Genomic DNA, 55,120 nt, shown 5'->3' with positions numbered 1-55,120 from the left:
CGGCCGAATGAGGGCCGTGCCAGCGCCGAAAGATCGCGAACACTCTGCTATCTCAACACCATCGGTCGAAACTCTCGCCCCGCTTGGAATTGCCGGATCTTTCGGCGCGACCTCATGAAATATCCGGGCTAGACGACACCTTGGCTACGCGTTCGAGCGGTCCGATGCGGGTGCTTTGGCTTTGGTGCTTCCTGACATGATGTCGGCCATCGACCGCTCAAAGCGATGGAATCGCCTTGACGCACCCTGAGCCCGTCGAAGGGTGCCTCACCGAAGCGAGCCCTGAAGGTGACCACGCGAGCATTGAGGTTGCAATGCTGGGTCGGCTGGCTTCGACAAGCTCAGCCAGCGTGGCGGCGAACCGAAGCGGTCCCCCCGCTCCCCGTGGGAGAGGGGCCGGGGTTGAGGACCCGGTTTCCTCAATGGTCGTTTGCAACGACCCTCACGGCGTATTCGTACCCTCATCCGCCCTTCGGGCACCTTCTCCCAAGGGGAGAAGGACAGCAAGGCGCCACCGTCCCCTCATGGCCGAATCCCAACGTTGCTCCAAGCGATCGAGAACCTTGGCGCCTAGGGAATCTCTGAACAAGTTCAGAGATTCGCGCGGTGCAAGGATGCACCGCCGCGACCAACAACGTAGTTGTTGATCAGCGTAAGACGAGTTCGGACCTGTGCCGAGCTCGGCGCGTCTGAAAAGTCCAGGATGGACTTGTTCAGACCTCCCCTAGCTTGAAGCGATACTGGCGCTGGCCCTGGCTGTCGAGCTCCGAGTTGTTCAACTAGACGCCGTCAATCCGCCAAAGCGCCGTCAATTGATCGAGGCACTCATCGCCATCTCGGCCAGGGCAGCCAGGTGTTTGCCGCGGCTGCCATCGACGCCCATGATTAACACCACGTTACGCTCGCCGACGATGGCATAGAAGGAGTACATCGCCTTGACACCAGACATGGTGCCGGAATAGTTCAGCCGCGCCGCGGGGCGACCCTTGATGCGCAGGCTCGAGGCTTTGCCGCGATCCTGGGCGCCCTGGGTGGTCTTCTCCACAAACCGATCCAGCAGGGCGACCGGATCCTTGCCCATCTGCGCCACGCTGCCGGTAAACAGCATGCCGCCGACGGCGTCATCGCCCGGACCCTTGCTCATCGCGGTCGCCGTGCTGCCGAATTGAATCGGGCCGCCCTGCGGATCGCGTTGACTGACCCAGCCGGCCGGCAGGGTGATGCTCAGTCCCACCGTTGCGTCGCTGATCTGCGCGCCGGCGGCGGCGCCTGCCGCGACCGCCCTTGGGCTTGTCGCGCTGGCGCTGGCACTGCTGCAGATTTTCTCGGCCCAGGCCAGGGCTTCGGCCATCGAAGGCTGGCCGCGTTCTCGCGACAGGCGAGTGCGGCACTTCAGCGAACGCTTGCCGATCGAGCGCCAGCTGGCGGCGTGCGCCGAGCTGTCGCCCACTGAGTAGACAATCAGATAGCCACCATCGACTGCCTCGGCGCGCGTCACCGTGGTATTGCTGCGCGAGCCGATGGCATCGGCGCTGGCCTCCTGCACGGATTTCGGCGGATAGGGATCGAGAAAGATCGAAATCGACGGCCCCTTGTAACTAGGGCCGACTTCCGGCTTCCAGTCGGCCATATTGCTGCGGGCGTTGCGATCATCAAGCTGCATCCCTTGCGGTACCAGGATCTCGACACTGCCTTCCGGCAGATCGACGCGCTGAGTTTCGAGTGGATTGCTGATCCAGGAGGTAGACGCGTTGGCCACCAGGGGCAGACACAGCGCGAGGCTGAGCAAGGCAAGGTTGAAGCGGGTGTTCATCGAAAGGGTCTCCAGGCAAGCTGCCTCGCGTCGGGCAAGGCTTGCTCCGGTAAACGCCGAGGCGGCGCAGATCCGCCAACCCTGGGACCTGCGCGAGACCGGCAACGCCTTGGCGGAACCTCGCCGTTTTGGCGTTCTTATTCGCAACACCCTAGAGCAGCCGTTCCCTATGCAGACTTCACTGGCCACTCCGTCGACGGAGGCGGCCGTCAGCTATCAGGTCACGCGCCGACGTTACTCGCTGTGGTGGCTGGCTATCCTGGCCATCGTGCTGGCCATACCGGGCGCCGGCGTGATCCTTGCCAGCCTGATCCTGCTGTGCCTGATAACGCTCTCCGCCGCGGTGCGCCGCGCCTTGAGCGGCTCGACGCAATCGCGCGGCAGGCAATGTCTGGAAGGCGTGGCAGCCGGCTTGCTGCTGGTGGCCTTGAGCGATCTGGCGATCGAACCGCTGGCTGAGTGGATCGGCGGTCCGCCGGTGGATCTTCGCGCCCTCGGCAGCATTCAGGGCAATCTGCCGGCCTACCTGCAATTGCTGGCCGCCGGTCTGCTGATCGGCGGCGTGATGGAAGAGCTACTGTTTCGCGGCTTCCTGATCGGCTTTGGGCTGCGCCTGTTCGGGCGGCGGGCGCTGTTGCCGGTGTTGATCTGCAGTTCACTCGCCTTCGCGCTGGCGCATGCTTATCAGGGAGTCAGCGGGGTGATCAGCACCGGTGTGACTGGCCTGCTGCTGGCTCTGTTCTGGCTGTGGCGACGCTCGATCGTCAGCAATATCGCAGCGCACATGACGGTGAATGCGATCGGCATCACCCTGCTCTACCTTGGCCTGGCCTGACTTCGAACAAGGTGAAATGACATGTTCAAGGTGATCGCGACCGTGAGTTTGCTCTCGCTGGCCAGTCTGCAGGCCTCCGCTTCGTCGGCTGCTCAAGCCTGTGCCACGGCGAGGGTGGGAGCCGCGCTATCGGTGGCCGACATTGAACAGGCCGAGCGGTTCTACCAGGCCGGCCTGAATATGCAGCGGGCCCTCAGTCGCGATTTTCCAGAGCACGGGCTGAAGATGCGTCTGCTGTGCTCGGCGACGCTCAGCCTGGAGATATTGCAGTCAGACAAGGCAGCGCCGAACCCGCGGGGCGCGTTTGAGCGCGATCTGGTGCATGGACCGAGCAAACTGGTGGTCTGGGTCGAGGACTTGCAACAGAGCAGTGATCGACTGGTCGCCTTGGGCGCGACCTTGAACGTGTCCGCCTTCGAAGAGCCGAATCTGGGTGTGCGGATCGCCATTCTGACCGACCCATTGGGCAATCCGATTCAGCTGAACCAGCCTATGCCGCCCTGAGTTGTCCCGGTTATCAGCAAGTCGCTAGCCGGTCGGCAAGGGCCCGGCTACCATGGCGACGGGACTTCCGGAGCCGAGCTGTGACCGACGCTGCCGATATCACCGTGTTGTTGCGCCGTTGGTCGGATGGCGACAACGCGGCGCGCGATCAGGTGTTTCAGATCGTCTACCCGCAGTTGCGCCGAATTGCCGGTCAGCGTGCCGCCGGGCAGCAGGTCGGTGCCACTACCCTGGTGCATGAGGCCTATCTGAAGATGTTCGGCAGCGGCGGTGCAGCTTACCAGGATCGCAATCATTTCTTTGCTGTAGCGGCAACGGCGATGCGGCAGATCGTGCTCGACCAGCTGCGCTACTTCGCCACTGCCAAACGCAAGGGTCAGCAGGCCGACGTCACCCTGGAAGGGATGGTGGCGAGTATCGACTGGACGCCGGAGCGGGTCACCTCGTTCGAGCAGGGCATCCTGGCGTTGGCGCAGCGGGATGCCGAGGCATTGAAGGTGTTCGAATGCAAGTTCTTCGCCGGCTATGGCACCAAGGAAACCGCCGATGCGCTGGACCTGAGTGTTAGGAGCGTCGAGCGCCATTGGACCGAATCGCGACGCTTTCTGGCCGGATTCGTCGATCCGCAGTAGTCAATCCGAAGCATCGGTGTCGGTCGACAGTTCCAGGGCAAAGTCGACTACTTCTTCCCGCACCCACTCGGCGCGCTGTGGTGTTGCACGCCAACGCTGTAGACAGGGCTGGGCCAGATCGCTGCGCCCGGCCTGTTGATACACATGGGCGCAGACGGCATCGAAGGCATCGGGCTCGTTATGGCCAAAGCTCGATTCGATCTGCTGCAGGCGTGCGACCGCCAGCTCGGGATGGCCCAAGCGCAATTCGGCCAGCGCTGCACGACCGCCCCAGACCCGCTGCTTGCCGGTGTAGATCCATTGGTCAATCTTCCCTCGATCGAGCTCGGCCAGTGCTTGCTGCGCCAGCGCCAACAACGCCGGCATGTCCTGTGCAGCGGCCTCGATGCGCGCCAGGGTATCGAGTGAGCTGAAGATGCCGAGGTGAGCCGGCGAAAACAGCTCGCGCTTGAGGTCAAGCGCTTGCTGTTCATTGCGCCGCGCATCGGCCAGCTCGCCGCGGTGGAACTGAATGTAAGCTCGTGAGCTCAGAATCGCTGGCATCAGGTGGAACTGCGTGCTTTCATCGGCCAACTGCAGGGCCTGGTCGGCGGCTAGCAATGCCTGATCGTGCTGGCCGGCGGCGTCGTGTGCGAATGACAGATTGATCAGCACGGTCAGGCGCCAATTGCGCGCTTCCTGGCTAAGGCCTGGATCCAGGAACGGACTTTCCAGTGCTGCAGTCAATGCATGAGCGCCGGCCAGACGATCGGGATTCAGGGTGGCCATGTCGAGCGCAATCTCAAAGGTTTCTCGATCCTGCTCGCCGCGTAGCCCGCGCATTTGTGTCCAGGCTCTCTTGGCGTGGTCGAAGGCTTCCTCGTTCTTGCCACGATAGTAGTTGAGTCGCGCGTACTCTCGAGAAAGGCGTGCTTCGATGGCGCCATCGAGTGCCTGCGATTCTTCAAACGCGGCCCTGGCTCGTTGCAACAGACTGTCTGCCCGCTCAAGTTCGGACAAGCCAATGCCGAGCTCGCCCAATGCGAGCAGAATCTCTCCACGCGCACTGCTGGCTTCAGGTAGATCCTCAGCACGCTCCATGGCGCGGAGGAACAACTGTTTGGGCGTGAACTGTTCCATCTTGCCTTGCATCGGATCGACTGAGGCCAGCAGATCGACCAGAAAGCGACTGCTGGCGCGCGCGTTCGCTTCGGCCTGCAAGGCGCGATCGCGCTCCTCATTGAGGCGCAGAATAGTGGCGGTGGTCTGTACAGCTAGCAGCAGCGCCAGGATCGCCGTTACACCGACCAGCCGTCGTCGGCGCCAGACCAGCTTTCGCAGCCGCTTTGCCGGCCCAGCCGGCCGCGCCTCAACGCAGTAGCCATCACGCCAGCGGCGCACCTCAGCCGACAGCTCGGCCACCGAACGATAGCGCTGCCCCGGGTCATCTTCGGTTGCCTTGGCGATGACTGCGCTCAGATCGCCGGCCAGTCGGCGACCAAGCCGACCGCGGCTTAGACCAAGCGACTGGCTAAGCGCGGTCCGCTGCTGGCCATCGAGGCTGGACCAGGTGAGCGCCAGGCTGGAAGCGCTGTCCAAGGTCGTGCCGTCGGCCCGGTAGTGACGAATCCGTCGATCGAGCAGCAACTCGGCCAGCAACAGGCCGAGCGCATATTGATCGGCGGCGCCGTGATCGCTGGAAGCGCTATCTGACCACTGCTCCGGGGCCATGTAATACGGCGTTCCCGCACGCGGGTCGCTGCCTGCATCGGCCAGCTGCATACCGCTGGCGATGCCAAAGTCGACCAGACGCGGTCGACCGCTGGTCTCGATCAGAATATTGGCGGGCTTGATATCGCGATGCGCCAGGAAGTGCGAGTGGGCAAAGGCCACCGCATCGCCGATCGCCAGCCACAGGTCGAGCCGTTGCCCGAAGCCCGGCCGCTGTTCCTTAACGTAGCGATCCAGCGTCACGCCGTCGACCAGCTCCAGCACCAGATACGGAATGTCATTGTTCCAGCGACCGGCATCGATCAAGTCGACGATGCCGGGGTGCTTCAGTGCGGCCACGGCCTTGGCCTCGTCCAGCAGGCGCTCGGCATCACGACTTTGGCGAATGAACTTGATCGCCACCTCGCGCTCGAACGCGCCGTCGGCACGGCGGCCGCGAAACACCACTGACATGCCGCCCTCGCCGATGAGTTCGACCAACTCGTAGGGGCCGAGGCGCTCGCCGATCTGCTGCTGCCAGAACGCCTCGTCAGCCTGCTCGACCCAGCTGGCGGCGCCACCGGTGCGGAACAGGTCCTCCGGAGTGCGCTGCGAACGTGGTGTCGGTGTCGGGGCGTCGGGCTTGCTCATGGGTCGTCGCCTTGGAATGCTCCTCCAAGTCTGGGCAGATGGGTCGCTGGCGATGCTCGGCCATCAATAGGCCTGCGGGAGCCGGGGTGTCAATCGCAGGAACGCGAATTGCTGCCCGATCCGCCACACTGGAGTGAGCCCAGCTGGGCAGCAGGTTCCCGACGCCGGCGGCTCAGGCTGGCTGTTCAAAACCGCTGGCGAACACGCCATTGCCATCACTCAGGGCAAAGAACAGCAGCGGACCGCCCAAACTGTTGAGCAGATAGAAGCCATCGAGGTTCGGTGCGTACCCGAAGCGGCCATAAGTTCCGGCGGCTTGCGCAGTGCTGGGCAACACGGCGTTGTCCAGCAGTGCCAGGCTGTCCCAGCTCCAGGGTTGATCGCGTGGCTGATCGGGGGCGCGCAGCAGGCTGATGGCGCCGGTGCTGCCGAGCGTGGTGTTATGCCAGAGCGCGATCGCATTCAAGCTGGGTACCCAGACGCCGCCAGCCTTGCCACCAGCGCTGGCCAGATGGGCGGGCCGGGTGTTGTCGACGCCGGGGTTCAGGCGCTGGCCGCTGCTGATATCCCAGACCGCAAAGCCGTTGGCGATATCATCGCTGAGCTGCACCAGAATCTCATGGCCGGGCACATGGGTGAGTGCGTGGTAGCTCCATTCCTGCGAGGTCGAGCCACTGCTCAGCAGGTTCCACTGTTGCAGATCGAGATCGAGCCAGCTCAGCTTGCTGGTGCCCGCACCCAGCCACCACACACGGTTCAGACTGCTGTCATAACAGGCGGCGCCATAGCCGACGCCCATCGCGGGATGGCTGGTCAGCGTGCTCCATTCGCCGTCCATCTCGTTGAGCAGCAAGGTGCGGGCGGTGCCGGCCTGACCGCTGAACGCAGTCGAGCCTTGCACGGTGCACAAGGGGCCGAGCCCGGGCACATAGCAGTGCTTGTTGTAGCTATGAATCGCCCGAGGGCGGCCATCGGCGTAATCGCCGCTGGCTTCCTGGCCGTCATTCAGGTCGATCAGTCCGAGGGGAATCGATCCCGACGGCGGGCGTGGCATGCGCCAGGTCGGCAGCTCATCAGCCAAACAGAGTGTGTAGGCTTCATTGCCGGCATAGTCGGCATGGCCACCGCCGAGCGGTAGCCACAGGGCGTCAGCGTCACGGTCGTAGCAGGCGCCGCACCAAGGCACGATGATCCCGGCCATGCCGAGCACGCCGCCCCAAGGGCCACGATCGTCATTCGGGTTGCTCGCCAGACGCGGATTGAGGGCCGGATCGCGGGCGGGATTGATGCCGGGCAAGGTATTGCCGGTGGGCACAATGCCCCAGCGCATCGCTCGTAGCTGCCGGCGCCATTGCGGCCAGCCATTGCCAAGGCCCGCTGCCGAAGCGAAGTGTGATGCTAAGAGTCCAAGCGACAAGCCGCCGCTCGCCAGCAGCAGTTCACGCCGCCGTATCGTTGTCATGGCGCAGCCTCCGCTTCAAAGCCGTTGCTGAACACCTCGAATGGGGCTGATGAAGGGCGCACGCCCCAGACCGGAGTCTGGTTCCAACCGGCCAGAATCTGCGCCCAGTTGCTGGCGCCGGTCATGCGTTGATAGGCAGTTTCTGCGCCTGGCACCCGATGGGTGACTGCATAAGCGAGCGCAGGCTGCAGATTGCCCCAATAGCTGGTCGATTCAGGATAGTAAGCGCCGCGCAGGGTGTCACCGGGCTCGCTCTCATTGGCATGGCCCAGGGTATCGGCATAGAGCGCGCCGAAATCGGCGTACCAGGGACCGCTGCCGCCGGCCCAGTCGACGCTATCACTGGGAGCGACGGCGATGGTGTATTGCGCGGCATCGCGATAGTTGTATTCCGTGAGGCTGCCCTGGGCGCCGAATCGACCGACGATGGATTGCGCCTTCCAGGCAAAGAAAGTGTTCAGTCGTGCCGCGCTGGGGCCGGTCAGCAAGCGCAGGCTCAGCAGATAGCCAAACGCTGCGGTGAGAAAATCCTCCATCCAGGCGGCGTGGAGATACACGCCGTCGCCGCTGCTGTAGTCGCTGTACGGCGTACAGAATCCCTGCGGGCAGCTGGGGGTCTCGATGTAGCGCTGGTGGTAGTAATCGACATTGGCAGCCAGGCTTGCCAACAACTCACTGCGGATCGGATCGTCGTCAGGCGTGGCGCAGGCGGCCTGGGTGAGTGTGCGCAAAGACCAGGCCGCACCGCGGGTGGTGTTGGATCCGCTGTCGGTGCGCAGAATGCCGGCGCTGTACTGTCGGGTGAGATCGGACTGCTTCAAGAAGCCCAGCGTGGCCGAGAACTGAATCTCCTGCAGAAAATACTGCCAACCGCTTAACAGGTAGGCGAGATAGCCTACCGAGGGATGGTGTGAGGTCGCCCAGGTCGGCGGGGCGCTGCCGGCGTTGGCCGGTGTCGTGTGGTTGGTGCTGCTGCTGCCGGCGCTGCTGACGCCCGACAACGTGGAGCTCAGGCACAAATGCGGATAGGACGAAAAGCGCAGCGGTTGGTTGCTGGTTTCATCGCGATAGTGAATCGCGTAACGACCCGCCGCGGCGGCATTGGCCAGCACCGCTTGCAGCGCACGTTGATCTCCGCCGCTGGTGAAAAACGCAGCCTCCCATTCCGGCAACAGGCCGATCGATGCGTGGTAGCCCGTGCTGCCCATGGCGGCCGGGAAGCCGCCCTGGTTCAATGGTGCGTACTCGGTGTACAAGGAGCCAAACAGTGCGGCGTTGGTCGGGGTTTGGCCGTAGTAGCTGGGCACCAGGCCACTGCCTTGCCAATGCTCGGTGTCGTGCAGCACTTCCACGGCGGCCGTCGTTGCGCTGCGATGACTGATCCTGCCGGACGCCAACAAGCAGCGAGCATGATGCGGGATGTCCAAGCTCCCTGCATAGCGTTGAGTTCCACCTATACTCAGGCTGGCGAGCCCGGCGCGACTACCTGGATTGGGCGCTTGCAGTCGACCGTTCTCGATCCAGGCCAGTAGTTCGACTTCCTGATTGCGCCACAGTCTGACTTCGAACCAGGCGCTGAGCTGCGGGTCGTCACCCAGTGGCGCGTAGTACTGCCAGCTGCTGCATTCGGGCCCAGCAAATACCGTGCGCACTCGGCCAGCAGACCAACTGCCGCCAAGATCCTGACTGGCAATACCGAGCAATGAGTTAAGTTGCACGCTGTGGCCGGCGAAGCCCAGCAGCACGGTGGGCAGGGCGGTAGCAAGGTCAGCTTCGGTGAGCCCGCTGGCGCTGACTGTCGGCACGCGGCTCAGGTTCAGATCGAGCGTTTGCTCCGCCAGTAAATCGACCTGACCGGCCAGTACTACCCACTTCGCACTGCCGTCGGGCCAGCGGTTCAGCACCACGGTTTGCAGGCTGGTCTGATCACTATGCAGTTGCCATCCAGCGGGCAGCACGCCCGGCGCCAGGGCCTGACCGAAGCAGAAACCGGCCTGCACCACGTTCTCGACGCAGCGTAGTCGCACCAGCGGCAAGTCGGCTGCCCCTTTTAACCGAGGGTTTGGATTGCCGAGGGCGTGGCGAACCGAGCCGGGCAAGAGGGCGAGGCCGCCGATGCCGAACAGCGTGGTAACGAACTCACGTCGATTGCAGGTCGATGGCAAGGCCGCGTTTTCCGTTGCGTGTGATGCTGCGGTGAAAGCTGCTGCACACTAGCAACCGGCAGAGGGCAAATGTGCGAGCGCCGCCGCGTTTTGCGCCCAGCGGCAGATTGCGCCGATCAATCGGAGAGGTCGGTCGACGAACGGGCGCCTGGCAAAAACAAACGGCCGACAAGGTCGGCCGCTGTTCCTCCCCCCGGAGCACAGAAACCCCGCCTCCGGCGGGGTCTGTGTTGACAAAACGGGTTGTTAGGCCGCTTTCGGCTTGTTGTCGTAGAACTGCTCTTCTTCGGTTGAACCGGTCAATGCGGTGACGCTGGATGAGCCGCCCTGAATGACCGTGGTGACGTCGTCGAAGTAGCCGGCACCGACTTCCTGCTGATGCGAGACGAAGGTATAGCCCTTCTCGCGTGCTTCGAACTCGCGCTCCTGCACCTGCTCGACGTAATGGCGCATGCCTTCGCCGCGGGCGTAGTCGTAGGCGAACTTGAAGGTGTTGAACCAGTTGATGTGGATGCCGGCCAGGGTGATGAACTGATACTTGTAGCCGAGCGCGGAGAGCTCATCCTGAAACTTGGCGATGGTCTTGTCGTCGAGGTTCTTTTTCCAGTTGAAGCTCGGTGAGCAGTTGTAGCTGAGCAACTTGCCCGGGTGCGCGGCATGCACGGCCTGGGCGAACTCGCGGGCAAAGCCAAGGTCCGGCGTGCCGGTTTCGCACCAGACCAAGTCAGCATACGGCGCATAGGCCACGCCGCGCGAGATCGACTGCTCGAGACCGTTCTTCACCCGATAGAAGCCTTCGGCGGTGCGCTCGCCGGTGAGGAAGCTCTGATCATTGGCGTCGTGATTCGAGGTGATCAGGTTGGCCGCTTCGGCGTCGGTACGGGCCAGGATCAGGGTCGGCACGCCGAGCACGTCGGCGGCCAGACGCGCGGCGATCAGCTTCTGCACCGCCTCACCGGTCGGCACCAGCACCTTGCCGCCCATATGACCGCACTTCTTCACCGCCGCCAGCTGATCTTCGAAGTGCACGCCCGCAGCGCCGGCAACGATCATGTTCTTCATTAGCTCATAGGCGTTCAGCACGCCTCCGAAACCGGCTTCGGCATCGGCGACGATCGGCAGGAAGAAGTCGATTGCCTCTTCGGCCTTCATCTTGCCGTCGCAGATGTTCTTCCACTGGATCTCGTCGGCGCGCTGGAACGTGTTGTTAATGCGGCGTACCATGGTCGGCACCGAGTCGTAGGCGTACAGCGACTGATCCGGGTACATGGTTTCCGAGGTGTTGCCGTCGGCGGCTACCTGCCAGCCGGACAGATACACCGCTTCCAGACCAGCCTTGGCCTGTTGCATGGCCTGACCGGCCGAGATCGCGCCAAACGCGTTGACGTAACCCTTCTTGGCGCCGCCATTGACGAGCTTCCAAAGCTGCTCAGCGCCGCGCTTGGCCAGGGTGTGCTCGGGCTGCAGGCTGCCGCGAAGACGGACCACGTCGGCGGCGGAGTAGGTGCGCTTGACCTGCTTCCATCGCGGATTGCTGTTCCAGTCCTTTTGCAGGGCGGCGATCTGTTCGGCTTGCTTGCTCATCATGGTCTTTCCTGTAGTGGGGTTGCGGCCTGCGCCGCGCTGCAGCGTTGGTGAAACAGTAGGTAGTGCGCGCGCCGGCGGCTTCAGGCCAGACGCTGATAGGCCGGCAGGGTGATGAAGTCGGCCAGCTCGTGGGCGCGAGTCAGCTCGCCCAGCATGCGTACCGCTTCCGGCACTCGGTTCTGACCGGGCAGGCCGGATTCCGGCAACCGTTCGGCAACACCGGACAAGGCCATGTCGAACAGTGCCCAGTCGATCGCGCTGCCGTCGTCCAGTTTGAGGCCGCCGACATGCAGCCATTGCCATAGCTGGGTGCGACTGATCTCGGCGGTGGCGGCGTCTTCCATCAGATAGTGGATCGGCACGCAGCCGAGGCCGTCGAGCCAGGCAGCGAGGTAGCGCACGCAGACATCGATGTTGTTAAGAAAGCCGGCGCGGCTGATGCTGCCGCTGGGTGCGGCGATCAGTTCATCGCGGCTGACTTCGACCTCGCTGCGCGGCTTGCTGGCGATCTGATTGGCCTCCGGCATGTGCTGGTCGAAGATCTCCTTGGCGAGCGGAATCAGGCCGGGATGGGCCACCCAGGTGCCGTCGTGACCGGCGCTGGCTTCGCGCAGCTTGTCGGCGCGCACCCGCTGCATCGCCGCCTCGTTGGCCGCGGCATCGTTGTTGATCGGGATCTGCGCCGCCATGCCGCCCATGGCGTGGCAGCCGCGACGATGGCAGGTCTTGATCAGCAGTTCCGAATAGGCTTTCAGGAACGGCGCGGTCATGCCAACCTGGCTGCGCTCCGGCAGCACCCGGTCCTTGTGTCGGCGGAACGTCTTGATATAGGAGAAGATGTAGTCCCAGCGGCCGCAGTTGAGGCCGACGATGCGATCCTTCAGGGCGAACAGGATTTCGTCCATCTGGAACACGGCGGGCAGTGCTTCGATCAGTACGGTGGCCTTCATGCAGCCGATCGGCAGGCCGAGGCGCACTTCCAGGAAGGCCATCACCTCATCCCACAGCGCCGCCTCTTCCATGGTCTGCAGCTTGGGCAGATAGAAGTAGGGGCCGCGCTGGCGTTGTTGCAGGGCCTGGGCGTTGTGGAAGGCGAACAGGGCGAGATCGAACAGGCCGCCGGAGATCGGGCTGCCGTCGACTTCGATGTGCTTCTCATCCAGATGCCAGCCGCGTGGGCGCACCAGCAGCACGGTCTTGGATTCGGGATCGAGGGCGTACTGCTTGCCGTTGTCAGCGGTGAAATCGATCGAGCCGGCAACCGCGTCGCGCAGATTGATCTGGCCCTCGATCATATTGGCCCAGGTCGGCGAGCTGCTGTCCTCGAAGTCGGCCATGAACACCTTGGCGCCTGAATTCAGCGCATTGATGATCATCTTGCGGTCGACCGGCCCGGTGATCTCGATCCGCCGGTCCTGCAAGGCAGGCGGGATCTCCGCTACCTTCCAGTCGCCCTCGCGGATATAGCGGGTATCCTCGCGGAAGTTGGGCAGCACGCCCTTGTCGTAGCACTTCTGCGCCGTCTTGCGCGCGCCGAGCAAGGCCTGGCGGGTCGACTCGAAACGGCGATGCAGCTCGGTAAGCAGCGACAGCGCCTCCGGGGTCAATACCGTTTCTACCCCCGCCACCTTCGGCCCTTGCACCAAAGCGGTTCCCGTTTCCATCAACACCGCGGCCATTGTCGGTCTCCGTTGCACTGCACCATGGCATTCGACCATAGAACCGAACTTGCCCGTTTGGAAAGCAAATGTTTCAATGGTCTAAATTAGTTTTATTAATACATGACACTTTTCAGATACTTAAACGGGTGTTTGAAAAGCCGGGATTCGAGATTCGGGATTTGAGATTCGCAAGAGCGGGCCTCGCTCCGCAGTTGTTGCGAGGGAAACCTTCACCGATCAAGCACTTAACCGCCTTCCTGCGGGCGATGACGGTCGTATTCCTTGCCTGTCGGTCCTATTCGTTGCGAGAGAAACGCATGCAAAGCGATTGTCCGGGGCTCTCCCTTTTTCGGCTCAGCGTGAACCCGCCGGGGCCCACGAATCCCGAATCCCAAATCCCGAATCCCGTCTGCTGATGCACTACTACAAAGGCGCCAAACTCAAGCAGCTGCGAGCCTTCTGCCATGCGGCACGGTTGGGGACGGTGACGCGGGCGGCGGAGGCTTTGTTTCTGAGCCAGCCGGCGGTGAGCCTGCAGTTGGCGGCCTTGGAGAAGGCGCTGGGAGTGTCCTTGTTCGAGCGTCTGGGGCGGCGCTTGGCAATGACGCGGGAGGGTGAGGTGCTATATGAAATAGCCCGGCCCTTGGTCGATGGTATTGATGGATTTGAAGGCGAGTTTCGCCATCGCTTGAAGGGCCTGGATGCCGGTGAGCTGAATATCGCCGCTGGCAGTTCAACCATCCTGTACCTGCTGCCGCCGCTGGTGCAGGCCTTTCGCGAGCAGCATCCCGAGGTGCAGCTGAAGCTGCATAACGTCACCGGTCTCGACGGCCTGGCGCGGATTCGCTCGGATGAGGTGGATCTGGCGGTAGGGTCAATGCTGGATGTGCCGAACGATATCGACTACGCCGCCACGCATAGTTTCGACCCGATGCTGATCGCGCCGCTGGATCATCCGCTGGCGCAGAAAGACCCGCTGCGCTTGGAAGACCTGTCGCCGTATGGATTGATCCTGCCGCCCAAGCGGCTCACCACCTATCGTTTGGTTGACCTGGTGTTCCAGCAGCGCCGCGTGCCGTATACCGTGGCGCTGGAGGTCGGCGGTTGGGAAGTGATCAAACAGTATGTGGCGATGGGCCTGGGCATCTCGATCGTTACCGGCATCTGCCTGACCGAGCGCGATCGCGAGCAATTGGCAATCCGCAATCTGCGCGAATACTTCCCCCCGCGCAGCTATGGCATCGTGATTCGCAAGGGCAAATACCTCAGCCCGCAGGCGCGCGCCTTTGTCGATCTGGTCAAGCCCGAATTGTTCACCCGGCATGACTATTTCGAGTCGGGGCATTCGGAGCGTTAGCCCGGATCTTTCGGCGCGACCTCATGAAATACCCGGGTTAGGGCTCGGTCGGCGACGAATGGACGTACGGTAGGCCACCGACGTAGGGCAGGCCGCATCGTAGGGTGGGCCATTCCACAGGCTCACGACAGGCCTGTGGCCCACCACAGCTCAGATCATCACCAGGTGCACATGCTCGGCTGCGCTGTTGTGCGACGCGTCCTTAGCTAGCGGCTTATGCGGAGTCAGCGACTTGTAGAAATACACCGTCGGGTGCAGGCGGCCATCCGGGCTGAGTGCGTAGTCGGGGATCATTCCGGCCTCCTGCCAGCCGAGCCGGCGATACAGGCGTTCCGCCGGACTGCCGGCCTCGGTGTCGAGCACCAGCAGGCGCAGGCCACGCCTCACCGCATGCCGTTCCACCGTTTCGATCAGCGCGCGGGCAATGCCGCGACCGCGGTGGGTGCGCAGCACGAACAGCTTCTGCACCTCACCGCGGTGGCGGCCATTGTCCTTGCTGCATTGGGCCAGCTGCACCGCACCGACGATATGCTCACCCTCATACGCCAGCCACAGGCCCAACTCCTCCCCCAGCGCGGCGACCACGCCACGCCAGTAAGCGCGCGCGGTACGGGCACTGAGTGGCGCCAGAAACCCGACCGATGCGCCCCCGGCGACCACGTCCTGCAGCAGGCCTGCCAAGGCATCGAATTGCGCCGGCCGCAGCTGCATGGCCGATTCCGGGCTCAATTGTTCGACATACATGGGATGCTCCTCTGCGCCGCCCGTCCTATTCAAGCAAACCCGGACAGCCTCGACGAGCACAGTGTCGACCAACAATGTTGCAACTCTTGCACTCAGTTGGCGCATCGCTTCTGAGCCGCCATCGGCGGGTGCATTGCGCTCACGCTCAGGTTCACCCTTGGCGGGCGGAAATCGGCGAGACGTCGGCAAACTGCACCGGTTCGCCGCTCAACCAGCGCTGCAGATTGTCTGCCGGCTGCGGCCGGTCGAACAGGTAGCCCTGCCCAATATCGCACTCCAGCCCTTGCAGAAAGGCAACGGTGCCCGGCTCCTCGATCCCTTCCGCCACCACATCAAGTTTAAGCGCATGACCGAGTTGAATGATCGAGCGCACAATCTTTCGATTGTGCTCGCCCTGGCTGAGACCATTGACGAAGCTACGATCGATCTTCAGCTCGTCAACAGGCAGGCGTTGGAGGTGCGCCAGTGAAGAGAAGCCGGTGCCGAAATCGTCGATGGAGATCTTCACCCCGCGCTGCCGAAGCGCACTGAGCTGGGCCACCGCCGACTCGGCGTATTCCATCATGGCCGATTCAGTCAGCTCGAGCTTCAGGCAATGCGCCGGCACTCGATGGTGGCGCAGGATCGAATCGACCTGTTCGACCAGGGACGCGCTACGCAGATGATGGGCGGAGATGTTCACCGCGACACGCCAGTCGGGGTGGCCCCAGGCCGCCCAGCGCTGGCATACCTCTTCCAGCATCCAGAGGCCAAGTTCGACGATCAAGCCGGACTCCTCAGCGACCGGAATGAACTGATCCGGATACACCGGCTCGCCATTGGCGGGCTGCCAGCGAATCAAGGATTCGAATCCGCTCAGATGACCACTGCGCAGATCGATCAGCGGTTGGTACACGGCGCGCATTTCGTTGCGCTGCACGGCACCACGCAAACGGCTCTCGATATTGAGCCGGGCTTGCTGCTGTTCGCGCTGTCCGGTGACATAGTGGCGCATGCAGTTGCCGCCGGCTTGTTTGGCCAGGTGCATGGCGATATCGGCCCGAGTGTAGAGATCACCCGGCTGTTCGTCCTCATGACGAAAACTGCAGATACCGATGCTGGCGGTGACCCGCAGCGGCGGATCCTGCAGTTCGTGGGCAGCACCGATGGCGCCGGCCAGTCGAGTGGTCAGGGTATCCAGCCAGGCGTTGCTGCGTTCCTGGCTTTGGCCCACCGCAATCAAGGCAAACTCGTCGCTGCCAACACGGGCCAGCCAGTCCTCACCACGTACCTGGGCGGCCAGTCGCTCCGCGGTCTTGCGCAGAATCTGGTCTCCTGCCTGATGTCCCAAGGTGTCGTTGATGCGTTGAAAGCGATCGAGGTTGATTACCAGCAGGGCCAGGGGTGTGCGGCTGGCCTGAGTGACCCGCAGATAGCGTTCCAGTGCTTCCATCAAGGAGGCGCGATTGGGCAGTTCGGTGAGCGTGTCGATCTGAGCATGGCGTTCCGCCAAGCGATAGTTGGCCTCAGCCAGCGACTGGGCTTGAGCCAGCTGCTGGCTGAACTCGCGCTCGCGCTGCAGGCGCGCTCGCTGTGCCTGGTGGTATGCCCAGGCCAGCAGCCCCAGGCCTAGCGCATAGGCCAGATAGGCACTGCGCGTCGCCCACCAGGGCGGATGCACTCGAATCTCAAGTATTGCTGGCTGTTCGCTCCATACGTCATCGCGCTGCGCCCCGAGGAGCTCCAGCCGATAGTCGCCTGCAGCCGGTCGAATCAACTCGAAATGCGGACGCGTGGTCTCCACCCATTGTTCGCTCTGCCCCAGCAATCGGTAGCGAAAGCGATTCTTCTCTGGCACATGGTAGTCGGCCACGGCAAAACCCAACGAAAGGCCGAGATCATGCGGTCCGAGTTCGAGCATGCCGCTTGGTGGGTGAAACACGCGTTGCCGATCCTTGCCCAGCCGGCCGACGTCGGTGAACAGCACCGCTGGAACGTGCTGATGCGGACTGATGTCGGCCGGATGAAAATGCACCACGCCAGCAACGCCGCCGAAATAAAGCCGGCCATCGGCTGCCTGCCATTCGGCGCCGCCGTTCATTTCGTTGGCCTGCAGGCCATCACCGGCATCGAAGTTGTCGAAGCCTTGGTCTTGCGGGTCGAATCGCGACAGACCGGCATTGGTGCTGATCCACAGGGCGCCGCTGGAATCAGCCAGAATTCCATACACCGTGCTGTTGCTCATGCCGTCGGCGGCGCTGAACAGATCGAAGCGATAGATCTGTCGCCGACGATTCTCGGCACTGAGTCGGTTCAGCCCGTTCTGGGTGCCTATCCAGAGATTGCCCTGCGGATCCTCGTACAACGCACGGACCGAACTTTCGCTCAGTGAATCGCTCTGTTGTGGATCATGCTGAATGGCCTGAAACTCTACCGCGCCGGGTTCTCGGCGCAGCAGGGCATTGCCGCCACCGAGCCAAAGTACGCCGTCACTGTCATACAGCGACACCCGCACAGCAGCGCCAACCAGCGATTGCCCGCCCAGTCGTTGATGTCGCTCCAGCACTTGCCGCTGGTCTCGATCAAAGCGCAGCCATTCGTTGCCCGCCGAGATCCACAGCTGGCCGGTGTCGGGATCTTCGCTGAGATACCAGACTCGGCCGTTGCCCAGGCGTCCATCGCTCCGGCTTGGGTCGATGATCTGCTCAAACTGCTCGTTATCTGCATCGAATCGGTACAGCACGCCCTCTACCGAGCCGACCCACAGCGTGCCATCGCGATCCAGCAACAATGACTGCAGCTGGTTGCTGGCGCGTTCTCCGGGCGTTGGTTGAAACAGGCGAAATGTCTTGTCAGCAGGGTCGAAGCGCTCCAGGCCGGCCAGGGTGGTCATCCATAGCCGGCCATGTCGATCACCGACAATATCCCAGACGAATGGCGAGCGCAGGCTGTTCTCGCTGTGCGGCACGGCGCGCAAGGAGTCGAAGCGAAATCGCAGGGGATTGATCTGATTCAGCCCGCCGCCAGCCGTGCCCACCCAGATCAGCCCGCTGCGATCCTGATACAGCGACCACACGTCATCGACCGCCAGACTGAGCGGATTGTCCGGCTCGTGATGCAGGACATGAAATCCCCGCTCGATCTTCAGGCTAAGTCCGCCCGACTGACCGCCGACCCAAAGGCGCCCCTGGCGATCGCGCAGCAAGGCCAGGACGACGTTTCCGCCCAGGCTTTGCGGGTCGTCAACGTCATGCTGAAAGCGCTGGAAGGCAGTGCCGGCAGGCGGCAGGTAGTTCAGGCCGTGGCCGGTACCCACCCATAATCCACCGTCCGGATCGACCAGCAGACGGGTTACCCCGTTATCGCTCAGCGACCGCGGATCGTGCGGCGCATGGCGGTACTCAGCCTGCACGCCGTGCTCTGGGTGCCAGCGGATCAGTCCCTGCGGTCCACCCAGCCACAGGCTGCCCTCACCGGCGCTCGCCAGATCGGTCACTGGGCCCAGTGTGTGGATGGAAGTCAGGCGATCTTCGGCCGGCCAATAGCGATGCAAGCCGAGGCTGTTACCGATCCACAGACCGCCGTCGACAGCTTCGACAAACCCCGCGCTGCCGCGTGATGGCGGGGCATTGACGTCGTGTGACCCGTGCAAGGCAGCCAGCAAGCGCGGGCCGTAGTGGCTGACCCGGCCGCTGCTGGGCTCGATGCGATCCAGCCAGCCCTGGAAGCCCGCCACCCAGATATGCCCCGCCGCATCCTCGTGCAAGGCGGCGATATCGACTTCGGCCAGGGCACTGGCATCACGAGGATGGCTGGGGAAGCGGCGGAACTCATAGCCGTCGTAGACATTCAGTCCGCCCAGGGTGCCAAACCACATCAGACCGCGACGATCCTGCAACTGGGCAGTCACCGTGTTCTGCACCAGAGCGCCGCTGAGCGGCAGGCGATGAACCTGATCGGGCACCGGCTCCGGGGTGGCATCCGCATTCGGCGCCATCACTACGAAGCTCAGCAATGTCAGGGCCAGGGTCCAGCGCGCTGATTGGGTCATCGGCTCATATCGCTCACACCTTGTCGAAAGGGTAACAAGAAGCCCTGGCCCAGGCCGAGATCAGGGTCGCACAGATGTATTGCCGGTCTGCCCTGCTAGGATGGCGCAGCACACCCTGTTCCTGGTTCGAACCCATGCTGGCCGCCCTTAGCCAATTGATCGATCGATTGCCCGCCTTGGATGGTCAGCGCTACCTGGGGTTCAGCACAGCTGTGCTGCTGGCGGCAGTGTGGGTGCTGAGCTTTGACTTCGTGCCGATTCTCGACCACGTCAATCTGGCCTTTCACGAAGCCGGTCACCCGGCCTTTGGGTTGTTCGGCAATACCATGGGCTGGCTGGGAGGTACCTTAGGACAATTCGTTTTTCCGATTGCCACGACCTGGCATTTCGCGCGCCGTGAGCAGTGGTTTTCAGCGGCAGCCTGCGCCATCTGGTTCTTCGAGAATTTCCGCTATGTCGCCCTGTACCTGGGAGATGCACGCACCCAGGCCTTGCCCCTGGTCGGCGGCGGTGAACATGACTGGGCCTATCTGCTGGGTCATTGGGGTTTGCTCGAGTACGACACCCGCATTGCCGGTGCATTGACCTTCATCAGTTGGAGCGGCTGGCTGGCAGTGTGGGGCGTGGTGACCTGGTGGTGGTGGCGCAGTCGACAACGACGCACGACCGAACTTGAAGCGGAGCAGCGCGAGCGCATCATCGAGCAGGCTCGGCAGCGCGAGCGAGAGCGTCGGGCAAAGTCACGGCAGTGAAATGCAATGTTATGGCTGCCCTGGTGGCCTGTGGCCCGCCGAGTGTCCGGCGCCTCGCTGGGCTTGGCTCAGCAATCGCCTGTGTCAGCGATGTCAGGCGCCTGCAGGCGCTGCGAGCCTGAACATCGGATTGCGTTCTGCGCTTCCCGATCCGCCTCATTCACCAGGCTTGACCAGTAGCTGCTTGGCCAAAGCGGCATGCAGAAAACCGAGGCCGCGGGCCAGGTGCAAGGTGAGGAACAGCAGCGTCCAGCCCAGCACGAACAGCAGGGGAAGAGCCCACCAGACCTGGTCGGCATAGGTGACACCGACCGGGTGGCCGAACATCCATCCATCTCCCATGCTGAACTGAACACGCTGAGCGCCAAACAGGGCCACGATGGGCGAGGCAATAAAGCCGCTGGACAGCGACAACAGGGTGATGGTCAGTACCGAATACAGGATGCCAAGCGGCAGCATCAGAACGAAGTACAGCATCGAGGCCCAGCTGCGTGGGTCACTGAACATCTGACCGATGCGGGTCAGCAGCGGCTGCTGCTGGTCGCTGTACACCGGGCGCCGTGGCATGCGCTCGCCCAGCAAGGCTTCCACCAGGCGGCCTTCAACCAGGGACAATACCCGCACCGAACCGAAGAACAACACGACAAAGGGCAGTCCGATGATCAGGATCGACAGGCCCAGCGACAGCGAGATGCCGACGGTTACCCAGCTGAAATAGAACACACCGGTGGCCAAGGCCAACAACATGTACAGCAGAGCACCATAGGTGCGGGCCTCAACGATAACGCCGAATACCCGCGCCCAGCCCGAGCGCTGCGGCGGCGGCGCCGGCGCTCGCAGTGCCGTCTGAACCTTGAGTTCAGTATCGCGATAGATCTCCGCCACTTCGGCCGGGGCGCCATAGCTCGATGCCAGCGCCGCCAGTACCTCGGCTTCGCTGCGGCGGGCACCGCCCTTGGTGGTTTCCAGCGCCAGTTCCGCGCGAAGGTACTCTTCGGCGTCGTACAGCGCATCCTGAATCAGCGCCGGATCGGCGCCGGCCAGGGCCTGGCGCAGCTGCACCAGATACTCGGCTACCGAGCGCGGCAGCGAACTGCCGGTGGGATCAGGCGATGTCATGACAGATGTCCTCTCAGGATGGTGTCGAGCGAATCACGTGTGGCTGTCCAGGCCTGGCGCCAGGTCTCCAGCACCCGGCGTCCGTCGGCAGTAATCGAGTAGTAGCGCCGTGGAGGCCCGCTGACCGAGGGCTCGACCTCGCTGGCCAGGAGCCCGGCGGCCTCGAGGTTGCGCAGCACCGGGTACAGCGCACTCTGCTTGCCACTCAGCACGCCACTGCCGTGGCGTTCCAGGGTCTTGGCGATCTGGTAGCCGTACATCGGTTGCTTGGCCCAGTCCAGCACTGCCAGCAAGGCCAGCGACACCGTGCCGGCCGACAATTCCTTGTGGAACTTGCGCAGCAGCAGGTCGGCCAGGGTTTCGTTGTTGGGGGTCGCTGACATCGCGAGCTCCTACATAGTCTGAGCACAAGACTATGCAGAACTTCGGTATAGCGAGCCTGCCACAAGTCATGGGCGGGCAACGCGATGTCTCCGGACTCTTCGGCAAAGCGCGATTCGAAAGGCTGGTCAGCTCACACCCGCATTTCACATCCGAGCGACTTTGTTGCCACATTCGCGTTGTTAGCCTTCCTGCGTCTCATCTCGGTCATTTCTTGGGGGATAGCACGATGGGTAGGCTCTCGAATTCGGCAGTCTGGTTGACTCTACTGGCGTTCCTGGCGATCGGTCCGCTCTCTGCCCTGGCCGCAGAAGCGCCGGGCGCTCTGACCCTGGTTGTGAAAGATCAGAACAGCGAGCGGCCGCTCTCCGGCGTGCAGATCATGCTGACGGAACGGGAAACCAGTTCCACACGGACGGTCGAAACCGACGCGCAAGGGCGCGTTGTCGTTGAGCAACTCGACCCCGGCCTGTATTCCGCGAATGCGACCAAGGCCGGCTATTCTTCGGCCTATGCGCCAAGCGTACGTGTGGTGACCCGCAAGAACACGCGGGTCGAGTTCGAACTCAGCGCGAACGCACTTGACGCGGTGGTGGTGCGGGCGCGGGCGGCGGATGACCTTGCATCGGTTTCCAGCACATTTCTCGATAGAGAGGCGTTGCGCAGTGCCGTGGGAGGTGGCGCAGATCCGCTGCTGTCGCTGGACGGGCTACCTGGCCTGGCATCCAACAGCGAGTTTGCAAGCTTCAGCGTGCGAGGTCGTGGCCCACGAGATAACCTGGTATTCGTTGACGACTTTCCGTTCGACAAGGCGGTGCATTTTGATGCAACACTGGGCGAAGACGAGGACGTTGGCGGCGGTGGCCGCTTCTCGATCTTCGCGCCGAATGTGATCAGTGGTGCGGAGTTCTCACCGGGGGGATGGGGTCCGGCGTACGGCGGTCGATCTGCATCGCTGCTCAAGCTCCAGGTCGCTGATGGAAATCCCAGTCCTTCGGCCAGTCTGCGCTACGACCTGGCAGGCCTTGAAGTGGGCTACGACGGCCCGGCCGGCATCACTGATGGCTCTACCTTGCTGGTTTCCGCCCGGCGACTGGACTTCGGTGCACTATTCGAAGACATCGAAGAACTCGACATCGGCGAGCCTGTCTTGAGAGATGTGATCATCAAGTCTGTGATGCCGATCGGCACCAATAACACCCTGGAAGTGCTGCTCATTGATACGCACGAGGACTTTAGTCGCGATGTGACCCATGTCTTCGAGTCGCCCAACTTCGAGGATGCATCGCTTCTGGATACCGAGCAGGATAGCGATCTGTATGGCCTGACGCTGCGATCGTTGATCAGCGAAGAGGCTGTCTGGACCAACAAGGTCTACTACCGAGCAAGTGACAAGATCAGTGCCCAGGGTGAAGCTTTTCCCGATCTCGTTCCCCCGGGCACACCGGCCTCCGGTTTTCCGGTGCGGGAAGACATCATCACCGTCAGGGAAGATGAGACCGAGCTTGGCTGGCGCAGCGACTTCCGGACAGCGAATCGATGGGGCGTGTTCAATGCCGGCATTCATGTCACGCGAGTTGAGTTGGACTACAGCACCGTTCTGGATGGAGACTGGATTCGTTTCGTCTATGACAATGACGACTTCAGGCCCGACCCTGATCAGCGTTTCATTGTGCTGACTCCCGAGAACATCAACGCCTCGCTGCGACGGAAGGAAACCAGCTATGCAGGCTATATCGATCAGGTATTCGAACATGGAAAATGGGATTTCCGTACCGGCATGCGGCTTGATCGGGATGGCCTTACCGACGAGACCTTGACGTCGCCCAGGTTCAGCGTCAACTGGCGGCCGAGCAGGGCGATCAGGTACTTTGCAAGCGCAGGGCTTTTTCACCAGTCGCCGCGGTTTCTCAACCTTGCGGCCAACGAGCTGAACGACCTCGAAAACGAAGAGGTCACGCATGGCAGCTTTGGCTTTGAGTACTTCCCGAACGAGCGCTGGTCGATACTGACCGAAGCCTATTATCAGAACCTCGACAATCTGGTAGTCGACCTCGACCGAGCAAACGGAACGTTTGCAAACAACGGCGATGGTTCATCGCATGGCGTCGATGTAGTGGTCAATGGCATGGTTCGCGAAGGCATTTACGCCACCGCCACCTACTCCTACAACGATGCTGTGGTTGACCGGAAGGACGGTCGTGGCGACGTTGCCGCTGAGTTCAGTCGAGAGCACGTCGCTACCCTCGGCCTGACCTGGGAGATCAGCGATCGTTGGAAGGTGGCTGGGCGCTACAAGTATCTTTCCGGCAGACCAGACGATGTCTTCGTTGTGCACTCAGACGTGTTGGGGCCCGGACAGCCATTGCGCTTTTCGAGAGAGACCATTGAGCGGAATGTCGGTCGCAAGAGTGATTACGGGCTTCTTAACGTTCGGATTGACTATCGTCGCGCCTTTGGTCCTATTGACATGACGGCGTTTCTAGATGTGATCAATGTGACGGCAGCCTCGTCGACCGATGACACCGAGTTTGACTACCGCAGAGGCGTCGACGTGGAGGACGACAGCGAAGCCGAGCCGCTTATCGGTCTGCGATTCGACTACGCCTGGTGAGGAGGCGTCAGATGGTATCCGCGCTTGGATCAGCGCCAATCAGAGCGCTGGTGGTGGAGGACAACCGCGACATTTGCGCGAACATTGCCGCGTATCTCGAAAAGCACGGTTACATTCTCGACTTCGCTTACGATGGTCTGAGCGCAATGCGCCTGGCCGCAACGAATCCGTTTGACCTCATCGTTCTGGATCTGATGCTTCCTGGCTTGGATGGTCTGAGTTTCTGCCAAAAGCTGCGCGCCGGCGCCCATGCAGAAACGCCCGTGATTATGCTTACGGCGAGAGATACGCTCGACGACAGGCTTAGGGGGGTTCGCGGCGGGAGCCGATGATTACCTGGTCAAGCCGTTTGCATTGCAGGAGCTGCATGCGCGGCTGCAGGCCTTGTACAAGCGAACTCACCGAAAGGCCGACAGCCTGCTGACTGTGGGTGATCTGGTTCTGAATAGATCCACGCTGCAATTGCATCGCGCAGGGCGGCGCATCCACCTCCACCATGCCGGCATCAAGATCCTTCAAAGACTGATGGAAGAGTCGCCATCGGTGGTGACTCGCGACGATCTTGAAACACTGTTATGGGCTGACGAACGCCCTGATGGCGATGGGCTCCGCTCGCATATGTACAAACTTCGACAGGCCGTCGACAAGCCGTTCCACAAGCCGCTGATCCATACCGTGCATCGCATCGGGTACCGCATTGCGGAGGATGATCGGTAGTGTACCGGCACAGTTTGCGCAGGCGCGTCGCAATCGCGTTTGCGACTTGTGTCGCTTTGCTCAGCGTGGCCTGGGGCCTCGCCTTTTACGCTGCAATCAGGCTGAGCGAGGATCGCGTGCTCACCAATCAGTTGCGACGTGCGGCCCAGAGCTATCCCGATCTGACGCTGAACCTTCAGGGATACGATGCCGTTGGCAGCCTGCCGGAGTCACTCAGGGAATGGGCGCAATCAGATCCCGAAGCGGGGCTGTACGAATTTGAATCCGAACAGTTGCATGTCGCCGTCGTGACTGCCGACAACGCGCAAGGGCGAGCCTTCGTTGTGCTGGACGTTACCGGGATTGAGGCGGCTTCGTCAGAGGATTGGTGGTTGCTGCTCGTCATCACCAGCGTTGTCGGTGCGCTCGGCACGCTGGGTTTTGCTCTGGGACTTGTGGTAATGCGCAGAGCCGTCGCGCCCGTCGCGCAGCTGGCCAAAGTGGTCGCAGAGATCGATCTGCAACATCTATCGGATGGGGATCACAGACGCATCGACTCGGGCCGGTTCGGCGATGATGAGGTGGGCATGCTGGCGGCGACGATTGAGAAGACGCTCGAGCGAATCAGCGCCTTTGTCGCGCGGGAGCGGTACTTCACCGGATCGGCGAGTCATGAGTTGCGAACGCCGATCACGGTGATAACCGGCGCGCTTGAGTTGCTTGAACAAAGCGATCTTTCGCCGGCTGATGCGATGGCCGTCGAGCGGGCGAGGCGTGCGACGCTCGAAATGAAGGCCACGGTTGAAATGTTCTTGTGTCTGGCCAGAGAGATCGATGATGGCCTGTACGACGAGCAGTTCTTGGTGATGCCGATGGTGAGCCAAGCGGTAGATCAGCAGCGTTACCTGTTGAGCGGCAAGTGCGTCGACGTTGTTGTCAACGAACTGGCAACACCCAGGGTATGCGGCCATCCGCAGGCTTTCTTCATCGCCCTCAACAACCTGGTGCGAAACGCGTTCGAGCAGACGCTCGATGGGCAGGGGCCGATCAAGATTCTCATCAACGCGCATGAGCTTCTGGTCACCAATCAGGTGAGCGCTGACGACGACGGGCAGCCAGGGTCGATCGAACCGGCGTCGCCTCACGGCGGCTATGGTCTGGGTCTGGGCATCGTTCAGCGGCTGTGCGAGCGCAACGGTTGGCTGTTTACCCTGCACGCTGATGAGACGCGTGTGGTCGCGCGCCTGTCGTGGCAACCGATACAGACTGCGAAGCGAACAGCGAGTTGAGCGGCAGCGCGTGGCCATGAGCAGCCTCGAAGGCCACCTCGCCGCGCATAGAACGGCAGATTTCATCAGCGCAACGCTGATCGGGCCGCGGTCCACGGTAGCGAGGGCCGCTGCGCCTGCTGACGCGCCGTTGGCGGTGGCGCTATGCTGGAACTCAAGTCCCGCGTGGGGCGCAGAACCATGGGCAATGAACTATCTGGCCCACATCCTGCTGGCGAACCACAGCGAAGACGCCATGATTGGCGCCTTTCTCGGTGATTTCATGCGCCCGCGCGATGCCGATCACCTGAGCCTCGAACTGCAGCACGAGATGTGGCTGCATCGCTATATCGATTCCTACACTGATCGCCACCCCGAGGTGCGCGCGGCGCGTCACTGCTGCCGTGCGCCGCTGCGTCTGTTCGCTCGCATTGCACTCGACGTGTACTTTGACCATCTACTGGCACGTCGCTGGTCGCACTACTGCGATGAACCGCTGGATCAGTTTGCCGCGCGCTTCTATCGCGCCCTCGGCGCCTGTTCGGCGCAGCTGCCCTTGCACGTGCAGGTGGTGATCAGCCGCATGCGCCGTCATGACTGGCTGCATTCGTACCGGCACTTCGAAGCGGTGCAGCGGGCGGTGGCGGCTATCGCCCGACGCCTGTCGCGCAAGGGTGATCATCTGCTGGCGGCCCTGGTCGAGCTGCGTGAGTTCGAACAGCAGGTCAGCTGGCACTTCGAACGCTTCTTTCCCCAGCTACAAGCCTATGCGCTCGAGCGCCGTGCGATTCTTAACTACGAGGTTCGTCAGGCGACGAAGGGTTGAGAACGGGCGACTGATCGCGGGCGATGATGGCGCAGGCCACCATGTCGGCGCTGACATTGCCCACGGTGCGAAGCAGGTCGGGCAGCACTTCGACGGCGAGCAGCAGAAAAAGCAGTTCGTTCGGCACGCCCATCACCGCGGCAATTGGCACCGTGGTGGTGAGAAAGGAAGCCTGACCCGGAATGCCAGCGACGCCAATGCTGGTAAGCAGGGCGACGGCTACGCCGGCCAGCAGACTGGCAGCGCTGAACTCGACACCATAGAGGTGACCGACAAACAGCACCACGGCCAGATTCAGCGCTGGGCTGGTGAACTTGAACAGCGATACCGCCAGTGGCAGGGCGATATCCACTACCCGCGGCGGCAGACTGAGGCCCTCGATACAGGCCTGCAGCATGGCCGGCAGTGAGGCCAGCGAGCTCTGGGTGCTGAAAGCCACGGCCTGGGCCGGCGCCGCGGCGCGGCTGAACTGCAGTAGCCGAAGTCGCCCAAGACCCAGGGCCAGCGGATACAGCAACGCAATCAGCAGGGTCGCCAGCGCGCAGATCAGCAGCAAGTAGTGGGCAATGGCGCCGGCCGCCGCTACGCCGCCGCGCAAACCGACCGCCAGCGCCAGGCCGAACACTCCGATCGGGGCCAGCCGCAGCACCGCCCGCACCACACCGAGCAGAGCCTCGCCGGCGGCCTCAAAAAAGCTTGCGATCGCTGCGCGCTTGGCCGCCTCCAGGCGTGCTGCGGCCAGGGCAAACAGCAGCACGAAGACAATCAAGGGCAGCACCGCGCCCTCGGCGGCGGCCTGAAACGGATTGCTGGGCAGGCTGTTCAGAAGCCAGGCGCTGATCGGTGGCGCGGCGCCGAGTTCCGGAGACGCAGTGCTGACCCCTTGACGCAGGGCCTCGGCGGCGGCCGGATCGACCGGCCAGATGTGCAAGAGCAGGGGCACCGTGGTGGCCGAGATCAGTGTCGAGCCGAGCAGGAGTACAGCAAACACCGCCAGACTGCGCAGCGCCAGCTGGTGCCGGCCGGCCTGCTCGCCGGCACTGCAGACGCCGCTGATCAGCAGCGCAACGATCAGCGGCAATACGCTCATCTGCAGCAGCTTCAACCACAGCTCGCCGACCAACACCAGGACTTGCGCTGCCGTCAGCAGCGCGGGATCGGTGCCGCGCAGCAGCGCGCCGCCAAGCAGGCCAAGCAACAGGCTGATCAGAATCCGGCTGCTGTCACGCATCGCTAAGCGCCGCAGCCAAACAAAGAGGGCGCCCGCAGGCGCCCTTTTCGCTGTATCACCGGTTGATCACTCGCGCGACTGCAGCTTGGCCAGCAGGCGCAGCATTTCGATGTACAGCCAGACCAGGGTGACCAGCAAGGCGAAGCCGGCATACCACTCCATGAATTTCGGTGCGCCGCCATTGACTCCTTCTTCCACCAGGTCAAAGTCCAGGACCAGATTCAGCGCCGCGATGCCGACCACGATCAGCGAGAAGCCGATGCTCATCATGCTGCCATTGGTGGAGTCGAGCAGGGACGACGACCAGCCGAAGAAACTGGCCACGAAGTTGATCAGGTAGAAGGCAAAGATGCCGAGAGTGGCGGCCGCCACGCCCATTTTGAACTTCTCGGTGACCTTGATTACCCGGCTGCGATACAGCGCCAGCATGGCGGCAAACACGCCGAAGGTCAGCCCCACCGCCTGCATCACGATGCCCGGAAAACGCAGTTCGAACCAGGCAGAAATCCCGCCGATGAACAGGCCTTCGGCCAGCGCATACAGGGGCGCGGTGACCGGAGCCCAGGTCTTCTTGAACACGGTGATCAAGGCCAGCACCAGACCGGCGATGGCGCCGCCGATGGTCAGAGGCATCACCCGCGCCACCGTCTCCGGGCCGTCGACCATCGACCAAGTGAAGCCGGCCATCATCACGGTCAAGGCCAGCAGGATGGCGGTCTTGTTGACCGTGCCGTCCATCGTCATCACGCCTTGGCTGCGGTCGCTGAGCTGCCCGCTGCCAACGTCGAGGAAGGTATCGCCAAGTGCAGGATTGCCGCTGCGCATTCACTGTTCTCCAATCAATGGGCTCGAAACGGGCCAGGGGCCTGGCCGATCAAACGGCACGAGTGTAGCCAAGCCCGGTGCTCCCTGCACCCTTTCTTCACTGCCAAGCCAAGCACTTAGCCAAGTGCTGTTCGACCGCGGCCAGCACGCGTCCGTCCTGCGCTGCCTGAACGATCGCCGCTATGCGCGTCGCCGACCGTTGCCAGTCGGCCTGCCACTCGATCGCGCTGTGCAGCTGCGGCCGTGTCGCGTGGAGTCGCTGGGGGCCAAGCCACTGTCTTACCACGCGCTGGTGGTGGAGTTGCTGACCGCGGTTTTCGCCGGCCCGCACCGAGGAGGTCAGATCATCTTCGAGCACCGCGACCCACAGGAGCATGTCCAGGTCTGGCCAGTCGCGGGGGGCGATCGGCTGAGCCAGCACTTCGACCTGCAGCGACCCGGGCGTCGGTTGCAGCCGCAGCTCCAGATGCAGCTGCGCAGGTACCGCGGCTGCTTGCAGCGCTGACTGCAGCTCGGCGGACGAACGCCAGTTCACCTGTGTACGCGTGCCGATCATCAGCTGTGGCGTGTAGCTGACCCGGCCGCCGGCCTGTTGCACACGGTCGTGCTGACGGCGACTGAACCTGGGGGAGGCAAATCGATCATGCCAGCCGAGGTAGTCCCAATAGTCGACGTGGAAGGCCAGGGCGATCAGCGAATCGTCCTTCAGCTGCGATGCCAGCCAGCGTTCTGCCGCCGGACAGCTGTTGCAGCCCTCCGAGGTGTACAGCTCAATCACGGGTGTGACTTTGGCCGCACTGAAGGCTCGGCAGTCGTCGGCCTGCGCCGGATTGGGCCTTCCCGCACTGGCAATCACCGCAATGATCAGCCACCATGCTGTTCGGTCATTCGAGCTTCGGTGGATGCGCATGTTCAGTAGACCAGAACCCCGCCAGACTCATTTCGCCGTGCCGTATTGAAAGACACCGGTCCGAGTCAGTGAAGCATACCGTCGCCTGGGGCGTCGCGTGCAGCGTATTGCTGCTGGTCGGCGGCATGCCCTCGCATGCCTGTGAGCGGCAAACCACTACTCTGCAGGTGACTGAAAGCGGTGTGCTGAGGCTGCCGGCACTGCCAGATGCCGGTCGGATTGCCTTTCTCTGCGAGCGTGATGTTGATCTGCAGCCGATCACGGCGGCCGGGCGCAGTGATAGCTCGATGCTGTACAGCGCACGGGAGCCGGTATGGATTGCCGCCAGTGAGCAGCCGGAGTTCGTTCTGCAGGTGGAAGGCGCAGAACCGGGACAGAACATCGAGGTTGAGCTTGGTTGTGCCGGCCAGCCGGGCGGCGATGAATGGGCTCTGGGTCAGGCACTGCAGGCGTTGGCGGTGCAAAGTGCACAGTATCGAGAACAGGGCAGCACTGAGCTGGCGCGCGATTTCAGTTGGCGGCTCTGGATGCTGCGCGCACAGACCAGCGATCCTCGGATCGAGCAATGGATCGATCTGCAGTTACTCTCGGTCGCCCGCGGTGCGGGCTTCATGGCGCTGGCTGATCGGATCGCTCAGCGCTTACTGGCCGATCCGCGCTATACCTCCGGCGGCAAAGCCATCGCCTTGTTCAGTCAGGCGCAGAACCGCATGAGCCAGGGCGATGGCAGCGCCCAGTCCTTGATGCAGCAGGCCGCCGCCCAGCTCGATCAGCATGGCTACCGAATTGCCGCCAGTTGGGCGCTACATGATGTATGCATCCTGCGTCGTCTGAATGCCGACCCCGGATCGATCGATTGTCTGACCGAGGCGGCCGAGCGCTTTGCTGCTGCAAAGATGCCGATTGAACAGGGCAATGCCTTGCTCAATCGGTTCACCGCACTGAGCCGATTTGGTCGCTTTCAGGAGGCGCGAGAGACTTTGCAGCAGGCCGCGGCGCTGATCGAGCCCAGCGGTGATCGCGATCGGATTGCCCGCCTGTGGACACTGCGCTCGGCGGCCGCCAAGTGGCGTGGTGACTTCGAGGCTGCGCTGAGTCATCTGGCGCGTGCCGAGGCTTTGTTTCAGGCCATCGACGCCCGTGCCGAAGTCGGCCACGTGCAAAGCCTGGTCGGAAACGCCTACAGCCTGGCCGGTGATGATGCTCGAGCCCTGACCTGGTATGAGCGCGCCGAACGCAGCCTGACCTTGAGCTCGGCGCAGAGCCGCCTGCGCACCAATCTGCTGTCCCAGGCGCATGCGCTGTATCGCCTGGAGCGGCATGAGGAGGCGCTTGCCGTGATCGATCGTTTCGGCGACCAGCAATACGTCAGCGTCGACGATTTTGCTGGAAACTGGGCGCTCGATCGCAGCGAGATTCTGCATGCACTGGGCCGCACCGAACAGGCGGCGGAACAGCTTGCGTTGGCGGCGGCACAGGCCTTGACTCCGCCACAGCAGGGGAGGTTACTGCGGCTGTCGGTAAGACTCGGAGCGAAACAGGATGTTCAAGAGCGACTGCTGCAGGCACTGCGCGAGGATATGCGCCTGGGGCGCTGGGTCAGTGCCCTCGATGCCGCCGAGGCGCTGCTGTGCTGTGCAGGGGACTGGCTGCTTGCTCCGGCTGCGCAATTCTCGCAGGTGCTGAACACGTTGTTACGACAGGTCGAGGCGAGCATCGGGCAACTGCGCAGCCCCGGCCTGCGACATGCATTGATCCGCAGCGTGCAGGAAATCAACCTATGGCGCTATCGTCGCAGTCAGTCCGGGCCGGAGGCGGAGTTGGCCCTGGTAGAGCAACTGGAACGGCTGCGGCAACTATCGTTGCAGCCGCCCTCACAGCGCCAGGGTGACGCGCTTGATGCGCTGGAAGACGCCGTCGCCAGTGCCTGGTTGGGCGGCGCATTGAGCAACACCGATGATCGTCATCTGGCCTGGATAGCAAACGCTGAGCAGTTGCCCGAACCTGAGTTTGAGTCGCAGCCTTCGCGTCTGGTGGCCTTGTCGCCCGGCGACGTACTGGTTTACCCGGTATTGGGTCGACAACTCGGCGTACTGCTTTGGCGCACTGGTAATGCCGAATGGCAAAGTCGGCCGCTGTCGAATCCGGCCCAATTGCGTCGCGCGATTTCTGATCTGCTTGAGCTGCTCGCCGCCGGACACGCTGCAGTCGATGATATCGATCCGCTCAGTGCATGGTTGACCGATGCGCTGCACTGGCGAGATATCACCGCCAATGCCACACGTGTGATGATCCTGGCGGATGCACAGAGCGCGGCGATTCCATATGCCTTGTTCGAATCCGAATCCGCCCAGCGCTCGATCGTCTTATTGCAGTCACTGCACGCCATGGCGCCACTGCAGATCGACCAGTTGCGCCTGATTGCGGCCGCACAGACGGTCGCTGAGCAGGCGGTGCTGACCCAGGTCGACAGAGAACTCGATGAAGTCGCGCAGGCCTGGCCGCAGTTGCCCCAACTTCGTAGCGATCAGGTCAGCCTGACGAACATCACCCAGGCGCTGGCGGCTCCCAACACCTTGTTGCATGTCGCAGCGCATGGCAGCGGAGCACGACGAGTCGAGGAAGACTCCGGGCTGTGGCTGAGTGTAGGTAATCGGTCTGGTAGCAGCTTTCTTAGCAGCGTTAGAGTGCAGCACTTGTCACTGGCCAGCGAAGCGGTGATTCTCAGCGCCTGCGAGTCCGGCTACAGTCGCGCCAGCGGCAGCATGGGGATGGGTGGTCTTGCCGGAGCGGTCAGTAGTGCCGGTGCAAAGGTTGTGGTCGGCTCGCGCTGGGCGGTCAATGATCGGGCGTCCAGAGTATTTTCAACCGCTCTCCATCAGGCCTGGTCAGCGCATGCAGATCAACCGCAGCTGGCCCTTCTGAAAGCCCAGCAGGCGGTACGGGCGCAGCGTGCGTTTCGTCATCCCAGCCATTGGGCTGGCTGGTTCTGGTTGCAACGAGGACCCATTTCGCAGCCAGTTTCGCAACCCTGAGTGTTCACTCCTGCTCAACGGTTGGAAGACCGGCATGAACGGTTCGCCGCCGGGCCTGCGGCACAGACTTGGCCAGCAGTCCGTTGGCATGCTGTGCGCAATGAGTCGTCTTTCAATCTCCTTGTGTTTTGATCGAACATTGCGTTAAGAAGTCGAGCGGGCGCAGTTGCGACGGTTCGACTATCGCTGCCGGCGGGCGCCGCAGGTCGGTGGCTGGTTAGCCAGACCAGCTCTGCCCGCGGTCGTGCAGCTGAGAGAATTCGCCAGCCCGCGACACCTAGTTATCGAAGCCGCAGATGGTCTGCGGTGCCGGAGAGCGGGTCATGCGTGGCAATTTCCTGTCGTGGTTGCGAATGATGGTGGGCGTTCGTGGTCAGGCGTCCAGTGCGCTTTGTCGCCCAGCTACCTCAAATGCCTTGAGCAGTGCCGAGGAGCGTTCGCTGTTTTTCGACACGCAAGCGCTGGCCAAGGCCAAACAGCGTCTGGGCTGCGACGGACGACACTGGGGACGCTTGCTGGCCAGCTGTGTGCTGACATGTGGTCTGCTTACCTCTTCGCCGCTATCGGCCAGCGAACAGGCAAACAGTGCGGACAGCAGCTCCGAGGCGACTGAACAGGAAGAATCATCGGCAGTCGAGCTGTTGCTGGATCTCATTCTGGAGTTGCTCGGCAATGGCGAGGGTGGCGGCAGCGATCCGGGTGGTGGCAGTGGACTGTAATGACGCCGCTCCAACTACCCGCCCTTTCCCGCTGGGTTGCCGAGCGGGAAGGAGGGCTATGGTCGGCGCCGGCTGACCAAGATCGGGCCTACCAGGTATAGCGCACGGTATAGCGCAGCTTTGCCTCGCCATCGGCGGCAATCGTTAGCGGGAAGTCGGCGGTAAGCTGATCTTTCTTCTGATGCGGGTGGCTTTGTGTGGTGATGTGCCAGCCACTCCAGCGGTAGAGATATTCACGCACCACCAGCTTGACGCTCTCTTCCTTGCGATTGCGCACGCTGACTTCGAAGCTTTCTTCCATCCATTTGGCTTTGACGTCGACTCGGAAATCGGTCTGCCGGCGCTCGCCTACTACATCGAAAGCCTCACCAAGTTTGATGTTAAGGGTTTCGTTGCGTGGTGTGTGTTTGATCAGGTCTTCGCCGATGAATTCCAGGCTGCCATCGTTGGGGTTGAGTTGGTTGACCCGCACTCGGCCGGCGGGTAGCGGCATGCCCATGCCGTTTTCCTTGCGATTGTCGAACTCCAGATACACCCCGACCGTGCCATCCTGAGTGGCGGCATAGCCTTGGTTGGTGTTCGGACTGCCGTAGTAGGCACGCATCTGAGGCGCTGCAGTGAACACCAGCTGCTTTTCGCAGCTGACGCCATTGGCTGCCGGAAACAACTCCAGCTGTTTGGTTGAGTTGTCTGGCAGATCGGTGCGCCGACCCAGGGTGTAGAGGTGATACTCGAACAGACTTTGCTCGCTGAAGCCTTCATCGGCCATCGCCTCGGCGACCATGGTGCGCTTCATCATTGCGCCCATCGGTTGCGGCATCGCCGCCGGTGCCCGGTTGACCTCGCCGGCCACCAGCTTGAGCTGGGCGTTGGCGAAGCTGCCGCCGCTTTGGTTGACCAGGGTCACCCAGGCGCCGAGTTGCAGCCGGCAACCCTGAGATTCGTCCAGCACGCCATTGTAGTCGGCCCACCAAGTGATGCCCTTGGCCTGGTAGGACACCCGCACGTCCTGCGGACCGCCCTTGGCTGAGTCGATCAGCCAGACCAGCGTCGGCTTGGTGATCAGCCCGCCGGGCAGGGAGGGAAAGCGGATCCCGCTCCAGCTATTCAAGGTCACCAGCTCGCCGCCGCCAGTTTGCAAGGTCAGGCCGTTCTGCGCCGATAACAGCTTGCCGCTGATGGTCTCCAGTGCATCGCCGCGCACCTGCTCGACACTGATGGTTTGATCGAGAAAGCGCTCCAGCAGCTTTTGTCCGCTGACCAGATCGTACTGGTAGTTCTGCTCGATCACCCGGGTGCCACCAGGATCGCTTAATGAGGCGATGCCCACCGTGGTCGGGTCCATCCGCGCCGCCACATCGGAAAAGCGCAGCTCGCTGCGGCCGCGCGACAACGTCATCCGTCGCTTGTCGCGGACCAGGGCATAGCCCGGCAGGTTGCTGCCGTAGTTGGCCAGGTTCTCGCTGTCGATGGCGCCGGGCTGGGCCGAGGAGTACACAGTGAGGGAATAGTCGGGATCGGCAGCGTGGGTGCCGCTGGCGAATGAGGCGAGCAGTACGGCGAGCGTCAGGCGCATAGGTTTTCCTTCGTTGTCGGTCGGTCTGCCAAGCGGCAGCGTAAGCCTTAACAGGCTGCTGAAGAACCTCCATCCAGGAAGTTTTCAGCGCAACCCTTCGACGAGCTCAGGGACCGCCGTTCGGCAGGCTCACGGCAAGCCGGTCGCGGCAGAGCCGCGCCACACCTGCCGTGAGCCTGTCGAACGGTTTGCTGGGAATCAAACACTTACGTGTTTGGTACCCGCGCGCGCCGTCCGTGGTGCGCAAAATCAAGCTTGCTGAAATGAGTCTCAGCAGCCTGTTAACGCGGGAAGGAGCGAGTCGGGGTTATCGGACGTCGGAGCACCGCCACTTTCGGTTGAGTTTCGGTTGAGCGTCGAATCGGCGGCTTGAGAGTTTGGCTCGACCTTTACACCGAGCGCTGGGCTCGGAACCGGATGTTGAGGCGATCCAAGGCGGTGATCCGCACCAACTCCCGTGTCCAGCGCCGAGCAACGCAGCCAGGCTCGCGCAGCGAAGAACTAGACAAGAAAGTGAGGAGACCTCAGGTCAAGATCCACCCTACGGCTGATAGCGAAAGCTCAGCTCAAGGCCGGCCTGATCGCGGCGGCCTTGCTCGAACACGCGCACGCGGTATTCGCCGTTGGTCAGGGCATCGCGGGCGAAGGCGAGGCTGATCAGGCCGTCGCTGGCGGTCAGGGCCTCGAAGCTCAGCAGCAGATCCTGTGAGCGGCGGTCGCGCAGTTCGACATCGAAGCGGGGCGCGTCGGACGGTGCGCCGATCTCCAGCGCCACCAGTTCGGTGTCTGCGCGTGGGGCGATCAGGGGCAGGTCGGCGATGCCGCGACGCACATCCAGGCTCACCCATTCGACATTGGCGTGGCTTTCCGGGCCCTTCTGCAGCAAGGCGCTCAGGGGCAAAACGGCCAGTGCGCCGAGACCGGCCGCCAGGGCCAGCGGCAGTGCCTGCCGGATCAGCCGGTTGGGCTGCGACTTGACCTTGAGCAGGTCATTGCCGGCTGCACGCAGGCCATGTTCGATCTGCTGGTCGAGCTTGGCCGCCTCCAGCAATTCGGGCTCGAGGAACAAGCGGGTTTCGAAGGCCTCGGCTTCGGACTCGTTCATTTCGCCGCGACGCCAGGCGCGAATCGCGGCATTGTCCTGCGGGCTGAGCGGGGTGCGTGAGGCGAACATGGTCAGTCCTCCGGAGAATCCAGGCGCAACGCCTTCCACATGGCAAGGAATCGTTGTCTTGCTCGATGCAGCACACGACCAAGCTGCACGCTGTCCAGCGCATGCTGACCCTGCACGGTGCGACTGGGCTGTTCTTCGATGTAGTAGCTATACAGCACAGCGCGGTCGCGCGCATTGGGCAGCGAGGACAGCACGGCGCGGACGTTGTCGCGCAGTTGCTCGCGGCTCAAGGTGTCCCAGGCCGAGGCTTGCGGCTCGGCTACCCGATCAATTTGCTCACTGTCGGCATCGGTGCGTTGCCGCTCCTGCTTGCGCCAGGCGTTGAGCGCCAGCAGTTTGGCGGTTTCGATGGCGTAACTGATCAGCGCCTCGGGGTGCTCGATGCGGCCCTCGCGCGCCGCCGCCAGCACCGCCATCAGGGCGTCCTGATGCAGATCTTCCAGTCCTTCGCGGCCCTTGGCGCGCTGCCGCAGCACCACGGACAGCGGTTCCGACAGGGCCAGCACCAATTCCGACTCGGCGATGCGGTCGCCACTGCGTACCCGCTGCAACAGCATCGCGTAGTGCGCCCGTCGCCCGTCGGCGCTCTGCGCTTCGGGATTGCTGGCAACCAGGCGCAAGTTGGCCTGGCCACCAATGCCGGCAGTGGGTGATCGGAATCCCATTGGGTGGGGGTATCCAGCACTGGATGGAGCAAGCATAGAGCGCGACCAGGTGCAGAGAAAGCGAATTTCACCACCTTTCAGCGGTCAAATCAGGGTGAAAATGACCAAATTTGGCAGCTTCTGCGTAGTTTGATTCGAATTGCAGCCAAACGTGCTGTTGCGATTCTGCAGGCGTGGGTCGATCGGGTGGCAAATGATCGAAATCATTGCCAGATATTGATCAGCTCTTTCCGCGCAGCGACTCCTGCAGGCGTTTGATGCCCTCGATGAACATCACCTTGGGCTGGTAGCCAAAGTCGTGCCGGGCCGGGCCGATGTCATACCAGTGCGGCGTCACCAGCTGTTCGGCGATGAAGCGGGTCATCGGCGGCTCGCGGTCCGGCGGCAACCAGCGCCAGATCAGCTCGCAGGCCAGGCCCAGCCAGTAGGCGGGGCGGAACGGCACGGTCTTGGTAACCATCGGCCCGCCCGCCGCGCGTAGCAGGCTGTTGATGACGTCGGCAATGGGTTTCGGCTCGCCGTTGCTGATGAAATAGGCCTTGCCGGCACAGCGCGCGTCGATCTGGTCGTGCAGATGATCGAATGCGGCCAGATGGGCGGACACGGCATTGTCGATATAGGTGGTGTCGATGCGGTTGCCGCCGTCGCCGATGAAGCGCAGCTTGTCGGCCTTGGCGCGCTCGAGCAGACGCGGCAACAGGTGGTTGTCGCCGGGCCCCCAGATCAGCCGCGGGCGCAGCGCCACGGTGGCCAGTTCGGCGTCGTTGGCCTCCAGCACGGCGGCCTCGGCCACTGCCTTGGTAGCCGGGTACACCGCCCGATAGCGCCGCGCCAGTGGCGCCTGTTCTGCGCTCAGCCCCTCGACCGCCACGTGACCCTGATGCGCCACGCTGGGCGTTGAGGTGTAAACCAGGGTGCGCACCTTGTTCATCCGGCAGGCGGCGATCAGATTGCGCGTGCCGGCGACATTGGCATCGAAATAGTCCTGGAAGCGGCCCCAGGCACCCGCTTTGGCAGCGACATGAAACACTGCATCGTGCTCGCGCAGAGCTTCGCTAAGTGCGGCAAAATCGGCCAGGTCGGCCCGGTACTGCTTAACGCCAAGCTCAGTCAGCGCCGCATACTCCGAGCGGGCAATGCTGCTGACCTGATAGTTGCGCGCGCGCAATTCCCGGCACAGGGCTTGCCCGAGGAAGCCTCCGCCTCCGGTCACCATCACCCGCATTCCTGTCCCCTTGTTGCCTGCGTGTCACTTGCCCAATGCAGATGGGCGTGGCCCAGGGCATCGTACTCAACCCAGGCCGCTTGATCGAATTCTGCTGCCCATTGTCGAGCCAGGGCGAGGCTGGTGCCAAGCAGCAGACAGCCCGGTTCGCACCAGCTGCCGTCGTCGGCCATGGCTACGGCGGGCATCCAGGCCTGGTCCCGTTCGGCCAATGCGGCCAGCAGACGCGGCATGACCTGGCGATTGAATGTCGGGCTGGCCGGGCGCCCTTGCGGGTTGCAGGCGGTGATCAGCTGGGCCTGGCTGACCGCATGTCGGTGCAGCAGAGCGGCCACGGCGGGCGGGTTCGGGCCAAGCCGAGTGCACAGCCAGCCAGTCGCTTTGAGCTTCGCCTGATCAACGCTGAAGTGCTGGTGCGGAAACTGATCGCTGGGCTGCGGGCAGAGCCAATACTGCGCTGATTGAAACGCCTGGGCGAGTGCGGCCTGGTTCACGGGCCGAGCAGCGGACGCTGCGCCGCCCACACCGCCAGTGCCTCACGACCGATCTTGGCGTTGTGGCGGATGTCGACTGGAAAGCCGGGGTGGACCAGGAAGCCATCGATGCGTCGGGTATGGGCGTGGCGCTCGCCCAGGGCGCGCAGTTCCCGCGTCAAGGCCTTGAGATCAGGCTTGCCCGCTGTCGGCTCCAGCTCCACGCACAGCACCGCCCGCTGCTGGCCGCGCGGGCCGATGCCGACCAGGGCGCTGCGACGGACCTGTGGGTGCAGATTGAATACCGGTTCGACCTGTTCAGTGAACAGCGGCCCGTCGGCGCTGTCGACCCGCTGCGACTTGCGCCCACAGAACCACAGTCGGCCATGGTCGTCGAACCAGCCGAGATCACCCATCCGGTGCACGATGCGTTCGCTGCCATCGGCCAGCCGCTCGCGGATCTTGGCCAGGGCAGTGGCCTCTGGGCGGCGAAAATACTCGTCGGTAGCACTCGGGCCGGCCACCGTGATCTCACCCACCTCACCGCGTTTCACCGGCTGGCAATCCTGCCAGTCGGGGATCGGTTGATCACTGATGGCGATCAGCCGGACCTCGTTCGGTGGCACCGGTCGTCCGACACAGGTGCCGGCGCCGGCCTCGGTGGCAATCCGTGTCTGGCGCAATTCGCGGCCCTCGATGACCGCCACCGGCAGGCACTCGGTGGCGCCGTAAGGGGTCCAGATCTCACCGCCATCGGCCAGCATCGGCTGCATGCGGGCGACCACCTCGGGTGGCACCGGCGCGCCGGCCGATAGCACCCGCTTCAGCTGCGGCAGGCGCAGCTTGTGTTGCTGACCATAACGACTCAATACATCGAGCAGGGCCGGCGAGCCAAACATCTGGTCGATCTTGAATTGCCGCAAGGCACTGACCAGTCGCCGCGGATCGGCCTTCGCCGGCCGGGTCGGATCCATGTCAGGAATGATGCTGGTGTAGCCCAGGGCCGGATCAAACAGCGCGAACGGCGGAAAGGTCGGCAGGTTGACCCCACCGGACTCGATGCCGAAGGCGCGGCGCAGCAGTTCGATCTGGGCGATGAAATGCCGCTGTCGGTAGGTCACGCCTTTCGGTATGCCGGTGGAACCCGAGGTGAAGAGGATGGCGGCGACATCATCGCCCTGCGTGAGCGGCAGCTCGGTAGAGCTGCGCCGTCCGCGCGCCTCGATTTCGGCCAGCACGGTGCCGCCCAGCGTGAGTTTGGTGCCGACCGTGATCACCCGTTTGACCTGACCGCGCGCCCAGCCCAGCAACACCCTGGCCAGCTGCGCCAGAGGAATGCCGATAAAGCCCAGGGGCGCAGCTTCGGCCAGGCATTGCTTCAGGGCTTTCTTGCTGATGCCGGGGTCGATCAGCACGGGCACGATGCCGGCGCGAAACAGCGCAAACATGCACAGGAACAGCTCCGGTGATGGTCTTACCATCAGGGCGCAGCGCGTGCCGGGTGCGAGCCCGTAGTCGATCAGGCCGCGGGCGATGGCATCACTGCGTCGATCGAGTTCGGCATAGCTGAGTCCGCCCTCATAACGCACTGTTCCATCGGAATTGCGGCCGGTTGGGCAGCGGATCGCGATCGCCTCTGGGCGTTGCGCGGCGGCGCGGCGCAGGGCATCAGCAATATTGCACGGGTCGGGCATGCCATTCCATCGGAGACAGATAACGGCGCGGCGGCCGCGGGCGCGGCCAGCTGGCCGGGCACAGTGTAGGCCCTTGGCGCCATTTGTCAGCGTCTTGACGCAGGCAGCGCGCCGTGCTCGATGTTTTCCCGCGTGTCATGGGGCCGTCATCCGATCAGGGCATCGTACGCGGCCGGCCCCTGCGCGCGTTGGTCAGCAATGCGAAGAAAATGTAAAAACTGCCGTCGGAACTGGGCGGGTCGGCACGGTTTTTAGGCTATGACTGCGGCAAACTCGGGCTAACCCCCGAACTGCGCTCGGGCACCCAGCCGCGCGGGCCACAGCGGGTCAACGCTTGCCGTTGTCTGGTAACCAGTCGGAACCACGCGCTGGCTGGTTCGCCGTCGCCAAACCCCGGGACAAGCTTTCACCCTCTTGCAAGCGAGTTGTTATGCAGTCGACAGGTCAGTTCATCAAGCCGCCAGTAGCGCCGATCCAAAGGCGCTTTGTATCCGCGGCCGTTCCTTTCGGCGGCATGCTGCTGGCAGCCCTGCTGGCCGCCTGTGGCGGTGAGTCGACGGCGCCGCCGGCGCAGACCACGGCCACGCCGCCCAGCGCCCCTGAGGCGCCGGCGGTGGTCGCACCCAGTGTGCCGGCTGAGATGTCGGTAGAACAGTTGTTGCGGCAGGCGCAGCAGGCCTTGGCCGACGGCCGCCGCTTTCAGCCACCTGGCAACAACGCGGTGGAGTACTACCTGCGCATCATCGAGCTCAGCGAGCAGGCGCCGGTCCAGAGCGAGCCGGAAAGCAAGCGTCGTCTGTTCGACGCGCTGTCTGACCAGAGTCCGGCCGACACCGCGCGCGCGGCGATTCGCGATCTGGTGCCGCTGGGCCTGATGCGCGTCGAGGGCGCGTTGTCAGAATCCAATTGGGACGAGGCCGAGCAGGTGCTGCAGGCCTTGCGTGTCACCGGTCAGGCGGCCGAAACCGTGGCCCGTTTGCAGCAGCGTCTGGCCACCGCCCGCGAAGCCGAACGGCAGGCCCGCCTGGCCGCCGCACAACCGCGCCCGGTGGCAGCGCCGGTTCAGCCGACGATTACGCCGCCGCCGGCCAGCCGTGCCGAGCCGGCGCCGCCAGCCACCGCCAGCACGGCGGCACCCAGCAGCACGGTGCCGAGCGGTCCGTCTGCCGCGGCCGTGAATCCGCCGACCACCACGACGCCGCCGGTGACCAGCGCACCGCCGCCCAGCGTGGTCGAAGCCCCGCCGCAGGTGGCCAGGGTCGAGCCGCGCCTGCTCAGCAGCGTGGCGCCACGCTACCCGAATCAGGCGCTGCGCAAGCGCATCGAGGGTTTCGTCGAAGTCCGTTTCGTGGTGCAGACCGATGGTTCGGTGGATGATGTCGAAGTCGTGGCGGCGGAGCCTTCCGGCTGGTTTGAGCGCGAAGCCATCCAGGCCGCGCGTCGCTGGCGTTTTGAGCCATTGGCGGAACCGCAGCCGTTGCAGCGGGTGGTGACCTTCCGGCTCGACTGATCGGACGCGGAGTTGTCATAAAACTGTCATGCCAGCACGGTAGAGGGTAGGTGGTCCGGCTGGCTAAGCTGGTCGGCCGTCTCTTTGAGTTCTGCTATGAGCAAGCGCCAATCCAAGTCGTCAGTGGTTGAATCGGTGGCCACGCCAGCCGCTCAGCCGGATGCCGACACGTCGGTGAAGTCGAAAGTCAAGAAGAGCGGCAAGCAGGCCAAGGCGCAGCGCAAGCCCGCCGAGGCCGGCAAGGCCAGCCGTGCCAAAGCCGGCGCGGATCAGCCGAAGCACAAGGCCGGCAAGGGCAAGCAAGCGCCAAAGGCGGGCAAGCGAAAGCAGGCCAAGGGCCCGATCGTGCCACCGGCCAGTGAGCCCGGGGTGCGCGTGCTGCGTGAGGTGAAGGATCGCTTCCGCATGCCGGAGGACGACTACGCGCTGATTGCCGAGCTGAAGAAGCGCGCCAAGAAAGCCGGCCGCAAGACCGCCAAATCAGAGCTGCTGCGCGCCGGGCTGCGCCTGCTCAACGCGCTGGACCCGGTGGAACTGCTGGGCATGCTGGAGCAACTGCCGGCCCTGGACAAGGCGCGCAGCTAGCCCGGACATTTCATGAGGTCGCGCCGAAAGATCCGGCAATTCCAAGCGGGGTGAGAGTTTCGACCGATGGTGTTGAGATAGCAGAGTGTTCGCGATCTTTCGGCGCTGGCACGGCCCTCATTCGGCCGCTGCGCGGCTACGCAGGGCATTCGCCCTGAGGTCCTTTGCGCTAGTAAGCTGCTGAGACCTCCCTCCCCGGATCAAGTCCGGGCCAGGCTCTGGAGGTTTTCAGCGCAACCGTTCGACAGGCTCACGGCAAGCCGGCCGCGGCAAGGCCGCGCCGTCCTTGGCGCGCGATATCAGGCGCGGAACGATTTCCGGTCGCCGTTGGGCGGCCGTTCCGACCATTTCGCAGCCCGTGCTTGCTCGGTGACCGGGCCGGGCGGGTATGCTGACGGCCTGCCGCTCAGCCAGGGCAGGGCTTCACTGGCCGCGCTGAGAGGCAGTGGGACTCGGACCTGGCCGGTTCGAGCACCGCTGCAGAAAAGCGCGCATGATGAGCGCGTTTCACTCAACCGCAACGATCGAGCATGTAGTTCGGGCATGGACCGCGTCATTACCCATAGCTTGCTGCAACATCCGCTGCCTTATGCCCTGGTCCTGCTGGATCAGGCGGGTGACTGGTTGGATGGCAATGCGCCGGCCCAGCGGCTGCTCGAGAGCTCGATCTGGGCCGATCTGCGCGAGCCGATCGAGCAGGCCAAGCACCAGCTGCATGTCAATGCCGATCGCGCGGTGCGCTGGCAGCTGGACAGCGAGGGGGCCAGCTTCGATTGCCTGATGACGGCGCTGACCGATGACTTGGGTTCGGTGTGCGGCTTCAGTCTGTCGTTGGACAGCCGGGTCGAAGATCCGCGCGACCTCGATCGTCGTCGGGCGATCGACGAGGTGGCGGCGGAAGAACTCTGGGACTGGAAGCTCGATGAGCGCATGGTGCGCTTTCCTTCGCCCTGGCACGCCGCCTTCGGGGTGGGCCCGGAGTCGCAGGAAATCAGCATCGGCGACTATTTCTCGCGCATCCACGACGATGACCGGCAGGCAGTGCAGCATGCCGTAGCCCAGTACCTGCGCGGGCGCTGCAAGGAATTGCGCGCCGAGTACCGGTTGCGCCATGCCGACGGCCGCTGGCGCTGGGTGCTGGCGCGCGGCCACGCCCAGACCTGGACGCCGGAGGGCCGGGTGCGGCGCATCCTTGGCACCCATATCGACATCAGCGGCTACAAGGAACTCGAAGCCCAGCTGCGTGATCGCGAGGTCCTGCTCGGTGAGGCCGAGCGCCTCGGTGATACCGGGGCCTGGGCCTGGGATCCGAACAGCCAGTCGCTGTGGTGTTCGGAAGGCCTGTACCGCATCACCGGCCTGCAGCACGGTCATCGGCTGCGAGATCCCGAGCTGCTGTTCCAGCTGTTAAGCGGCGACTCGCGCGAGGCCTTCCGTAAGGCCTTCATTTCGCTGCGCGTGGGCGGCAAGCCGTTCAATATCGAAGTCGACATGCCGGGCGCCGATGGCGCACCGCGCCGTCTGGTGGCGCGCGGCGAAGTGATCCGCGACGGCAATGGCCATATCGAGCGCTTGATCGGGGTGATGCATGACATCACCTCACGCCTGGCGCGCGAGGAGTCGGAGCGGATTCGCAATGAGATGCTCGATCGAGTCGCCCAGGTTGGGCACATCGGCGGCTGGGAATACAACATCTGGACCAATGAGCTGCGTTGGACCGAAGAGAACTACCGCATTCACGGTATTCCGGTTGGCAAGCCGGTCGGGATCGACTCGACCAAGCATATGTACCTCGGCCACTCACGCGAGATCTTCGAAGCGGCGGTGGCGCGCATGCTCAATGGCGAACGCGAGCTCGATACCATTGAAGTGCAGTTCGTCACTCCGGACGAAGAGCGAATCTGGTTGCGCATAACAGGACGTTTGGAAAGGCGTGATGGTAAGCCATTCCGCATCACCGGCTTGACTCGCGATATCACCGCCGAGCGCGAGGCCGGTGAGCGGATCGAGCAGCTGGCGCACTACGATACGCTGACCGGATTGCCGAACCGCTTCCAGTTCCGCGAACTGGCCGCCACCGCCGTGGCAGCAGCCAGACGCAGTGGCAGTGCGCTGGCGCTGATGTTCCTCGATCTCGATCGCTTCAAGCACGTCAATGACACCCTCGGTCATGAAGCCGGTGACCAACTATTGCTTGATGTGGCCGGACGGATTCGTGCCGCGGTGCGTTCTGGCGACGTGGTGGCACGGCAGAGCGGCGATGAATTCCTGGTACTGCTGCGCGAGCTGAAGCGGGTGGAAGATGCCGGCCGGGTGGCGCAAAAGATCATCGATGCGGTGAATCAACCGGTGTTGTTGGGCGACACCGGGGTCAGCGTCGGCGCCAGCATTGGTATCGCGGTGTTGAACGACAACACGCCGACCCTGGAGCAACTGATGCGCGCGGCCGATACCGCGATGTACGCGGCCAAGGAGGGCGGGCGCAACAGCTACGCCTTTTACAGCGACGCCTTCTTCGAGCAGATTCAGCGCAAGGCGACCCTGGAGCAGGAACTGCGTCAGGCCCTGACCCGCAACGAGTTCTATCTTGCCTATCAGCCGACCATTGATCTCGCCGATGGGCGGGTGCGAGGCATCGAAACTCTGCTGCGCTGGATCGGCCCCAGCGGCGATCCGCGGTCGCCGGCAGAGTTCATCCCGATCGCCGAAGACTGCGGCGAGATCATTCCGATCGGTCGCTGGGTGCTGGAGCAGGCCTGTCGACAGGCGAGGAAGTGGGATCAGGAAGGCATCCCCTTCGAGCGCATCGCAGTGAACGTGTCGGCCATCCAGCTGCGTGATTCAGAGTTCGGCGCCATGGTGATCGACACCTGCCAGAAAGTCGGCTGGGCGCCGGAGCGGCTTGAGCTGGAACTCACCGAATCGGCCCTTATGCGCGATAGCGAGGTGTTAAGACGCACCTTCGCCTTGCTGGAAACCCACGGGGTCAGTCTGTCGGTGGACGACTTCGGCACTGGCTTTTCCAACCTGCATTACCTGCACCGCTTTCCGGTACGGCACCTGAAAATCGACCGCAGCTTCGTGTTTCATCTGTTCGAAGATCCGGCCATCGAGCGGATCAGCGAGGCCATTGTCGGTCTGGCCCACGCCCTGCGTCTGCGGGTGGTGGCCGAGGGGGTTGAAACCGACGCCGCACGCAAGCGCTTGCGCGAAATTGGCTGCGATGAGGCGCAGGGCTACCTGTTCTCGCGCCCGCTCGGTGCCCGCGAGTTCGAGGCCTGGGTGAGAACCCGCAAAGCCGGCTGATCGCGGCAGGGCCACTCGCCCGCTGCAGCCGGGTTTGGCATCATTGCCGCCCTTCGTCGCCGGAAACCCTGCCATGACCGCCCCCGAGAGCATGCCGAAAGGCTTTGACTGGCTGCGCCTGGCGCTGGCCGTAGCCTTCGTGGTTGGTGCCAGCCTGCTGGTCTGGCTGCAGTTCGGCAAGGTCAGCCTGACCCTGGTGGTGGCGGCGGCATTCGGCGCCTATATGGCGATGAACATCGGTGCCAACGATGTCGCCAACAACGTTGGCCCGGCGGTCGGCGCACGGGCGATCAGCATGGGGCTGGCGATCGGTATCGCCGCGGTATTCGAAGCCCTGGGCGCGATCATCGCCGGTGGCGAGGTGGTCGGCACGATCAAGAGCGACATCATCGATCCGAGCCGAGTGGGTGATTCCGACGTATTCGTCTGGCTGATGATGGCGGCCCTGCTGGCCGGTGCCTTGTGGCTGAACCTGGCCACGGCCATTGGAGCGCCGGTGTCGACCACCCATTCGATCGTCGGCGGCGTACTCGGTGCCGGCATCGCCGCGGCCGGCTGGGATATTGCCAACTGGGCGACCATGGGACAGATCGCCGCCAGCTGGGTGGTCTCGCCGGTGCTGGGCGGCTTGATTGCTGCCGGCCTGCTTTACGTGATCAAACGCCGGATCACCTATCAAGCTGACCTGGTGGCCGCCTCCAGAAGAATGGTGCCACTGCTGCTGGCCCTGATGGCCTGGGCCTTTGCCAGCTATCTGTTGCTCAAGGGCCTGTCGAAGCTGGTGAAGGTGAGCTTCCCGATGGCCTTGGCGATCGGTGCCGCGGTGGCCCTGCTGACCTGGTTTGGTGTCCGCCACTGGATCGACCGCCGGTCGGAGCAGCTCAATAGTGATCGCGAGTCGGTCAATCGGCTGTTCACCGTGCCGCTGATGGCGGCAGCGGCCCTGCTCAGCTTCGCCCATGGTTCCAACGACGTGGCCAACGCGATCGGTCCGCTGGCCGCGGTCTACGACTCGCTGATTCACCACGGCATCAGCACCAAGGCATCAGTGCCGCTGTGGATCATGCTGCTGGGCGCGCTGGGCCTGTCGGTCGGTCTGGCCCTGTACGGTCCTCGGCTGATTCGCACCGTTGGCAGTGAAATCACCGAGATCGATCCGATGCGCGCCTATTGCATCGCCATGTCGGCCACCCTCACGGTGATCATCGCCTCGCAGTTGGGCTTGCCGATCAGCACCACCCACGTCGCTATCGGCGGTGTCTTCGGCGTTGGCTTTCTGCGCGAGTACCTGAAGGCCAACTACCAGCGCGTGATTCACGATATCGAGGCGCATCATCAGGCGCAGGAGACCGAAAAGCACGAGGTGGAGGCCTTTTTTGCCCGCTTCGAAGCCGCCTCACGGGCCGAGAAGAGCGAAATGATCCGCGCCCTGAAGGCGCAGACCAAGGCTGGCCTGACGCCGATCTCCAAGGCCGAGCGCAAGAGCCTGCGCAAGGTGCATCGTCAAGCCCTGGTCAAGCGTTCGATCATGCTCAAGGTGGTGGCCGCCTGGATTATCACCGTGCCGGCTTCGGCGCTGATGGCGGCGGCCCTCTACTACATGATTCGCGGCGCCTTGATCGCCTGATCAGGTCGGTCAGCGCGGCCTGAACATGGCGGCATCGACGATCGACCACAGATGGATGATCCAGCCAAGCAGGATCAGCCATAGCAGGGCAGCCAGTACGAACTGAAACGCGGCCAGAATCCAGCGCCCTTGCAATAGCTGGCCAAGGCCGGGGATAAAGAAACTGCACAGGGCGGCCAATACATTGCCAGCGCTGCCTTGTCCGGTGGATGACATCTTGCAAGCCTCCTTGTGGAAACGAGAGGGCGGCCTGAACGGGCCCGTGGTGCTGAGCATGACGAACGGTACAGGCGGACGTGACGCCGTTCGCCCTAGAAGGAGCCTGGTTCTCAACCAGGCTCAACTTCCGTGCGCAATCTTGCCATCATTTCCTTGTCGATCAGTCTCTTAGTCAGCGGTTGTGTCAGCATCCGGGCCGAGCGTGGAAGCGCCGAAGCGACGGCAACAGCGAGCCCTGCGCCGAGCCGAGAGCATTTCGCGCCGCCCGGATGGGCCGGCAGTTATCACCAGTTTGGTTACACCCCGGTGGTTCGGGTCGGTGACCAGGTGATCGTCTCGGGTATCCCGGCCGCGGTCGGCAACAGCTACGAAGAGCGGGTCGAGTGGATGTATCAGCAGCTGAAGGCGCATCTGCAGGCAGCCGGGGCGGAACTGGCTGATGTGGTCGAGCTGAGCAGCTTTCACACCGAACCGACCGATACCGCGAGCTTTCAGGCCGAGTTCCGGCGTTACCTGCCGATCCATCGCAAGTATTTCCCAGACCACTATCCGGCCTGGAGCGCGGTCGGCACCACCGCCTTGCTGGCCGAAGGCGCACCGGTGGAACTGCGTGCGGTGGCGATCATCGGTTCCGGCCGGCAGCCACGATCGCATGTAGCGCCGCCCGTCCCGCCAGCCGACCCGGGCGAATGAGCGCAGGCAGCGCGCTTGCCGACCATCCAACCTGCTAGGCTTGGCGGCGATGAGCGCCGCCCCACCACCACGTCCGCCGAATCGACCCAAGCCCGCAGCGCCGCCGAGTGCGGCAGCACCGACTGTCGGCGCCGGCCAGGCTGTGCCCCGTCCTGCGCTGGCCAAGCCCTCCGCAGGCCAGCCCGTAGTTGGCAATCCCGCAGCAGTAGCGGCCAAGCCAGCCGCCACCAAGCCAGCCGCCACCAAGCCAGCCGCCACCAAGCCAGCCGCCACCAAGCCAGCCGCCACCAAGCCTGCAGCTTCTGCAGTTGGCGGTAAGCCGAAGGCCGCGCGGGCAGCGGTTACTCCGACCAATGGAGCCAGAGCCAATCCCGGCAAGCCGGCGCAGAATCGTCCACTGGCGAAGGCTGTCAATCCGAATGTCGCTCCTTCCAATACCCAGGTAGCGGGCAGTGCCGCCGCCCGTCCGGGGCAGCCGAAGAGGCCGCTGGCAAGCCCGCCAGAGCGCAGCCCGCCAGCCGCTCGAGCCGCGGTAGCGTCAGCGCCGCCCAGCGACTGGCGCAAGCGTCTTGACCGCTATTGGCGCCTGATCCGGGCCGACCGGCCGATTGGCTGGTTGCTGCTGTTGTGGCCGACCTGGTGGGGTCTGTGGTTGGCCGCCGAGGGCATACCGCCCTGGAATCTGCTGTTGATCTTCAGCGCCGGGGTATGGCTGATGCGCTCGGCTGGCTGCGTGATCAATGACTATGCCGACCGCTGGCTCGACCCGCACGTCGAGCGTACCAAGGGCCGGCCGCTGGCCACCGGCGAGGTCGGCCCGCGCGAGGCCCTGGCGCTGTTTGCGGTGCTGGCTCTGGCCGCCTTTGGCCTGGTGCTGCTGACCAATACCCTGACCATCCAGCTGAGCGTGGTCGGGGTGATCCTGGCGGCCAGCTATCCCTACTTGAAGCGCCACACCTGGTTTCCCCAGGTCTACCTCGGCCTGGCCTTTGGCTGGTCGATTCCGATGGCTTTTGCCGCGGTACAGAACGAGGTGCCGCCGCTGGCCTGGCTGCTGTTTGCTGCCAATGTGCTGTGGTCGACCGGCTACGACACCTGGTATGCCATGGTCGACCGCGACGACGATATCCGCATGAGTGCCAAATCCACCGCGATTCTGTTTGGCGACATGGATCTCGCAGCTCAGGCGGCAATCTATCTGGCCTTCTTTGCCGGGTTGCTGATGATCGGCGATCGGGTCGGCTTGCCTTGGCCTTATCACGTCGCGGTCGGCGCCGCTGCTGTGCAGGTGGGCTGGCAATTCTGGGTCGCCCGTCGGCGTCAGCGCGAGGCCTGTTTTCGTGCCTTTTTATCCAACAACTGGACCGGCCTGCTGATCTTTGCCGGGATCGCCGCCGCCCTGTGGTTGAAGGCTGCCGGCACCAATGTCTGATTCGGCGCTTGGCGTTTGAACATCCTGTTCAACTTCAAGGCCCCATGGGCTGCGTTTCGCTACTCGTAGCCGGCCACCGAATCGCGGCAGCCAAACGGCAGGTGTTCTGCAGTGATGTCCGGGCTGCCGCAGCGCCAGCGTCGCACCTCGGCCCGATCGCCGCGCTTGAGCTCCGGGTAGAGCAGCAGTGATCGACCATGCAGCTCACTGAACTCACTGTTCAAGCGCAGGATGAAACTGCCGTTCTGCGCGTTGAATTTCACCGTACTGAAAGCGGTCTGCTCAGCCAGGCCGAGTTCGCTCAGGTTGTCGGTGAATCGACCGGTCTTGTAGAACTGGTTTTCGCTGGCCCGGCTGATGCCGCGAGCTTGCTCTACCAATGGTGCCAGTGCCTTTCGGGTCGGGTTCGGTTCGACCAGGATGACTGCCAGCCAGGCGCTGCCGACCAGAAACAGCAGCAGCGCTGCGCCGATCGCAAACACGGCGCGCAGTGCCTGCCCCAGTAGGGTAGGGGCAAAGCTGGCTGGCAGCACCCGCGCCAGCTGCGCGGCGCTGGCGCCGCTGGCCACCACGCGCGTACCGCACAGCCAGTCGTGCACATTGAGGCCGCGCAACAGCAGACGCTCGGCCAGCAGCCATATTCCCGGCAACAGCCCATGAACGAGCAGTTTCACTGCGTGGCGGGACAGGGAGCGCAGCAGGTTCGGTCGGCGGCCGCGGGCGTCAACCACACGCAGCTGCATCATCCGCTTGCCGATCGAGCCGCTGCTGAGGCTGTCCATCAGCGCCGGCAGCATGAGCAGAAGCAAGGACGGCAACAGTAGCAATGCCAGAGTTGCATCCGCACCAAGCGCCTGGCGCAGAGACTGGGTGTTCAGTATCGTCAGCCACAGCAGCGGCAGCGCGAGCAGGGCCACGACCACCGCGTCGATCAGAAAGGCGGGAATCCGCGGCAGGGCATGCACCACAACATCCTGATCGGCCAGCTCGTGAGTCACTCTCTGGGCCCGTATGCGGCCTTGCACAGGCGCTGCCTTGCCGCTCGCCCGGCTTTGGTGCGGCGTCCTGGTGGTTGGTTTTGCCTCAGGTGCCCGCCCGGATCTTCCTAACACCGAAATCCGACCGTTGGGCGTTGCAGCGCTGGGCGCGGCGCGAGCGCCCAGCTCAATTCGACAGTTGAAGCAGCTGACAGCATCGTCTCGATTCGGCCAGTCGCAAGCAGGACATTTCATGGCGGTACGGGTGAGGTGAGTGATGTCGATCGCGGAGGCTCAAATTCAGCCGAACGGCCACCAACGGCGGCGTTTGCTCAAGGATTTGTGCTGGCCGTGGCAGAAATCGGCCAGACGCTGATCACCCTCAGCCTTGGCCAGCAGTTCGGCTTGTCGATACAGGTCGGCCGCCCGCGTGCGCTGGTTGGCGTCGCGGTAGCAGTCGGCGCAACGGGAGGTGGTGTGGGCGACCTTGGGTGTGACGCGCAGCTGTGCTTCGAACAGTTTGGCGGCCAGTTCGAAGCGTCGCTGGGCGGCCATCAGCTCGGCGCAGCGCCGGTACAGAAAGCGCATCGGACCACGGTAGCCAGCGAGCAGCGCATCGGCCTCGCGATCTTGCTGCAGCAGGTACAGGGCAGCGGCCTTCTCGCCGATGGCGCGACCGGTTTCCGGGCGCATCGTCAGCGCCTGATCGGCTAGCGCCAGGGCCTCTCGAGGATTGCCGAGATCGTTCTGCGCCATCGCCATCAGTTCGACGTAGCCGTAGTAGTCGCTGCTTGACCTGGCCTTGGCAAACGCCGCCAGTGCCGCAGCGTGGTCACCCAAGCCTTGCTCGGCGAGGCCGAGATACATCAAGGTATCGCCGTCGACGCTGAGCTCCAACCGGGCCAGGCTGCGCTGGCGCAGGGCTTCGAACTGATCGTAGTTCCAGAGATGCTTCAGATAGCGCGGATAGAACTCGCAGTCCGGCGAGGCAATCTCGTCGTAGTGACGCCAGTGTTGCCGCGCATCGCTGTAGCGACCCAGCTCGGCCAGGGTTTCGGCCACTGAGGCGACGATCCAGCTCCAGTCCGGTTCGTGCTGCAGCAGCTCAAGCCAGGTATCCAGGGCGGCCTGCAGGTCGCCACTGGCTTTCAGTGCCAGGGCCAGATTGTGCAGCACCGAATTGCTCGGTCCGAGCTGCTCTCGCGCCCGCTGCAATCGTTCTACCGCCGCGCCGTCAGCGCCGAGCAGGTACAGCTGAGTGCCGCAGTTGTACTGGCTCAGGCCGTCGCTGCTCGCCAGATCGGCGGCGCGCTGCAGGGCCTCGATGCGCTCCGCCGGATCTCCCTGGGCGTCGAGGCCGAGGCGATAGAACGGTCGGGCGCGCTGCGGGAAGTCCTGGCACATCTGCCGCCACAACAGGCGCGCTGCCTGCGGATCGACATCACGTTCGAGTTCGGCCAACTGCATCGACAGGGCGTAGTCGGCGGGGTGCTGGCGTAGTCCCTCGGCGCATAGTCGTCGGGCCGCCGTCAGATCGCCCGCGCTGGCCAGCCCAGCCGCCTTGACGCTCAGTGCCAGCGGCAGCTCCGCCTTCAGCGTCTGGGCGGACTGCGCCGCCCGCTGCAGATGCGCATCGAGCGGCAGACGCGAGCGCTCTATGCGGTAGTGCGCCTCGATGCCGTCGAGCTGCAGATCGAAGTAGGCCAACAGGGCGATGACTTCCGTTCGTTCGGCCGCGCTGTCGACCAGTTCCATGGCCGGCTCGGCGGCCTCGGCGTAGGCGAAGCATTCAATCCGATCGAGTGTGGTGGCGATGCGTGATTCGAGATCGGCGAGGTCGGCGGAACAGGCCATGAATTCCCCTGGGCTTAGGTTGAAGAGGGTGTTTGAAGTAACGCAAATGTGCCTTCTGCCTGCTCACCAGGCAGCGATGTCGGTCAATCGGGCTCCACCGTGCTGAGCAGATAGGCGCGGGCTGCCTCGAAGTCGCGCTGCGCGGTGGCCCGCGACACATCGGTCAGCTCGCCGATGTCCTCGAAGTTGAGTCCCGCGAAGGCACGCAACAGAAATACATCGGCCAGGCGCGGATCGACCTCGCGTAAGCGATCGAGCGACTGCGACACCCGGTTGAAACCGAAGGCCGGGTCGTCCTGCGGCAGTTCGATATCGGACAGCTCGACCCGCTGCAGATTGCCGCCGCGCTTTTCCGCCTGTCGCTCGCGCAGGGCATCGATCAGGATCTGCCGCATCGCCAAGGCGGCGGTGCGAAACAGATGGGTGCGGTCGTGGATCTGGGTGCGTGACTCGATCAGCTTCAGAAACGACTCGTGCACCAGGGCAGTGGTGTCCAGGGTGTGGCTGGGATGCGAGCGGCGCAGGGCCCGTGCCCGCCGCTTCAGCTCGCCATAGATCTGTTCGAACAGTGCCAGGTCCTGTGGCGTGGTCATGCGTCTGGCCTCGGTCGCCGTGCCGCCAGCTGCTTGACGATCCGTTGCCAGCGCCGACGCCAGTCCGGCGCCAGGTGCTCTGTCTCGAGCCGCTCGTGCATCCAAAGCAACGCCTTGTTATGGTCAGCAGACTGAAGCAGTGCCTCGATCAGCTCGATACGCAGGCGCAGGGCCTGAGGGTGGTGTTCGGGCAGATGCAGCAACAACTGCTGCAGGGCGTCCTCGAACAGCGCCGTCGCCGCGCTGGCCTCGCCCACGACCAGCAGCGACCGTGCGCGTGCTGCCTTGGCCAGCTGTCGTTCGCGCGAAGTGCTGGCCGTGCCCTCGATCACATTGCGCAGGGCGTCGGCGCGATCCAGATTGGCCAGCGCCAGTTGATGCCGGCCCAGGGCCGCTTCGGCGCTGGCGATGGCAGTCAATGCATCAAGCGCATTGCGGGTCTGCCATCGACCTTCGGCTTGCAGGCGATCCAGCAAGGCTTGGCAGGTGCCAAGCGCCGCTGCCGGTGCGGCCTGGGCCTGCGCTTCGCAGTGCAGGCTGCGCAGCCAGTCGAGCATATTGTTCAGGCTTGGGGTATCGATCGCTGCGGCTTCGGCATCGGCCAGCAACTGCTTGGCTGCAGCTGCTGCAGCGGCGTATTGGCCGTCGAGCAGCAATCCGCGCACCAGCCAGGGGCGCATGTTCAGGCGCAGGCCAATGCGCAGATGACGGCCGTCGTTCTGGCCCTGTCGAGCCAGTGCGATCAACTGCGGCGCATCGCCGCGCAACTCCGCCAGCCGCAGTCGCACGCGCAAATGAGTGGTGCCGTACTCCGGGTTGTCAGTCAGGCCCAGCTGTTGATAGATCCGCTCGGCGGCATCGACATGCTGCTCGATCTCCGCGATCGCGGCGTAGCCCCGACTGAACGGCAGCACGCCGGCCACCATGTCATGCGCAATCGCGCTGTGCAAAGACAGCGCGCCGCCAGCCTGTGGACCCAAAACCAGCAGTTCCCGCGCGGCACGCTCAGCGGCGGCGAACGCGCGCATCTCCAGCGCCCGCGGATACAGGTCGTAGAGCAATTCATAGCGATGCTCGGCCGGCAGTTGCTGATCGGCAATGGCAGTGTCGATGGCGTGGCTGAAGAACTCACCCAGGGTCATGCTGGCCAGATTGGGCGCGTTGTAATTGCCAACGAACATTTCCGATAGCAGGGCACTGCTGCGCTCGGCGATCTCGGCCTGCTGACTGGCGCGTTGGGCGAACAGCAGGGCCAGGGTGCCGCCGCCGACCAGCCCCAGAATGGCCAGTGCGGCGAAGCCCAAGGCCCAGTGATGTCTGCGGGCAAAGCGCCGCAGCAGGTACCAGCGCTCATGCCGGCGCAGGGCGATGGCGCGACCGGCCAGCCAGTCAGCCAGGTCGGCGCGCAGTGCGTCGGCGCTGGCATAGCGATCATCGGGCTGGCGCCGCAGGGCACGGCGCAGGATGGCGTCGAGATCGCCCTGCAGGGCGCGCCGCAGCGCCTTGGCTGGCAGCGGCAGACGGCCGTCGTCGGCACTCTCGCTTGGGTCGAGGGTGTCGCTGGCGCGCTGCGCTTCGCCGTCGTCATGTACCTGCGGCGGCCGCCCAGTAAGCAGTTCATGCGCCAGTGCGCCAATCTGCCAGAGGTCGGTTCCGGTGGTCGGCCGCTCACCGGCGCGTTGTTCCGGTGCCGCGTAGCGCGGGGTCATCGGAGCGCTGTCGACGGTCAGCCCGCTATCGAAGTCCAGCGCCTTGGCAATGCCGAAATCGATCAGCTTGAGCTTGCCTTCGGCGGTGACCAGCACATTGCCAGGCTTGATATCGCGATGCAGGATGGAGTGCCGATGCGCATGCGCCACTGCTTCGCACAGCTCCACCAGCAGTTTCACCCGGTGTCGCAGGTCGAGCGCAGCGGACTGGCAGTGGCTGAGCAGATCCTGGCCTTGCACCAGCTCCATGGCATACCACAGCACGCCGTCGGCGCTGCGCCCACCGTCGATCAGCTGGGCGA

40 protein-coding genes and 1 pseudogene (1 of these 41 running past the window's edge) are annotated in these 55,120 nt (G+C 63.6%); 17 read left to right on the top strand and 24 right to left on the bottom strand.

Features of this window, described 5'->3' with window-relative positions; translation table 11 throughout:
• Nucleotides 1–808 precede the first annotated feature (808 nt).
• Nucleotides 809–1,813: a hypothetical protein gene (locus IFO71_RS09035; protein ID WP_192029303.1), complete on the bottom strand. Its 1,005-nt coding sequence runs from the start codon at nucleotides 1,811–1,813 to the stop codon at nucleotides 809–811.
• A gap of 169 nt (nucleotides 1,814–1,982) precedes the next feature.
• Here IFO71_RS09035 and IFO71_RS09030 point away from each other — a divergent pair, with 169 nt between their 5' ends.
• The 3 genes from IFO71_RS09030 (at nucleotide 1,983) to IFO71_RS09020 (ending at nucleotide 3,784) form a co-directional block, all read left to right on the top strand.
• Entirely contained in the window at nucleotides 1,983–2,648 is a 666-nt protein-coding gene (locus IFO71_RS09030; RefSeq protein ID WP_192029302.1) for a type II CAAX endopeptidase family protein, read from the top strand.
• A 21-nt stretch (nucleotides 2,649–2,669) separates the two neighbouring features.
• On the top strand, nucleotides 2,670–3,152 hold the full coding sequence (locus IFO71_RS09025; RefSeq protein WP_192029301.1) for a VOC family protein: 483 nt from the start codon (nucleotides 2,670–2,672) through the stop codon (nucleotides 3,150–3,152).
• 80 nt (nucleotides 3,153–3,232) lie between these two features.
• Entirely contained in the window at nucleotides 3,233–3,784 is a 552-nt protein-coding gene (locus tag IFO71_RS09020; RefSeq protein ID WP_192029300.1) for an ECF-type sigma factor, read from the top strand.
• Here the strand turns inward: IFO71_RS09020 and IFO71_RS09015 are convergent, their stop codons facing one another.
• The 5 genes from IFO71_RS09015 to aceB form a co-directional block, all read right to left on the bottom strand.
• Nucleotides 3,785–6,124 carry a serine/threonine-protein kinase gene (locus IFO71_RS09015; RefSeq protein WP_192029299.1) on the bottom strand — a complete coding sequence of 780 codons (2,340 nt, stop codon included), beginning with the start codon at nucleotides 6,122–6,124 and terminating at the stop codon, nucleotides 3,785–3,787.
• Nucleotides 6,125–6,296: 172 nt separating this feature from the next.
• Nucleotides 6,297–7,586, bottom strand: a complete 1,290-nt coding sequence (locus tag IFO71_RS09010; RefSeq protein WP_192029298.1) for a hypothetical protein — start codon at nucleotides 7,584–7,586, stop codon at nucleotides 6,297–6,299.
• Nucleotides 7,583–9,751 carry a hypothetical protein gene (locus IFO71_RS09005; protein WP_192029297.1) on the bottom strand — a complete coding sequence of 723 codons (2,169 nt, stop codon included), beginning with the start codon at nucleotides 9,749–9,751 and terminating at the stop codon, nucleotides 7,583–7,585. The genes IFO71_RS09010 and IFO71_RS09005 overlap by 4 nt, the downstream gene beginning before the upstream one ends.
• A gap of 246 nt (nucleotides 9,752–9,997) precedes the next feature.
• Nucleotides 9,998–11,335 carry an isocitrate lyase gene (gene aceA, locus IFO71_RS09000; RefSeq protein ID WP_192029296.1) on the bottom strand — a complete coding sequence of 446 codons (1,338 nt, stop codon included), beginning with the start codon at nucleotides 11,333–11,335 and terminating at the stop codon, nucleotides 9,998–10,000.
• A gap of 83 nt (nucleotides 11,336–11,418) precedes the next feature.
• Complete coding sequence (gene aceB / locus IFO71_RS08995) at nucleotides 11,419–13,017, bottom strand: malate synthase A (RefSeq protein ID WP_192029295.1); 1,599 nt, start codon at nucleotides 13,015–13,017, stop codon at nucleotides 11,419–11,421.
• A 397-nt stretch (nucleotides 13,018–13,414) separates the two neighbouring features.
• On the opposite strand from aceB, the gene IFO71_RS08990 reads away from it, so the two are divergent.
• Nucleotides 13,415–14,356 (top strand): LysR family transcriptional regulator, encoded by a 942-nt coding sequence (locus tag IFO71_RS08990; RefSeq protein WP_192029294.1) that lies wholly within the window; start codon nucleotides 13,415–13,417, stop codon nucleotides 14,354–14,356.
• 150 nt (nucleotides 14,357–14,506) lie between these two features.
• Here the strand turns inward: IFO71_RS08990 and IFO71_RS08985 are convergent, their stop codons facing one another.
• The gene (locus IFO71_RS08985) at nucleotides 14,507–15,100 is read right to left on the bottom strand and encodes a GNAT family N-acetyltransferase (protein WP_192029293.1); all 594 of its coding nucleotides are present in this window, start codon (nucleotides 15,098–15,100) and stop codon (nucleotides 14,507–14,509) included.
• A gap of 151 nt (nucleotides 15,101–15,251) precedes the next feature.
• Entirely contained in the window at nucleotides 15,252–19,130 is a 3,879-nt protein-coding gene (locus IFO71_RS08980) for an EAL domain-containing protein (protein ID WP_192029292.1), read from the bottom strand.
• A 134-nt stretch (nucleotides 19,131–19,264) separates the two neighbouring features.
• Here IFO71_RS08980 and IFO71_RS08975 point away from each other — a divergent pair, with 134 nt between their 5' ends.
• Nucleotides 19,265–19,882: a hypothetical protein gene (locus tag IFO71_RS08975; RefSeq protein ID WP_192029291.1), complete on the top strand. Its 618-nt coding sequence runs from the start codon at nucleotides 19,265–19,267 to the stop codon at nucleotides 19,880–19,882.
• A gap of 156 nt (nucleotides 19,883–20,038) precedes the next feature.
• Here the strand turns inward: IFO71_RS08975 and IFO71_RS08970 are convergent, their stop codons facing one another.
• Together IFO71_RS08970 and IFO71_RS08965 are read right to left on the bottom strand one after the other, a co-directional pair.
• Nucleotides 20,039–21,001, bottom strand: coding sequence for a sensor domain-containing protein (locus tag IFO71_RS08970; RefSeq protein ID WP_192029290.1), 963 nt, complete (start codon nucleotides 20,999–21,001; stop codon nucleotides 20,039–20,041).
• The gene (locus IFO71_RS08965) at nucleotides 20,998–21,384 is read right to left on the bottom strand and encodes a PadR family transcriptional regulator (protein WP_192029289.1); all 387 of its coding nucleotides are present in this window, start codon (nucleotides 21,382–21,384) and stop codon (nucleotides 20,998–21,000) included. Before IFO71_RS08965 ends, IFO71_RS08970 begins: the two co-directional genes overlap by 4 nt.
• Before the next feature lie 227 nt (nucleotides 21,385–21,611).
• Here IFO71_RS08965 and IFO71_RS08960 point away from each other — a divergent pair, with 227 nt between their 5' ends.
• From IFO71_RS08960 to IFO71_RS08945, 4 genes and pseudogenes are all read left to right on the top strand, one after another.
• Nucleotides 21,612–23,996, top strand: a complete 2,385-nt coding sequence (locus IFO71_RS08960; protein ID WP_192029288.1) for a TonB-dependent receptor — start codon at nucleotides 21,612–21,614, stop codon at nucleotides 23,994–23,996.
• A 38-nt stretch (nucleotides 23,997–24,034) separates the two neighbouring features.
• Nucleotides 24,035–24,713 (top strand): annotated as a pseudogene (locus IFO71_RS08955) (response regulator transcription factor).
• Between the two features lie 116 nt (nucleotides 24,714–24,829).
• Nucleotides 24,830–25,981 (top strand): sensor histidine kinase, encoded by a 1,152-nt coding sequence (locus IFO71_RS22475; RefSeq protein WP_332309350.1) that lies wholly within the window; start codon nucleotides 24,830–24,832, stop codon nucleotides 25,979–25,981.
• Between the two features lie 187 nt (nucleotides 25,982–26,168).
• Nucleotides 26,169–26,786 (top strand): acyl carrier protein phosphodiesterase, encoded by a 618-nt coding sequence (locus tag IFO71_RS08945; RefSeq protein ID WP_192029286.1) that lies wholly within the window; start codon nucleotides 26,169–26,171, stop codon nucleotides 26,784–26,786.
• On the opposite strand, the gene IFO71_RS08940 is transcribed toward IFO71_RS08945, so the two are convergent.
• From IFO71_RS08940 to IFO71_RS08930, 3 genes are all read right to left on the bottom strand, one after another.
• On the bottom strand, nucleotides 26,752–28,017 hold the full coding sequence (locus tag IFO71_RS08940; protein ID WP_192029285.1) for a dicarboxylate/amino acid:cation symporter: 1,266 nt from the start codon (nucleotides 28,015–28,017) through the stop codon (nucleotides 26,752–26,754). The genes IFO71_RS08945 and IFO71_RS08940 overlap by 35 nt on opposite strands.
• A gap of 66 nt (nucleotides 28,018–28,083) precedes the next feature.
• The gene (locus IFO71_RS08935; RefSeq protein ID WP_192029284.1) at nucleotides 28,084–28,842 is read right to left on the bottom strand and encodes a Bax inhibitor-1/YccA family protein; all 759 of its coding nucleotides are present in this window, start codon (nucleotides 28,840–28,842) and stop codon (nucleotides 28,084–28,086) included.
• Between the two features lie 97 nt (nucleotides 28,843–28,939).
• Complete coding sequence (locus IFO71_RS08930; protein ID WP_192029283.1) at nucleotides 28,940–29,752, bottom strand: DUF1223 domain-containing protein; 813 nt, start codon at nucleotides 29,750–29,752, stop codon at nucleotides 28,940–28,942.
• 68 nt (nucleotides 29,753–29,820) lie between these two features.
• On the opposite strand from IFO71_RS08930, the gene IFO71_RS22470 reads away from it, so the two are divergent.
• Nucleotides 29,821–32,787, top strand: coding sequence for a CHAT domain-containing protein (locus tag IFO71_RS22470; protein WP_192029282.1), 2,967 nt, complete (start codon nucleotides 29,821–29,823; stop codon nucleotides 32,785–32,787).
• A gap of 323 nt (nucleotides 32,788–33,110) precedes the next feature.
• A complete protein-coding gene (locus IFO71_RS08920) occupies nucleotides 33,111–33,506 on the top strand; it encodes a hypothetical protein (protein WP_192029281.1) in 396 nt (131 codons plus the stop codon).
• A gap of 88 nt (nucleotides 33,507–33,594) precedes the next feature.
• On the opposite strand, the gene IFO71_RS08915 is transcribed toward IFO71_RS08920, so the two are convergent.
• The 6 genes from IFO71_RS08915 to oleC all read right to left on the bottom strand — a co-directional run bounded on the left by IFO71_RS08915 (nucleotide 33,595) and on the right by oleC (nucleotide 40,313).
• Nucleotides 33,595–35,082, bottom strand: a complete 1,488-nt coding sequence (locus IFO71_RS08915) for a DUF4139 domain-containing protein (RefSeq protein ID WP_192029280.1) — start codon at nucleotides 35,080–35,082, stop codon at nucleotides 33,595–33,597.
• Nucleotides 35,083–35,623: 541 nt separating this feature from the next.
• Nucleotides 35,624–36,256 (bottom strand): hypothetical protein, encoded by a 633-nt coding sequence (locus IFO71_RS08910; protein WP_192029279.1) that lies wholly within the window; start codon nucleotides 36,254–36,256, stop codon nucleotides 35,624–35,626.
• A gap of 2 nt (nucleotides 36,257–36,258) precedes the next feature.
• Entirely contained in the window at nucleotides 36,259–36,921 is a 663-nt protein-coding gene (locus tag IFO71_RS08905; protein WP_192029278.1) for an RNA polymerase sigma factor, read from the bottom strand.
• Between the two features lie 220 nt (nucleotides 36,922–37,141).
• Nucleotides 37,142–38,146: an NAD-dependent epimerase/dehydratase family protein gene (locus tag IFO71_RS08900; RefSeq protein ID WP_192029277.1), complete on the bottom strand. Its 1,005-nt coding sequence runs from the start codon at nucleotides 38,144–38,146 to the stop codon at nucleotides 37,142–37,144.
• Nucleotides 38,137–38,640: a DUF3293 domain-containing protein gene (locus tag IFO71_RS22465; protein ID WP_192029276.1), complete on the bottom strand. Its 504-nt coding sequence runs from the start codon at nucleotides 38,638–38,640 to the stop codon at nucleotides 38,137–38,139. Before IFO71_RS22465 ends, IFO71_RS08900 begins: the two co-directional genes overlap by 10 nt.
• Nucleotides 38,637–40,313 carry an olefin beta-lactone synthetase gene (oleC, locus tag IFO71_RS08890; RefSeq protein WP_192029275.1) on the bottom strand — a complete coding sequence of 559 codons (1,677 nt, stop codon included), beginning with the start codon at nucleotides 40,311–40,313 and terminating at the stop codon, nucleotides 38,637–38,639. Before oleC ends, IFO71_RS22465 begins: the two co-directional genes overlap by 4 nt.
• Nucleotides 40,314–40,743: 430 nt before the next feature.
• On the opposite strand from oleC, the gene IFO71_RS08885 reads away from it, so the two are divergent.
• The 4 genes from IFO71_RS08885 (at nucleotide 40,744) to IFO71_RS08870 (ending at nucleotide 47,341) form a co-directional block, all read left to right on the top strand.
• On the top strand, nucleotides 40,744–41,823 hold the full coding sequence (locus IFO71_RS08885) for an energy transducer TonB (protein ID WP_192029274.1): 1,080 nt from the start codon (nucleotides 40,744–40,746) through the stop codon (nucleotides 41,821–41,823).
• A gap of 96 nt (nucleotides 41,824–41,919) precedes the next feature.
• Nucleotides 41,920–42,408 carry a hypothetical protein gene (locus IFO71_RS08880; protein ID WP_192029273.1) on the top strand — a complete coding sequence of 163 codons (489 nt, stop codon included), beginning with the start codon at nucleotides 41,920–41,922 and terminating at the stop codon, nucleotides 42,406–42,408.
• 543 nt (nucleotides 42,409–42,951) lie between these two features.
• Nucleotides 42,952–45,714, top strand: coding sequence for a sensor domain-containing protein (locus IFO71_RS08875; RefSeq protein WP_192029272.1), 2,763 nt, complete (start codon nucleotides 42,952–42,954; stop codon nucleotides 45,712–45,714).
• Between the two features lie 73 nt (nucleotides 45,715–45,787).
• On the top strand, nucleotides 45,788–47,341 hold the full coding sequence (locus IFO71_RS08870) for an inorganic phosphate transporter (RefSeq protein WP_192029271.1): 1,554 nt from the start codon (nucleotides 45,788–45,790) through the stop codon (nucleotides 47,339–47,341).
• Between the two features lie 9 nt (nucleotides 47,342–47,350).
• Here IFO71_RS08870 and IFO71_RS08865 read toward each other — a convergent pair whose 3' ends face one another.
• Nucleotides 47,351–47,557: a hypothetical protein gene (locus IFO71_RS08865; protein ID WP_192029270.1), complete on the bottom strand. Its 207-nt coding sequence runs from the start codon at nucleotides 47,555–47,557 to the stop codon at nucleotides 47,351–47,353.
• Nucleotides 47,558–47,689: 132 nt separating this feature from the next.
• Here IFO71_RS08865 and IFO71_RS08860 point away from each other — a divergent pair, with 132 nt between their 5' ends.
• On the top strand, nucleotides 47,690–48,253 hold the full coding sequence (locus IFO71_RS08860; RefSeq protein ID WP_192029269.1) for a Rid family hydrolase: 564 nt from the start codon (nucleotides 47,690–47,692) through the stop codon (nucleotides 48,251–48,253).
• Between the two features lie 487 nt (nucleotides 48,254–48,740).
• Nucleotides 48,741–49,685: a 4-hydroxybenzoate octaprenyltransferase gene (gene ubiA / locus IFO71_RS08850; RefSeq protein WP_192029308.1), complete on the top strand. Its 945-nt coding sequence runs from the start codon at nucleotides 48,741–48,743 to the stop codon at nucleotides 49,683–49,685.
• A 59-nt stretch (nucleotides 49,686–49,744) separates the two neighbouring features.
• Here the strand turns inward: ubiA and IFO71_RS08845 are convergent, their stop codons facing one another.
• From IFO71_RS08845 to IFO71_RS08830, 4 genes are all read right to left on the bottom strand, one after another.
• Nucleotides 49,745–50,683 carry an RDD family protein gene (locus IFO71_RS08845; RefSeq protein WP_192029268.1) on the bottom strand — a complete coding sequence of 313 codons (939 nt, stop codon included), beginning with the start codon at nucleotides 50,681–50,683 and terminating at the stop codon, nucleotides 49,745–49,747.
• 279 nt (nucleotides 50,684–50,962) lie between these two features.
• Nucleotides 50,963–52,516: a tetratricopeptide repeat protein gene (locus IFO71_RS08840; RefSeq protein WP_192029267.1), complete on the bottom strand. Its 1,554-nt coding sequence runs from the start codon at nucleotides 52,514–52,516 to the stop codon at nucleotides 50,963–50,965.
• 83 nt (nucleotides 52,517–52,599) lie between these two features.
• Nucleotides 52,600–53,109 (bottom strand): ECF-type sigma factor, encoded by a 510-nt coding sequence (locus IFO71_RS08835; protein ID WP_192029266.1) that lies wholly within the window; start codon nucleotides 53,107–53,109, stop codon nucleotides 52,600–52,602.
• Nucleotides 53,106–55,120, bottom strand: partial view of a serine/threonine-protein kinase gene (locus IFO71_RS08830; protein ID WP_192029265.1) — the 3' portion only. 409 nt of this gene lie beyond the right edge of the window; the window shows 2,015 of its 2,424 coding nt (coding positions 410–2,424); its start codon lies beyond the right edge, outside the window; its stop codon occupies nucleotides 53,106–53,108. The genes IFO71_RS08835 and IFO71_RS08830 overlap by 4 nt, the downstream gene beginning before the upstream one ends.

Source organism: Pseudomarimonas arenosa (assembly GCF_014841215.1).
Lineage (GTDB): Bacteria > Pseudomonadota > Gammaproteobacteria > Xanthomonadales > Xanthomonadaceae > Pseudomarimonas > Pseudomarimonas arenosa.
The sequence above is the reverse complement of the archived record's forward strand: the minus strand, read 5'-3'. Positions and strand labels throughout refer to the sequence as shown.

Excerpts from the sequence above, each read along its gene's own strand:
- IFO71_RS08930 (WP_192029283.1), bottom strand. The coding sequence starts at position 29,752 with ATGCGCATCCACCGAAGCTCGAATGACCGAACAGCATGGTGGCTGATC.
- IFO71_RS09030 (WP_192029302.1), top strand. The coding sequence starts at position 1,983 with ATGCAGACTTCACTGGCCACTCCGTCGACGGAGGCGGCCGTCAGCTAT.
- IFO71_RS08835 (WP_192029266.1), bottom strand. The coding sequence starts at position 53,109 with ATGACCACGCCACAGGACCTGGCACTGTTCGAACAGATCTATGGCGAG.
- oleC (WP_192029275.1), bottom strand. The coding sequence starts at position 40,313 with ATGCCCGACCCGTGCAATATTGCTGATGCCCTGCGCCGCGCCGCCGCG.
- IFO71_RS08915 (WP_192029280.1), bottom strand. The coding sequence starts at position 35,082 with ATGCGCCTGACGCTCGCCGTACTGCTCGCCTCATTCGCCAGCGGCACC.
- IFO71_RS08965 (WP_192029289.1), bottom strand. The coding sequence starts at position 21,384 with ATGTCAGCGACCCCCAACAACGAAACCCTGGCCGACCTGCTGCTGCGC.
- IFO71_RS08970 (WP_192029290.1), bottom strand. The coding sequence starts at position 21,001 with ATGACATCGCCTGATCCCACCGGCAGTTCGCTGCCGCGCTCGGTAGCC.
- IFO71_RS08905 (WP_192029278.1), bottom strand. The coding sequence starts at position 36,921 with ATGGGATTCCGATCACCCACTGCCGGCATTGGTGGCCAGGCCAACTTG.
- IFO71_RS09025 (WP_192029301.1), top strand. The coding sequence starts at position 2,670 with ATGTTCAAGGTGATCGCGACCGTGAGTTTGCTCTCGCTGGCCAGTCTG.
- IFO71_RS08865 (WP_192029270.1), bottom strand. The coding sequence starts at position 47,557 with ATGTCATCCACCGGACAAGGCAGCGCTGGCAATGTATTGGCCGCCCTG.
- IFO71_RS08870 (WP_192029271.1), top strand. The coding sequence starts at position 45,788 with ATGACCGCCCCCGAGAGCATGCCGAAAGGCTTTGACTGGCTGCGCCTG.
- IFO71_RS08960 (WP_192029288.1), top strand. The coding sequence starts at position 21,612 with ATGGGTAGGCTCTCGAATTCGGCAGTCTGGTTGACTCTACTGGCGTTC.
- IFO71_RS08885 (WP_192029274.1), top strand. The coding sequence starts at position 40,744 with ATGCAGTCGACAGGTCAGTTCATCAAGCCGCCAGTAGCGCCGATCCAA.
- IFO71_RS08910 (WP_192029279.1), bottom strand. The coding sequence starts at position 36,256 with ATGTTCGCCTCACGCACCCCGCTCAGCCCGCAGGACAATGCCGCGATT.
- IFO71_RS08975 (WP_192029291.1), top strand. The coding sequence starts at position 19,265 with ATGCTGGCCGCCCTTAGCCAATTGATCGATCGATTGCCCGCCTTGGAT.
- IFO71_RS08880 (WP_192029273.1), top strand. The coding sequence starts at position 41,920 with ATGAGCAAGCGCCAATCCAAGTCGTCAGTGGTTGAATCGGTGGCCACG.
- IFO71_RS08875 (WP_192029272.1), top strand. The coding sequence starts at position 42,952 with ATGGACCGCGTCATTACCCATAGCTTGCTGCAACATCCGCTGCCTTAT.
- IFO71_RS08980 (WP_192029292.1), bottom strand. The coding sequence starts at position 19,130 with ATGACCCAATCAGCGCGCTGGACCCTGGCCCTGACATTGCTGAGCTTC.
- aceB (WP_192029295.1), bottom strand. The coding sequence starts at position 13,017 with ATGGCCGCGGTGTTGATGGAAACGGGAACCGCTTTGGTGCAAGGGCCG.
- IFO71_RS08840 (WP_192029267.1), bottom strand. The coding sequence starts at position 52,516 with ATGGCCTGTTCCGCCGACCTCGCCGATCTCGAATCACGCATCGCCACC.
- IFO71_RS08920 (WP_192029281.1), top strand. The coding sequence starts at position 33,111 with ATGCGTGGCAATTTCCTGTCGTGGTTGCGAATGATGGTGGGCGTTCGT.
- IFO71_RS08900 (WP_192029277.1), bottom strand. The coding sequence starts at position 38,146 with ATGCGGGTGATGGTGACCGGAGGCGGAGGCTTCCTCGGGCAAGCCCTG.
- IFO71_RS08935 (WP_192029284.1), bottom strand. The coding sequence starts at position 28,842 with ATGCGCAGCGGCAATCCTGCACTTGGCGATACCTTCCTCGACGTTGGC.
- IFO71_RS08990 (WP_192029294.1), top strand. The coding sequence starts at position 13,415 with ATGCACTACTACAAAGGCGCCAAACTCAAGCAGCTGCGAGCCTTCTGC.
- IFO71_RS09010 (WP_192029298.1), bottom strand. The coding sequence starts at position 7,586 with ATGACAACGATACGGCGGCGTGAACTGCTGCTGGCGAGCGGCGGCTTG.
- IFO71_RS09015 (WP_192029299.1), bottom strand. The coding sequence starts at position 6,124 with ATGAGCAAGCCCGACGCCCCGACACCGACACCACGTTCGCAGCGCACT.
- aceA (WP_192029296.1), bottom strand. The coding sequence starts at position 11,335 with ATGAGCAAGCAAGCCGAACAGATCGCCGCCCTGCAAAAGGACTGGAAC.
- IFO71_RS09035 (WP_192029303.1), bottom strand. The coding sequence starts at position 1,813 with ATGAACACCCGCTTCAACCTTGCCTTGCTCAGCCTCGCGCTGTGTCTG.
- IFO71_RS08940 (WP_192029285.1), bottom strand. The coding sequence starts at position 28,017 with ATGCGTGACAGCAGCCGGATTCTGATCAGCCTGTTGCTTGGCCTGCTT.
- IFO71_RS08985 (WP_192029293.1), bottom strand. The coding sequence starts at position 15,100 with ATGTATGTCGAACAATTGAGCCCGGAATCGGCCATGCAGCTGCGGCCG.
- IFO71_RS08945 (WP_192029286.1), top strand. The coding sequence starts at position 26,169 with ATGAACTATCTGGCCCACATCCTGCTGGCGAACCACAGCGAAGACGCC.